We start from the raw sequence: 57671 nt of genomic DNA on the forward strand, positions 1-57671 counted from the left end.
CGACGTGCGCGGGAATTTCACGGCCCGCAAAATCACGACGTTATTCGGCTCGAAAGCGACGAATCGTGCGGGTCGTGCAAGGCCGCTTCCGCAAGCTCCAATGCGAACGACGCAATGGACCGCGAACCAATCCTCCGCAAGACCCGGGCCCACGCTCGGCCGATTCAGGCGAATCGCCCGGCCTTAGTATTACCCGGGTAATATAGGGTTAGGCGGCTTATTGGGACGTTGCCATGCCCGGTTTCCTGGGCGGCGGTGCTGAGGGCCGGTCGCGGAACCGGTCCCGCAAGTTACGCAACTGCCGAAAAGCAAGCTGCCGGCCGGCCTCGATTCGGTAACCGAGCGATTTTCCCGGGCCGACGTCGACCAGTAGATCGACCATGGTACGGCGCCCGGCCCACAGCTGGGCCATGAAGCTCGCTTCCGCCGCGCAGGAATTGATCGCCAGAATGTCCGATCCGGCAAACAATTCGTCGGTAATCCGATCGATCAGCAGGGCTCCGGGCGAATATTTGCTGTATTTCGCGCTGAATGCGGTTTTCCAGGTGTAGGCCGTCGTCCCGCAATACATCAGCACCTGCGCGGCAATGGCTTCGCCATCCACCCGCAGCAGCGCCACGGACGCGTCGCCTTGGGCGGCCAGGCCCTGCAGCAATCGCCTGACGAAGGCGGCGTCTTTGGAGTCGGACAGCAGCGCGGTGCCCCGGTCGCCTTTCCAGCTGGCTTTTTCGAGCGCGAGAAAGGTTTCGAATGCCAGTTCGGCGCCGCCGGGCGTCCGGTCGTTCACCACGTCAACCGTGCCGAGCCCCGACAACCGGTTCCAGTCCTGTCGCAGCTTTTTGCGCGTCGAGCCGGACCGTTTCACGCCAAACTCCGGGGTCACGAATGGCCGCGCACTTTCCGAAAGCATCAACGGCGTGACGCCGCGTGCGGCCAGTTCCCTCCGCATGGCGGGATAGCTTGGACACTCCGCGTCCAGCGACGGCAGGCTCACGACATTCGGCAGCAGCGGGCTCTGTTCGATCGCCGCGAAGAACGCCGCGATCACGCCGTCCATGCAGGCCGGATCAACGACGGGGCTGCAAAGAAAAGCGTAGTTGTAAGGCAGCGCTTCGAGCACCGCCGGCCAGAACGGGGCAAGTTTCCGCAATTGCAGCGCCCAGACCCCGACGAGCTTCGGCTGGCCGGCGCCCTGCTCCCAGGCCAGCAGCATGTGAATCCTGGCGAAGTTGGTCTCGCAAGCCGCCCGCAGCGCGGCGGGGTTCATGAATACGTTCGACGTGGCACGCCGGATTAGGTCGTCCCATTGCGGGCCGATGTCCGGGTTAGGTGAATCAATTGTTACCGAAATCATCGGACCAGTGCCTTGAGTGATTGCGGCGCGGCGGCATCTTGTTCGTCCGACATTGCTTTTCGGTTAAGTCGGCAACCGGCACCGGTCGTATTCAGGGCGTTTCTTTCAAGGTTTGTTTGCCTTTTCCGGCGCAATGATAGCGTCTCCGGAGGCAGGTGCATGCGGTACACGGATGTTGCAATCGTCGGCGGCGGCCTCGCCGGCTCGACCGCCGCGGCGATGCTGGGACGCGCCGGCATCTCAACACTATTGATCGACCCTCACCCCAGTTATCCGCCCGAACTGCGCTGCGAGAAACTGGGCGGAAACCAGCTCGAGCTGTTGCGCAAAACCGGCCTTGCCGAGGCGACCTTGCGCGCCACCACCCTCGACGGCGAGGTGTGGGAAGCGCGTTTCGGATATGTCGTCGCCAAGAAAAACAGCGATCAGCACGGCGTGATGTACGACACTCTGGTCAACACCGTGCGCGCGCAAATTCCGCCGGAGGCCGGGACGATCCACGCCAAGGCTTCTGCCATTTCCAACAGCCCGGAGCGGCAGAAGATCGTCTTGTCGAATGGCGAGGCAATCTCGGCGCGGCTGGTCGTGCTGGCCAACGGCCTGAACGTCGGCCTTCGCCATACGCTCGGTATCGAGCGTCACGTCATCAGCGCATGCCATTCGGTCACGCTCGGCTTCGATGTCGCCCCGGTCGGGCGCGCGGCGTTTGATTTCCCGGCCCTCACCTATTGGCCGAAGCGAACGGACGCTCGCATGGCTTACCTGTCGATTTTTCCGATCGGCAAGGCGATGCGCGCCAATCTGATGGTTTACCGCGAGATGGCCGATCCGTGGCTGTCGGGCTTTCGGCAGGCCCCCGAGCAATCCATGCGCGCGATGATGCCCGGCCTGCAGCGCATGATGGGCGAATTCATGGTGAACGGGCCCGTCAAGATCCGACCGGCCGATCTATGCGTCACCGAAGGCCATATCCAGCCGGGAATCGTCCTGGTCGGCGATGCCTTCTCGACCTCCTGCCCCGCCGCAGGAACCGGCACCACCAAAGTGTTCACCGACGTCGAGCGGCTCTGCAACGTTTACATTCCGGCGTGGCTGGCGACCGAAGGCATGGACGCCCAAAAGATCGCGGAATTCTACAACGCCCCGGAGAAGACGGCGTGCGAGGCGTACAGTCGCGCCAAGGCCTACCACCTTCGTTCGCTATCCACGGACAGCGGGCTGTCATGGCGGGCGCAGCGCTGGGCGCGTTTCATCGTGCGCCTGGCTCAGGGCACCTGGCGATCTCTGCGCAAGCGGGTTTCGGTCGGATCGGTTCCACGAAACCTGGCCGAGACCCGGGACATGGAACGCTGGCGCAACCGATCGACCGATATTGCGGGCGCCTGACGGCAGGACACCAGCCGTCTCAATCTTCGTCGTCATCGTCGTCAGCCTGATCGGCCGCCTGATGCGGGACGTGGCTCTGATCGTCCCAGAGCTTCCGGTAGATGCCATTGGCGGCGAGCAGCTCGGCATGCGATCCGCGCTCGATCGCCTTGCCGCCCGATATCACGATGATCTCGTCCATCTCCACCACCGATGTCAGGCGGTGGGTCGAGAAAATCATGGTGCGACCCTTCGCGAGCTTCAGCAATGTCTTGTTGATCGCGGCTTCGGTGGTCTGGTCGAGCGCCGAGGTCGCCTCGTCGAGCAGCAGGATCGAGGGATTGCGGACGATCGCGCGCGCGATCGCGATGCGCTGGCGCTGGCCGCCTGACAGCGTATCGCCGCGTTCGCCGACCGGGGTGTCGTATTTTTGCGGAAGGCTCATGATGTAGCGGTGGATCTCGGCCTTGCGCGCCGCCTGCTCGACCTCCTGATCGGTCGCGCCTTCCTTGCCGAGCCGGATGTTTTCCCGAATCGACATGTTGAACAGCATGTTTTCCTGGAACACCACCGCCATGCTCCGGCGCAGGGATTCGCGGGTCACCCTGCGGATGTCGACGCCGTCGATGGTCACGTGCCCTTCGTCCGGCACATAGAGGCGAAGTATCAGATTGAGCAGCGTGCTCTTGCCGGAGCCGCTCGGGCCGACGATGGCGATGGTCTTGCCGACCTTGAGCTTGAGGCTGAGGTTGTCGAGAACCGGCGTTTGGCTGCCTTCGTACTGAAACGTGACATGCTCGAAGGTGATGTCGTTGGTGATGCGCGGCAGGTCGGGTGCGCCCGGACGATCCGCGCCGGGGCTCGGTTCGTCCAGCAGTTCCTGCATGTGGCGAACCGCCGCCGCCGACTGGATCGACACCGGGATGAAATGCATGATGTGGGCAATGTTGTAGGACACCTCCCAGAACGCACTCTCGAACGTCACGAAGGTCCCGATGGTGATCTGGCCCTTGGTGGCGAGATAGGCGCCGATCGCGAGCACCACGAGGTGCAGCAACAATACGGAGATGGTGACGGTGCGCTCGACCATGGTCGACAGGAACGCCGCGGACGCTATCCTGCCGCGCGCGTCGTTGTTGCGCAGTGTGAACCAGCCCAGCGTCCTGCGCTGCAGGCTGAACGCCTTGACCACCGCCTGGGCCGCGACGTTTTCCTGCACCATGCCGAGCAGCGCGGATTCATTGAGCTTCTGTTCGTAATTCGCCTGCACCGCTTTCGGCGTCAGGATCCGCGGGCCGATCAGCGTGATCGGAAATACCAGCAGCGACACGGCGGCGAGCTGCCAGTTCAGGAACAACATCAGGATGATGCCGGCGATCAGTTCGAAGAGCGGCAACGCCGCGCTGTTGGCAAAGCTCTTGATCGAGCCTTCGAAGGCCGAGAGATCGATGGAGAAGCGCGAGAGAATCTCGCCGCGCCTGGTGCGCGCAAAATAGGCCGACGGCAGATTTTGCACGTGCTCGAATAGCCGCGCGCGGACGTCCGAAATCAGCGCGGCCGCGAGCTTGGCGTCCCACCGCTCGTACCAGACCGCGACGATCGAGGTGAAGATTCCCGCCGCCCCCAGCACCGAGAGAATCTTGACCAGCGCCCCGAAATCTTCCTCGCCGAGCGCATCGTCGATCAGGAACTTCAGGCTCAGCGGCATGATGACGTTGAACAGCGTCTCGACCACGACGCCGAGGGCGACGAATGCCAGGATCTTCTTGTAGTGCTTCAGGAAGGGTTTGACGAACGCATAGACCGTCGCCAGCGCGCCGGCGGCTTCCTTCGCGGTAAAGACCACGAGATCTTCGTCGTCCTCGTCGCCGTCGAGATCCAGCTCGTCATCATCGTCTTCGTCTTCGTCATCGGGCGGAGACGACGCGGCCGTCTTGCTGCCGATCACGCGGTCTGCGGCGCCGGCGTCCACCGCAAGCTTCTTGTCGGGCTCCAGCGCAACGGCATCATCCGCGGAAGCGGGTATCAGCTCAACCGACGATGGAGGCTTATGCGCCATGAAACCAACCGATGCTGCACGGCCAGCATGACCGCAAAATCAACCCGTAGTCTTGAACCGCGGGATCAAGCCTATGCGATCAGAACGCAGTCGGCAAAGCATCTCCGCATGTCGTTCGAGGCGTTCGCCGGCACGACGTGCCAACTCAATCGTCGGCAGCGATCTTGTCAAAGAACGAGTAACGTACGCTGTCGGAGTCCGCATACCAGTGCCCGGGCCCTTTGTTGGCGGCGAGCGTTGCAGCCCACAGCGCGTCGGTGCAGTCGCGGCGGTGCATCGACAGGTCGAACCCGTTGTTGAAAAACAACTCCGACCATTCCCACCAGGTCCCGAGCTTCTTCACGCCGCGCAAGAGGTCGTATTGATCGATCAGCGCCGGCGCCATGTCCGATGTCACCGATCCGAATACGACGCCGGTTTTCACGACGCGGTTCAGTTCGCGAACGGCGCGGGCGACCTGCTTTTCAGCGACGTGGCACAGGCTGGTCTCGAATACGATATCGAATTCGCCGTCCTTGAACGGCATATCGACGATCGATCCAAGTCTGTTGAATTTCTTCAGCGCCTTCGGCGTCCGGGCATGAATCGCACGGTTGTTCTCGATGCCCCATGCGTCGATGCCGCGGGCGCGCAGCGCTCCCACCAGTTCGCCGCTGGCGGACCCGGCCACCAGCAGCTTGTAGCCCTTGACCCTGCTCCAGACGATCTTGATCAGATCCGTCAGGTAGGCTGGATCGGTGAATCGGCTCCAGACCTCGTGATAGGGTCCCAATTCCCGATAATTCTCGAAGTACCCGCGGTCGATCTTGTCGGATGCTGGCCTCGCTCCCTCGCCGCGGGCCCGGCGCAACCGCATCGTCTCGGTGACGACGATGTCGGTGGCGGCATCGGAGGAATCGAGCAGGCCGTTCAGCGTCGAGTCGAACAGATAGTCGCCGACCACGACCAGGCCGGGGTGCTGCTTCGGATCGGGACGGTGATTCGTCATGACGTCGCGCGCCGGCATGCCGCCCGGAAGCGCATTCACCGACGACAGCCAGCGGTGGATCTTGCCTTCCATGAAATGCGCGCGGGCGTGGCCGAGCGAGGCCGGCAGCGACTTCAATGCGGCGTCGATCAGTTCCTGATCGCTGAGATTGGCGAAAGCCAGTGCGTCGGAACCGGCGATCAGCCAGTTCAGCACACCATGCTCGCCGACGTCGTGACGCGCGCCTTCGTTGTAAACGCAGCAGCCGCCGAACGCTTCCGACATGAACCAGGCGCCGGGGATCTTCTCGCCCCAGAACGGCTCGTCGAACAGGATCGAGACCCGCAGATAATGCGCGGGGCGGTCGAAATAAGCGATGTGCTTGACCATCGACTGGCGCAGCTGCTCGCCGTCCCAGCGCATGGTCGAGAGCCAGGAGTGCGGCAGGCACATCAGGACCAGATCGAAATCCCGCGTCTCCGGTCCCTTGCCGTTCATCATGTTGAGCTGATAGCGGCCGGAATCGGTCTTGCCGACCTTGAGAACCCGGTGATTAAGCTGGATGTCGGCGGCGACTTCGGACTGCAGGCAGTCGATCAACTGCTCGTTTCCGTTCTGGATCGAATACAGGCCGAGATAGCCGTCCACATCCATCACGAAGTTCTTCAGCGCATTCAGCCCGTTGGTGTTGTGGCTCTCGGTGGCGAGATCGGAGCGCGCCATCACCTTGAAGAAGCGCTTGGCGGTCTCGTCTTGCACTTCCCGGTCGAGCAGCGCCTCGCAACTGATGTAGGCCCATGGATGCTCGTTGTCGTGCGCGCCGACGCCTTCGTAATATTCGGCCGGCGAAACCATTTCGGCGCAGCGTTTGCGGAACGTTTCGATCGCCTCCGCGGTCTTGGCGCCGTATTTGCGGCGCATGCCCGGCACGTCCTGCAGCAGTTCGCCGTCGAGCTGGATTTGCTCGGCATCCATCGGGATGGTCTGCAGGCCAAAATGCTGGATCAGTTCGCGCAACGGATCGGGGCCGGTCATCGAGTAATCGTAGATCTCGGCGACGCCGGCTTCGTACATCGCGGGCGCCGAATCGAATTTGCGCGTCAGGACCTTGCCGCCGACGCGGTCGGAGGCCTCGTAAATGGTGACGCGGCAAAGCTCGCCCAGCTTCTTTTTGAGATACCAGGCGCTCATCAGCCCGCCCGGGCCGCCGCCGACGATTGCAAGATCCAGCATGTGTTGTCCGTGATACCCCGCCGTCGCCCTCGCGGGCGCATCCGGTTCTGAAGTCGCTCTAAGTTACCTTAGCAAAAGCGCTTTTTTGCCTGAAGGAAAGATGAACAGACGCCCCCTGCGCGCCGCAACGCACAAACTAAAAAGGCCGGCTTGCGCCGGCCTTTTTATAACATATTGAAAACTCTCGTTTATTCCGCTGGCGGCAACGCCAGCGGTTCGACTTCGGGAGCCGCAGGCACAATCGTCGCCTGCTTCTCGCGTTCGTCGAGGATCAGCTTGTCGCGCTTGACGGCGACTTCGCGGATCTTGGCCATCGAGGCGCCGGTGCCTGCCGGGATCAGCCGGCCGACAATGACGTTCTCCTTGAGGCCTTCCAGCGGGTCCACCTTGCCGTTGACGGCGGCTTCGGTGAGCACGCGGGTGGTCTCCTGGAACGAGGCCGCCGAGAAGAACGAGCGAGTCTGCAGGCTCGCCTTGGTAATGCCGAGCAGCACCGGGGTTCCCGTGGCGGGCTTCTTACCCTCTTCCTTGGCCTTGGCGTTGAGCTGGTCGAACTCGATCTTGTCGATCTGTTCGCCCGAGATCATGTCGGTCTCGCCCTGGTCGGTGATCTCCACCTTCTGCAGCATCTGACGGACAATCACTTCGATGTGCTTGTCGTTGATCAGCACGCCCTGCAGCCGGTAGACCTCCTGGATTTCGTTGACCAGATAGGCCGCGAGTTCCTCGATGCCCTTGATCGCCAGAATGTCGTGCGGCGCCGGATTGCCTTCGACGATGAAGTCGCCCTTTTCGACGATGTCGCCGTCCTGCAGATGGATGTGCTTGCCCTTTGGAATGAGGTACTCGCGAGTCTCCTCGTTCTTGTCCATCGGCTCGATCGAGATCCGCCGCTTGTTCTTGTAGTCGCGGCCGAACCGGATGGTGCCTGCGATTTCCGCGATGATCGCCGCGTCCTTCGGCTTGCGAGCCTCGAACAGTTCGGCGACCCGCGGCAGACCGCCGGTGATGTCGCGGGTCTTGGCGCTCTCGGTGGAGATACGCGCCAGAATATCGCCGGTCTTCACCTTGGCTCCAACGTCGACCGACAGAATCGCGTCGACCGACAGCATGTAGCGGGCCTCACCGCCACGCGCGAGCTTGAGGATCTTTCCATCCTTGCCCTTGATGACGATGGCCGGACGCAGATCCGTCCCGCCCCGCGTCGTGCGCCAATCGATGACGACGCGCTTGGCGATACCGGTGGATTCGTCGAGCGTCTCCGAGATCGACTGGCCCTCGACCAGATCCTCGAACCCGATGGTGCCCTCGACCTCGGTCAGAACCGGCCGGGTGTAGGGATCCCATTCGGCGATGCGCTGGCCGCGCTTGACCATATCGCCTTCGTCGACCCGCATCCGCGCACCGTACTGAATGCGGTGGGTCGCCCGCTCGGTGCCGTCGGCGTCGGTCACCGCGACCACCATGTTGCGCACCATCGCAACCAGATGGCCTTCGCCGTTCTTGGCGATCGCCTTGTTCTTGATCGTCACCTTGCCGTCGAAATTCGACTCGATGAACGACTGCTCGTTGATCTGCGCCGCTCCGCCGATGTGGAACGTACGCATCGTCAGCTGGGTGCCGGGTTCGCCGATCGACTGGGCGGCGATGACGCCGACCGCCTCGCCGTGGTTGACCGGCGTGCCGCGGGCGAGGTCGCGCCCGTAGCACTTGCCGCAGATGCCGTTGACGAGTTCGCAGGTCAGCGCCGAGCGGATCTTCACTTCCTGGATGCCGGCCTGCTGGATGGCGTCGACGTGGGCCTCCTCCATCAGCGTGCCGCGCTTGACCACGACCTTGTTGGTCGCGGGATCGCGCAGATCCTCGCCGTTGGTGCGGCCGAGGATGCGCGACGCCAGCGACGCGACCACCGTGCCGGCATCGATGATGGCGCGCATCTTGATGCCGAGCTTGGTGCCGCAATCGTCGGCGGTGATGATGCAGTCCTGCGCCACGTCGACGAGACGACGCGTCAGGTAACCGGAGTTCGCCGTCTTCAACGCGGTATCCGCGAGACCCTTGCGGGCGCCGTGGGTCGAGTTGAAGTATTCAAGCACCGAGAGGCCTTCCTTGAAGTTGGAAATGATCGGCGTCTCGATGATCTCGCCCGACGGCTTCGCCATCAGGCCGCGCATGCCGGCAAGCTGACGCATCTGGTCCTGCGAACCGCGGGCGCCGGAGTTCGACATCATGAAGATCGAGTTGATCTGGGCCTCGCCGCCTTTCGGATTCTTCTTAACGGCGGAGATTTCCGTCATCATGTCTTCGGAGATCTTCTTGGTGCACTTCGACCAGGCATCCACGACCTTGTTGTATTTCTCGCCGTGGGTGATCAGGCCGTCATTGTACTGCTGCTCGAATTCCTTCGCCAGCGTACGGGTGTCCTCGACGATCTTCCACTTCGACGCCGGCACCACCATGTCGTCCTTGCCGAAGGAAATGCCGGCCTTGAACGCATTGTAGAAGCCGAGCGCCATGATGCGGTCGCAGAAGATCACCGTCTCCTTCTGGCCGCAGTGGCGATAGACCTGGTCGATCACGCCGGAGATTTCCTTCTTGGTCATCAGCTTGTTGATGACGTCGAACTGCATCTTCGGCGATTTCGGCAGCACCTGGCCGAGCATGGCGCGGCCGGCCGTGGTTTCGTACCAGCGGGTGACCGCCTTGCCGTTCTCGTCGACGCCCTGCCAGCGGTATTTGATCTTGGTGTGGAGATGGATGACCTTGGAGTGCAAGGCATGCTCGATCTCCGCCATCTCGCCGTACAGCTTGCCTTCGCCCGGGAGGCCTTCGCGCAGGATCGAAAGATAGTACAGGCCGAGCACGATATCCTGCGACGGCACGATGATCGGCTGACCATTGGCCGGATGCAGGATGTTGTTGGTCGACATCATCAGCACGCGCGCTTCCAGCTGCGCTTCCAGCGACAGCGGAACGTGCACGGCCATCTGGTCGCCGTCGAAGTCGGCGTTGAACGCAGCGCACACCAGGGGATGCAGCTGGATCGCCTTGCCCTCGATCAGCACCGGCTCGAACGCCTGGATGCCGAGACGATGCAGCGTCGGCGCGCGGTTCAGCAGCACGGGATGCTCGCGGATCACCTCGTCGAGAATATCCCAGACCTCGGGACGCTCTTTTTCGACCAGCTTCTTGGCCTGCTTCACCGTGGTGGACAGACCCTTGGCGTCGAGCCGCGAATAGATGAACGGCTTGAACAGCTCCAGCGCCATCTTCTTCGGCAGGCCGCACTGATGCAGCCGCAGTTCGGGACCGACCACGATCACCGAACGGCCGGAATAGTCGACGCGCTTGCCGAGCAGGTTCTGCCGGAACCGGCCCTGCTTGCCCTTGAGCATGTCGGCCAGCGACTTCAGCGGACGCTTGTTGGCGCCGGTGATGACGCGGCCGCGACGGCCGTTGTCGAACAGGGCGTCGACGGCCTCCTGCAGCATGCGCTTTTCGTTGCGGATGATGATGTCAGGCGCGCGCAGCTCCATCAGCCGCTTCAGCCGGTTGTTGCGGTTGATGACGCGGCGATAGAGATCGTTGAGATCCGAGGTCGCGAAGCGGCCGCCGTCGAGCGGCACCAGCGGACGCAGGTCCGGCGGAATCACCGGCACCACGGTAAGGATCATCCACTCCGGCTTGTTGCCGGAATAGCGGAACGCCTCGACGATTTTGAGACGCTTGGCGAGCTTCTTGTGCTTGATGTCGGATTCGGTTTCCTGCATCTCGACGCGCAAGGAGGCCTCGAGCTTTTCGAGCTCAAGTCCCTTCAGCAATTCACGGATCGCCTCGGCGCCGATCATGGCGGTGAAGCTGTCCTGGCCGTATTCGTCCTGCGCCTTCAGATACTCGTCTTCCGACAGCAGCTGACGGTCCTTGAGCGCGGTGAGGCCGGGCTCGAGAACGACGTAGTATTCGAAATACAGAATCCGCTCGAGATCCTTCAGCGTCATGTCGAGCAGAAGGCCGATGCGGGAGGGCAGCGACTTCAAAAACCAGATATGTGCAACCGGGGCGGCCAGCTCGATATGGCCCATGCGCTCGCGCCGGACCCGCGATAGCGTCACTTCGACCGAGCACTTTTCGCAGATGATACCCTTGTACTTCATGCGCTTGTACTTGCCGCACAAGCACTCGTAGTCCTTGATCGGTCCAAAAATGCGCGCGCAGAACAAGCCGTCACGCTCGGGCTTGAAGGTGCGGTAGTTGATGGTCTCCGGCTTCTTGATCTCGCCGTAGGACCACGACAGAATCTTCTCCGGGGACGCGATCGAGATCCGGATCTGGTCGAAGACCTGAGCCGGCGTCGTCGGATTAAAGAGATTCATAATTTCTTGATTCATGGTCTTCTCCTCGCGTGCCGATCGTCACCGGCAGCAAATTCGAAATTCTTTGGTAGCCACACGCCCCGCTCAACGTCCGGGCAAGGCGCGGATGCCCGGCACAAGGCCGGGCATGACGCTTTTGTCTAGTTACTCCGCCGCTTCCGACGTGGTGCCGCCGACCTTGGAATTGTGCAGATCGACGTTGAGGCCGAGCGAGCGCATTTCCTTGACCAGCACGTTGAACGATTCCGGGATACCGGCCTCGAACGTGTCGTCGCCGCGGACGATCGCCTCGTACACCTTGGTACGGCCGGCGACGTCGTCCGACTTCACGGTCAGCATTTCCTGGAGCGTGTACGCCGCGCCATAAGCCTCGAGCGCCCACACTTCCATTTCGCCGAAACGCTGGCCGCCGAACTGCGCCTTGCCACCCAGCGGCTGCTGGGTCACGAGCGAGTACGGCCCGATCGAACGGGCGTGGATCTTGTCGTCCACAAGGTGGTGCAGCTTGAGCATGTAGATGTACCCAACCGTCACCTTGCGATCGAACGCGTCGCCGGTCCGGCCGTCATAGACGGTCGATTGTCCGGAAGCGTCGAGACCCGCGAGCTTCAGCATCTCCTCGATGTCGGCTTCCTTGGCACCGTCGAACACCGGCGTTGCGATCGGCACGCCGTGTCGCAGGTTGCCGCTAAGCTCCATCAATTCCGTGTCGTTGAGCGACTTGATGGTTTCCTCGTCGCCGTAGATCTTTTTCAAGGTCTCCTTCAGCGGCTTGGTGTCCTGCTTGGCGGATGCCAGGTAGGCGTCGACCGCCTGCCCGATCCGCCTGCCGAGGCCCGCGCAGGCCCAGCCCAGATGGGTTTCGAGGATCTGCCCGACGTTCATCCGGCTCGGCACGCCCAACGGATTGAGCACGATGTCGGCATGCGTCCCGTCCTCAAGGAACGGCATGTCCTCGATCGGAACGATCTTGGATACGACGCCCTTGTTGCCGTGACGGCCCGCCATCTTGTCGCCGGGCTGAATCTTGCGCTTCACCGCGACGAAGACCTTGACCATCTTCATCACGCCGGGCGGCAATTCATCGCCACGCTGCAGCTTCTCGACCTTATCGAGGAAGCGCTGTTCAAGGCCCTTCTTCGATTCGTCGTACTGCTTCCGCATCGCCTCGATTTCGGCCATCAGCTTGTCGTTGGGCGAGGCAAACATCCACCATTGCGAACGCGGATGCTCGTCGAGCACCGCGCGCGTGATCTTGGTATCCTTCTTGAAGCCCTTCGGACCGGCGATGCCCTGGCGGTTTTCCAGAAGCTCCGCCAGACGGCCGTAGACGTTACGGTCGAGAATCGCCTGCTCGTCGTCGCGGTCCTTGGCCAGACGCTCGATCTCTTCCCGCTCGATCGCCAGGGCGCGCTCGTCCTTGTCGACGCCATGCCGGTTGAAGACGCGGACTTCGACGATAGTGCCCTGCACGCCCGGGGGCACGCGGAGCGAGGTGTCGCGAACGTCGGAGGCCTTTTCACCGAAGATGGCGCGCAGAAGCTTTTCTTCCGGCGTCATCGGACTTTCGCCCTTCGGCGTGATCTTGCCGACCAGGATGTCGCCGGCGCGCACTTCCGCGCCGATATAGACGATACCGGCTTCGTCGAGGTTCTTCAGCGCTTCTTCCGAAACGTTCGGAATGTCGCGGGTGATTTCCTCAGGCCCGAGCTTGGTATCGCGGGCCATCACTTCGAATTCCTCGATGTGGATCGAGGTGAAGACGTCGTCCTTCACGATCCGCTCGGAGAGCAGGATCGAGTCTTCGAAGTTGTAGCCATTCCACGGCATGAACGCGACCAGCACGTTGCGGCCGAGCGCGAGTTCGCCGAGATCGGTCGAGGGACCGTCGGCGATGATGTCGCCCTTGCGCACGAGGTCGCCGACCTTCACCAGCGGACGCTGGTTGATGCAGGTCGACTGGTTCGAGCGCTGGTACTTCATCAGCCGGTAGATATCGACGCCCGACTTGGTGGGGTCGAGATCCTCGGTGGCGCGGATCACGATACGGGTGGCGTCGATCTGGTCGATCACGCCCGAGCGGCGTGCCGCGATCGCGGCTCCCGAGTCGCGCGCGACCACGCCTTCCATGCCGGTGCCGACGAACGGTGCCTCGGCGCGCACCAAAGGCACGGCCTGACGCTGCATGTTCGAGCCCATCAGCGCGCGGTTGGCGTCGTCGTTCTCGAGGAACGGAATCAACGCCGCCGCCACCGAAACCAACTGCTTCGGCGACACGTCCATGTAGTCGACCTTGTCCGGCGTGATCATCAGCACGTCGCCGGAATGGCGGCAGACCACGAGGTCGTCGGTGAAGCGGCCCTTGTTGTCGAGCGCCACATTGGCCTGCGCAACGTGATAGCGGCCTTCCTCCATCGCCGAGAGATAGATCACCTCGTCGGTGACGCGGCCGTCCTTGACCTTGCGATAGGGGGTCTCGACGAAGCCGTATTTGTTGACGCGCGCAAAGGTCGCGAGCGAATTGATCAGGCCGATGTTCGGGCCTTCCGGCGTTTCGATCGGGCAGATCCGGCCGTAATGCGTCGGATGCACGTCGCGCACCTCGAAGCCGGCGCGCTCGCGGGTCAGACCGCCCGGGCCAAGCGCCGAGAGACGGCGCTTGTGGGTGATTTCCGACAGCGGATTGGTCTGGTCCATGAACTGCGACAATTGCGACGAGCCGAAGAACTCGCGCACCGCGGCGGCCGCCGGCTTGGCGTTGATCAGGTCCTGCGGCATCACAGTGTCGATATCGACACTGGACATGCGCTCCTTGATCGCACGCTCCATGCGGAGCAGGCCGATACGGTACTGGTTCTCCATCAACTCGCCGACCGAGCGCACGCGCCGGTTGCCGAGATGGTCGATGTCGTCGATCTCGCCCTTGCCGTCGCGCAGATCGACCAGCGTCTTGATGACGGCGAGAATGTCTTCCTTGCGCAGCGTGCGATGGGTGTCGGGCGCATCGAGCTCGAGGCGCATGTTCATCTTGACGCGGCCGACCGCGGACAGGTCATAGCGCTCGCTGTCGAAGAACAGCGACTGGAACATGCTCTGGGCCGAGTCGATGGTCGGCGGCTCGCCGGGACGCATCACACGATAGATGTCGAACAGCGCGTCTTCACGCGTCATGTTCTTGTCGGCGTGCAGCGTGTTGCGGATGTAGGCGCCGACATTGACATGGTCGATGTCGAGCAGCGGCAATTCCTTGTAGCCGTGCTCGTTGAGCGCCTTCAGCGACTTCTCGGTGATTTCCTCGCCGGCCTCGGCATAGATTTCACCGGTCTTCGGATTGACGAGATCTTCGGCCAGGTAGTTACCGACCAACTCCTCATCCGACAGCCGCAGCGCCTTGAGGCCCTTTTCCTGCAGCTGGCGCGCAGCGCGCACGGTCAGCTTCTTGCCGGCCTCGAGCACCACCTTGCCGCTGTCGGCATCGATCAGGTCGTTGATCGTGCTGTAGCCGCGGAAACGGGTGGCGTCGAACGGCACGCGCCAGCCGTCCTTAGTGCGCTTGTAGATGATCTTCTTGTAGAACGTGCTCAGGATGGTCTCGCCGTCGAGACCGAGCGCGAACATCAGCGAGGTCACCGGAATCTTGCGGCGGCGGTCGATGCGCGCGAACACGATGTCCTTGGCGTCGAATTCGATGTCGAGCCAGGAGCCGCGATAGGGAATCACGCGCGCGGCAAACAGCAGTTTGCCCGACGAATGGGTTTTGCCCTTGTCGTGATCGAAGAACACGCCGGGCGAACGATGCATCTGGGAGACGATGACGCGCTCGGTGCCGTTGACGACGAAGGTGCCGTTCATGGTCATGAGCGGGATATCACCCATGTAGACGTCCTGCTCCTTGATGTCCTTCACCGACTTGGCGCCCGTTTCCTCGTCGATATCGAACACGATCAGGCGCAGCGTCACCTTCAGCGGCGCAGCATAGGTCATGCCGCGCTGGCGGCACTCGTCGACGTCATATTTCGGCGGCTCGAACTCGTAGCGGACGAATTCCAGCATCGAGGTGCCGGAGAAATCCGAGATCGGAAACACCGACCGGAACACGGCCTGCAAGCCTTCGTCCAGCCGCCCGCCTGTGGGCTCGTCAACCATCAAGAACTGGTCATAGGACGCCTTCTGAACCTCGATGAGGTTCGGCATCTCTGCGACTTCCTTGATATGTCCGAAGAACTTGCGAACGCGTTTCCGACCGGTGAATGTCTGCTGCGCCATCGTGGCCTCTCATTTCGTCGCCCGTCAGGGGCGAACCTTCCGAAGCGCGATTGGCATCGCCCCCGGGTTGAATTTCGATTCGTTTCTAAATCTGAACCTAAAAGTCAGGATTTAGTCCTGAATCAAAGTGCCAGACCTTCAAAACGCAAAACGACGCGCGGGGCGCTTGACCGCACCCGCCCGTCTAAACCTGCCGCGTCACGGACTGAAAAAGCCCGAAATTGCCTGTCTCCCAACGGTTTGCGCAGATACGCTGCCGTTCCCGCCGCCAACCGTGCTTTCGTGCTGCCGTCCCGATATGGGATGGCAATCGTGGAGATTCGAGGGGTAAGCCAGCGAATTCCCACACATTCCTGTGTACAACTTGCGGCGGGTTGCCCCGTCCCACGCTGAATCTCGTCCGTCCTGCCGCTTCCGTCATGGCCGGGCTTGACCCGGCCATCCACGTCTTCGGCGGCTGATCCCCGGGTTTCGCGTTGCTCGCCCGGGGATTTCACTCAAGCAAGCTGCGCTTACTTGAGTTCAACCTTGGCGCCAGCCTTCTCGAGCTGAGCCTTGATCTTCTCGGATTCGTCCTTGTTGACGCCTTCCTTCACAGGCTTCGGCGCGCCCTCGACCAAGTCCTTGGCTTCCTTGAGGCCGAGGCCGGTGATGGCACGGACTTCCTTGATGACTTCAATCTTCTTCTCGCCGGCGGCGAGCAGAATGACCGAGAATTCGGTCTTTTCTTCAGCCGGGGCAGCGGCGGCAGCGGCCGGGCCGGCCACCGCAACGGCGGCAGCGGCGGAAACGCCCCACTTTTCTTCCAGCAGCTTCGCGAGTTCGGCAGCCTCGAGCACAGTGAGGCTCGAGAGGTCGTCAACAATCTTCTGTAAGTCAGCCATTGATCTGTTTCCTTAAGCGTATCGGTTCGAACCAGGTTTGATTTGCGAAGGGCGTCAGGCCGCTTCGCTCTTTGAGGCATAGGCCTGAACGACGCGCGCGAGCTTGGCCGCGGGCGCAGTGGTGAGCTGAGCGATCTTGGTCGCCGGCGCCACCAGGAGGCCGACGATCTTTCCGCGCAACTCATCGAGCGACGGCAGGGCGGCAAGCGCCTTGACACCGTTAACGTCCAGGACGGTTTTACCCATTGATCCGCCGAGAATGACGAACTGCTCGTTCGTCTTGGCGAATTCGATGGCAACCTTGGGCGCCGCCACCGGATCGTTTGAAGTCGCGATCACGGTCGGCCCCTTCAGCAGGGAACCGATGGCAATGACGTCCGTGCCTTCAAGAGCAATTTTGGCAAGACGGTTCTTCGAGACCTTCACCGACGCGCCCGCCTGCTTCATCTGCATGCGCAGCTTCTGCATCTGGGCCACGGTGAGGCCGGAATAATGGGCGACGACCGCAACGCTGGTGGTCTTGAACAGACCGTTCAGCGCCTCAACCGCGTCCTTTTTTGCCGCTTTTTCCACAGCAAGCTCTCTCCGGTTGGCGGTCTCTAGCCCAAGGGCAGGACCGCCGGGTTGCACCCATTGTCCCGCCCAAAACCTGACCTCGAGACATTCAGTCTCAGGACACGTCGGGCAAGACGACATTTGAAAAGCCTGCCCTCCCGTGCCCAGGGGCGCGGGGTGTCGAGGTTCGAACCATATCCGCTGCCCGTCGCTCTGCAGCGACGTAAAGCGAAATCCGGTTTTCACCCGTCTATGCAGGCCATGCGATTAAGCCGTTGAAGAAACCTGAGGTTTCCCCGCGGGCGCCTGCAGTCTTGGACAGGATCGAGGCCATCCGGCAAGCCGAAAGACCCCTGCTCTACTCCGTTCCCCAAAGCGACGGGTTCCCTTCCTTTCGAGCAATCCATACGGATGTCCTGAAAGGAATGATCTCCTATCGTACCGGGTTTTCGGAATGCGAGCACGGACGTGCCAGCAACGGCCAGCACACCCGGAAGGGATTGTCTAACGAGTCTTTTCCGGCTTGCCAAGTGCTAATTCACGGCAATTCGTCGGCCGCTTTTCTGCCCGGTTCTGCCCGATCCGGACCCAAAATGAGGGGTTCAGGCGCCCCGAACCGCGTGAGGCAGCGGCTGGCCCGCGAAAAACGCCTCCAGATTGGCAATCACGCAGCTCTGCATCCCCGTATGCGATTCGATGGTATGGCCGCCGACATGCGGGGTCAGCACGACGTTCGGAAACGCGGTCAGCGCGTCCGGCGCGTGCGGCTCTTTCTCGTAGACGTCGAGGCCGGCCCCGGCGATCTGTTCGCCTGCGAGCGCGACTACCAGCGCCGCCTGGTCGATCACCGAACCGCGCGAAATGTTGACGATATAGCCGTCCTTGCCGAGTTTTTGCAGGATGCCGGCATCCACGGCGTGATGGGTATCCACGCCGGCGCGCACCGCGATCATGAGGACATTGCACCATTCCGCCAGCGCCTCGAGGCTCGGCAGATATTGATAGGGCAGGTCATGTTTGCTGCGGCTGAAATAGGCCACTTCGGTCTCGAAGGCCGCCAGGCGCGAAGCGATCTTGCGGCCGATCTCGCCCATGCCGTAGACGCCGACCCGGCGGCCGGGGTTACCGGGCTGCGGACGCATCAGCGGCGACGGTTTTGCCGCCGACCAGTTGCCGCTTCGCACATAATTGTCCGCCGGCAGCAACCGCCGGGTCACCGCCAGCATCAGCGTGACCGCCAGATCGGCCACTGCGGACGCATTCGCCGCCGGGCTGTGGCCGACCGCGATTTTGCGCTGCGCGGCCGCGGCAAGATCGACGCCGTCATAACCGGTGCCGTAGCAGACGATCGCGCCGAGTTTCGGCATCATATCCATCATGGCAGCGCCCAGCGGCGTGCCGCCAGCCGTGATCATCGCCCGGATGCCGGAGAGCTGTTCCGCCGTAAATACTTCGCCCGGCGGCCGGCCCGCCGCGTCCATCAGTTCAAAGCGCTCACCGATGCGCACCGTCATGGCCTTGGGAAAGCGTGAATAGACCAGAACTTTGAACGGCATGGGCTGAATTCCTGGTGTCAAAAACGAAGGGGCGGAATCGGTTGCCCAATTCCGCCCTCTATTGTCTCAAGCTGCTCCCGGCAGTCTAGCCGAGCACCGTGCCCGGCTCAACCTTGACGCCCGGTCCCATGGTTGAGGAAACCGCGACGCGCTGGATGTAGGTGCCCTTGGCGCCGGCGGGCTTGGCCTTGGCGACCGCATCCGCGAGCGCCTTGACGTTCTGCACCAGCTTCTCTTCCGAGAACGACGCCTTCCCGATGCCGGCCTGCACGATTCCCGCCTTCTCGACGCGGAACTCGACCGAACCGCCCTTGGCGCCCTTGACTGCAGTGGCGACGTCCATGGTGACGGTACCGATCTTCGGGTTCGGCATCATGCCGCGCGGGCCGAGCACCTTACCGAGCCGACCGACCAGCGGCATCATGTCGGGGGTCGCGATACAGCGGTCGAAATCGATCTGGCCGCCCTGCACTTTTTCCACGAGGTCCTCGGCGCCGACCACGTCGGCACCCGCCGCCTTGGCCTCTTCGGCCTTGGCGCCGCGCGCGAACACGCCGACCCGCAAGGTGCGGCCGGTGCCGTTCGGCAGGGTCACCACGCCGCGCACCATCTGATCGGCGTGGCGCGGATCGACCCCGAGATTGATCGCGATCTCGACCGTCTCGTCGAACTTCGACTTGGCGCGCTCCTTGACCATCTTGATGGCATCCGCGAGCGGATAAAGCTTTTCGCGATCAACACCCTCGCGGGCCTTCTTCAAACGTTTTCCGATTGCCATGATCCGTTACCCCGCAACTTCAAGACCCATCGAACGGGCGGAGCCCTCGACCATCTTCATGGCCGACTCGATGGTATCGCAATTGAGATCCTTCATCTTCTTCTCGGCGATCTCGCGCACCTGCGCTTTGGTCACCGCGCCGGCCTTGTCGCGGCCCGGAGCTTTCGACCCGGACTGGATTTTGGCGGCCTGCTTGAGAAAGAAGGACATCGGGGGGGTCTTCATCTCGAAGGTGAAGGAACGATCGGCGTAGATCGTGATCACCACCGGGATAGGGGTATTCTTCTCTTCCTTCTGGGTCTGCGCGTTGAACGCCTTGCAGAATTCCATGATGTTGAGGCCGCGCTGACCAAGCGCGGGTCCGATCGGGGGCGAAGGGTTCGCCGCACCGGCCGGCACCTGCAATTTCAGGTATCCGGTCACTTTCTTTGCCATTTGTCACTCCTCATGCTGTTTCCGGACCATTCCGGAAACTTCACAGGACCGTGGTGCGGTTCGCATGACGGCTGGCGACCGTCAGTCCCCTTCCACGGTTCTTCGGAAACGTCGCCGCTTCCATTTTCGTCATGCCCGGACTTGATCCGGGCATCCATCCGTCTTCGTAAAAAATACATTGTTACGAGGCAGATGGATTGCCGGGTCAAGCCCGGCAATGACGATAACGATCAGACCTTCTCGACCTGACCGAATTCCAGTTCAACTGGCGTGGCACGGCCGAAGATCGACACCGCGACCTTCACGCGCGAGCGCGCCTCGTCGATTTCCTCGACCACGCCGGAGAACGAGGCGAACGGCCCATCGGCCACGCGCACATTCTCGCCGATCTCGAACGACACCGACGCCTTCGGCCGTTCGACGCCTTCCTGCACCTGGTGCAGGATCCGCATGGCCTCGGCCTCCGAAATCGGCATCGGCTTGTTTTCCGCGCCGAGAAAGCCCGTCACCTTCGGGGTGTTCTTGATCAGATGAAAGGCTTCGTCGGTCAGCTTCATCTTGACCAGGACATAGCCCGGGAAAAACTTGCGCTCGGCGTCGACCTTGCGGCCGCGGCGCACCTCGGTGACCTTTTCGGTCGGCACCAGCACCTGCTCGAACAACTCTTCAAGCCCGCGCTGCTTGGATTGTTCGCGGATCGATTCGGCGACCTTCTTTTCGAAGTTCGAATAGGCGTGGACGATATACCAGCGCTTGTCCATCATTTGAGTTCCGGCGCTTGCCATCAATGTATCCCGAGCAAAAAGGTGACGAGATAGCGGATGATCTGATCCGCGGCGAAAAAGAAGATCGAAGCCAGCGCCACCATCACGAACACCATGATGGTGGTGATGGTCGTCTCGCGGCGGGTCGGCCAGGTGACCTTGTTGGTCTCCGAGCGCACTTCCTGCAGGAATTTGAACGGGCTGAAAGCCATCGTTGGGGTGATCCGCGTGTAAGACGATTTACAGTTTTAAGGAATCCGAACAGCCCTCTAGCGCCCAGCCCTCTTCTGAAGGATGAGCCGGCAAGCGGGCTCGATTGTTCGGGGGATTTCAAAGCCGCGCCGGATATCCGTCTAAGCGGGCCGGCAGCAGGTGGCGGGTATGTACTGCGGACGCGGACAAAGGTCAAGGCAAGCGGGAACCGCGGTTGAGAAAGTACTCGAACACGCCCGGACCTGATCGGTCAAAATCGGGACTTAGCTGGCAGGGGCGGCAGGGCTCGAACCTGCGACAACCGGTTTTGGAGACCGGTACTCTACCAACTGAGCTACACCCCTACAGGGAACCTGCGTCGCCGCCGATCCGTGCCGTTTCAAGCATAGGGAGCGCCTGGATTGCAAGGGCGAAGCGGTTAACCGGGGCACCATGTAACTATGTTTGGCGTAACAGCCAGTCGCGGTAGTTCTCACCTCTGCGGCAACCGCCCGATGCCCTGCGGCAAACGCCCTGTTCAACCCGGCGGTTCTGCGCCAGACTCGGCCAACGATCCCATCCGGCAAAGCAACAAGAGCAAACGGGAGAGACCATGACCCTGCAAACCGCCGCCAAGCACGCGCCCGTCCCTCAGACCCCGCCACTCCCTCAGGCCAAACCTGAATCGCTCGGCCTCTCGTCGGTCCGGTTGCAGCGGATGTCGGATGCATTCAAGCGCGACATCGACAAGGGGACCATCCCCGGGGTGACCGTAATGGTGGCGCGGCGCGGCCAGATCGGTTGGTTCGACGCGCTGGGCAAGCAGAGCCCCGCGGCTTCCGCGCCGATGGCCCAAAATTCGATCTTCCGTATCTTCTCCATGACCAAACCGATCGTCTCGATCGGCATCATGATGCTGCTGGAGGAAGGTCATTTCCTGCTCAACGACGCGATCTCGAAATTCATTCCGGAATTTGCCGACCAGAAGGTCGGCGTCGAGAACAACGGCAAGCTCGATCTGGTGCCGCTGGCGCGGCCGATCACGATCCAGGATCTGCTGCGGCACACTTCGGGCATCACTTACGATCATACCGGCAATAGTCTGGTGCAGCAGCTCTATCAGCAGTCGCGGCTGCGCAGCCGCAAGATCAGCAACGCCGAGCATGCCACTCTCGTCGCAGGCCTGCCGCTGTTGTGCCAGCCCGGAGCCGAGTGGAATTACAGCCGCTCCACCGACATTCTCGGCCGCATCATCGAGGTCGTCTCCGGCAAGAGCCTGAGCGCGTTCTTGACCGAGCGCATTCTGGCGCCGCTGCAGATGGCCGAAACCGCGTTTCACACCGGCGCCGAAAACGCCGACCGTCTCGCCGAGCCGTTTGCGGCCGATCCCTGGAGCGGCGACAAGGTGCAGTTGTTCAACATGCTGGAAAAGCCCGTCATGGAATCCGGCGGCGGCGGGCTGGTCTCGACCACGATGGATTATGCGCGGTTCTGCCAGATGCTGCTCAACGGCGGCGTGCTCGACGGCGTCAGGATTATCGGCCGCAAGACGCTGCAACTGATGGCGTCGGACCATCTCGGCCCGAACGTCAGGGTTCAGGGCACGCTGGTGCCGCCGGGCCACAGTTTTGGACTCGGCTTCGCGGTGCGGACCCAAGAGGGCATGGCGCCGTTCGCGGGCTCGCTCGGCCAGTTCTTCTGGAGCGGGATGGCCGGAACGTTCTTCTGGATCGACCCGAAGGAGGATTTGTTCGCGGTGTTCATGTCGCAGGGCCCCGGCCAGCGCGAATATTTCCGCACGCTGCTGCGGAGTCTGGTTTACGCGGCGGTGGAGTAAATGTCGTTCCGGGGCGCGCGCAAGCGCGAACCCGGAATCTCGCGCTGATCACCCTAGATTCCGGGTTCAGCCCTGCGGGCTGCCCCGGAATGACGAGAGGGCGTTTCAATAAGCGTCGCGCGACGCCCTCTGCCGTCATGCTCCGCGAAAGCGGGGCATCCAGTACGCCGTAACATCAGTGAGAATCGGGATGGCTGCGATTACTGGATCGTCCGCCTTCGCGGACGATGACGCTGATCCTGTCAGCCACTCGCCTCAGCTGATCGTCGCGCCGCCGTCGATCACGATGGTCTGCCCGGTCATGAAGGTGCCGGCGGGGGAGCCGAGGAACACCGCGGCGCCGGCGATTTCATCGGGCTCGCCGATCCGCAGCAGCGGCGAGCGCGCGGTGGAGGCCTTCAGCGTGTCCGGATTGTCCCACAGCGCTTTCGCAAAATCGGTCTTGATCAGGCCCGGCGCGATGCAGTTCACGCGGATGTTGTGCTTGCCGTATTCGCAGGCGAGGTTGCGGGCGAGCTGCATGTCGGCGGCTTTCGAAATCGCGTAGGCGCCGAGCACCGTCGAGCCCTTCAGGCCGCCGATCGACGAGATGATGGTGATCGAGCCGTCCTTGCGCGCGATCATCTGCGGCACCACCAGCGCGATCAGCCAGTGATTGGCGACGATGTTGTTGTCCAGGATCTTGCGAAACTGGTCATCGGAAATTCCGGCCTGCGGACCGTAATAGGGATTGGACGCGGCGTTGCAGACCAGCGTATCGATGGTGCCGAACACGCGGTTGGTCTCCTCGACCAGATGTTTCAGATCGTCCTTGGTCGAGATGTTGGCGGCCACCGCCAGCGCGACCTGCTTGCCGGCCTTGTCGTTGATCGCCTTGGCCACCTCGTCGCAAACCTGCTGCTTGCGCGACGAGATCACCACCCTGGCGCCATGCTCGGCCATCCGCTCGGCAATGGCGCGGCCGATGCCGCGCGAAGAGCCGGTGATGACGGCGACTTTTCCCGACATATCGAACAAGTTCATATCTCACTCTCCCCGATATTGTCCCGGCGGCGGATGCACCGGTTTTCATTGCTTTGGCAAGCTAAGCAGCGTTCGAGCTGTCGGACAACCGGAACGGCAGGTTTACGCCAGCTTCGTCGCCGTCGCGATTTCCGGTCCCGCCGGCTGATGCATGGCGTTGTGCGAGGCGTCCGCGATCCACGGCTGCTGGTTGACCATCGGCAGCCGCCAGCTGCCACGTCCGGCGAAGGCGAGATAATCGAGCCGCGTCACCGAACAATTGTCGATGTCGAAGGCGAGGCCTTTTTCCGGCTGCTCGCCGAGCGCGAGCCCGATCGCCGCCTTGATCGTGCCGCCATGCGCCACCGCGATCACGTCCCTGCCGGCATGTTCGGCGTTGATCCGCTCGATCACACCGCGCACCCGGGTGTAGAGATCCATGAAACTTTCGCCGCCAGGCGCTGGCTCGTCGATAACGGCGAACCAGTGGCTGCCGACCGGCCGGCTGGCGTGAAATGCCGCGCGGTTCATCCCCTGCCATTGGCCGAGATGCTGCTCGGCCAGGGCGGCCTCGTGCTGCATCGTTGCGGGTTTGGGAAATCCAGCGGACCAGATCGCATCCGCGGTCTGATGGGTCCGCTTCAGATTGCTCGCATACCAGACCGCGCCGCGCGGCAGAATTTTGCCCACCGCCTCGAAGACCACGCGATCGCTGGTGTCGCAGCCCAAGTCCTTTTGCCCGTAGATGCAGCCATTGTCCTCGCGAACCGGCGCATGCCGCACCCACCACCATCGCGTCGTTGCAATAGCGCGGGATGGCTTGTCTGCATTGGACATCACGGGGCCCCTTCAATACTGTTCTGTTGTCCTACGTCAGAGCGCACACCGCCTCAAGTGACTTCGGCGTTTGAAATCCTGTTTGAATTCCGTAAGGCGGCAAGTGTCAAAATTAGTCAGGGAGAAACTCATGGGCCGCCTCGAAGGCAAATCCGTCATCATCACCGGCGCCGGCAGCGGCATCGGCCGCGCCGCGTCCTTGTTGTTCACCAAGGAAGGCGCCAGACTGATCGCGGTCGACCGCACCGAGGGCGTCAAGGAAACCGTCGAGCAGGTGCGCAAGGCCGGCGGCACGGCCGAGGCCGTGATGGCGGACGCGGGTTCGGAAAAGGACGTCATCGCCTTCATCGACAAGGCGATCTCGGCCTACGGAAAGCTCGACGCGATCTGGGCCAATGCCGGTATCAGCGGCGGGCTGGTGCCGCTCGCCGAGCAGACCGTGGAACACTGGCAGGAGATCCTGCGCATCAATCTGATCGGTCCGTTTTTGGCGATCAAATATGCGATGCCGCACATGATCAAACAGAAATCCGGTGCGATCGTCTGCACTGCCTCGGTCGCGGGTCTGAAATCCGGCGCCAGCGGTCATCCCTACGCGGCGAGCAAGGCCGGCGTCATCAGCCTGGTGCAGACCACGGCCTATTCGCTGTCCGGCACCGGCGTACGCATCAATGCGGTCTGCCCCGGCCTGATCGAAACCGGGATGACCAAACCGATCTTCGACAATGCCAGGGAACGCGGCACCGACGGCAAGATCGGCCAGCTCAATCCGCTCAAGCGCGCCGGCCAGCCGCATGAGCTGGCGGCGATGGGGTTGTTTCTCGCCAGCGATGAAGCGTCCTATGTCAACGGCCAGGCGATCCCGGTGGATGGCGGCCTCACCGCGTCAATGCCGTATGCGGGGAAGCCGATTTAACAGAGAGGTCTCGTGCCCCGGATGCTGCGCAGCGCGCCGCACTTCACAAAAGTCGTCATGCCCCGCGGAGGCGGGGCATCCAGTACGCCGCGGCTTCTCGGTTAAACTACAGGCGCCTCTGGAATACTGGGTCGCCCGGTCAAGCCGGGCGATGACAGCACGTGTCACTTCGCCCCTGCCTTCTGCGCGTATTCCCAAGACGCCTTCGCCAGCGGCACCGTGCGCTTGGCGGACTCCATGGCTTTCGCGCTCGCCGCGGTGCCGTCGCGGATGCGGCCGGCGATTCCTTGCGTGATGCCGGCGAGCCGGAACAAATTGTAGGAGAAATACCAGTTCAGGTCGGGCACCGCGCTGCCGGTGACGGCGCAATAGATTTGCGCGGCCTGTTCCATGCTCGGAATGTTCAAGGCTTTCAGATCGGCATTGGCGAGGCCGGGCATGGTCCACTGCATCAAGAGATAGGTGAAGTCCGCCATCGGGTCGCCCAGCGTCGACAGCTCCCAGTCCAGCACCGCCTGCACCCGCGGCTCAGTGGGGTGAAAGATCATGTTGTCGAGCCGATAGTCGCCGTGCACGATCGAGACCCGCTCCTGTTGCGGCACGGTGCGCGGCAGCCACTCGATCAGCTTTTCGACTTCGGGAATATGCTCGGTCTCGGAGGCGCGATACTGCTTGGTCCAGCGATCGACCTGGCGCGCGAAATAGTTGCCGGGCTTGCCGAAGTCGCCGAGTCCGATCGCCTGCGGATCGTAGGTATGCAGTTTCGCAAGCGTCTCGATCTTGCTGGTGAAAATCGCGTGCCGCGCCTCTCGCGTCTGGCTCGGAAGCGTCGGATCCCAGAATACCCGACCCTCTTCCATCGACATGATGTAGAACGCAGCCCCGATCACCGCGTCGTCGGTGCACAGCGCATAGGCCTTCGCGACCGGAAAACCCTGCCTGCTCAGCGCGGCAATGACCTTGAACTCACGGTCGACCGCGTGCGCCGACGGCAGCAGTTTCCCGAAAGGCTTGCGGCGCATCACGTAGGAACGGCCGGGGGTATCGAGCCGGTAGGTCGGATTGGACTGGCCGCCCTTGAACTGCAGGACGGTCAGCGGTCCCTGATATCCCTCGACGTTGTCGCGCATCCAGCCGTCGAGGCGGATCTCGTCGATCCGATGCCGCTCCTCGACCGGCTTGGTGCCGGAGAATTCCTCGTCTTTTCTGACGCCCTCGGCCACGATGACGCTCCCTCGAATTTCCTGAGGGAGCGCCGTTCCGGACGTTCCCTTCAATGCGATGTGGGAGCGTTGGCATACTTCCGAAGTTCAAGTCTGGCAATGGCGCGGTTATGCACCTCGTCCGGACCGTCGGCCAGCCGCATGGTACGCATCGAGGCATAGTCCCGCGCCAAACCGGCATCGTCGGAAACGCCGGCGGCGCCGTAGGCCTGGATGGCGTTATCGATGATCTTCAGCGCCATGTTGGGCGCCGCCACCTTGATCATGGCGATCTCGAGCTGCGCGGTCTTGTTGCCGACCTTGTCCATCATGTCGGCGGCCTTCAGACACAACAGCCGGTTCATCTCGATGTCGGTGCGGGCTTCGGCGATGCGCTGTTCCCAGATCGAATATTCGATGATCTTCTTGCCGAACGCGGTGCGCGACGAGAGCCGCTTCACCATTTTCTCCAGCGCCTCCTCGGCCTTGCCGATGGTGCGCATGCAGTGATGGATGCGGCCGGGACCGAGACGCCCCTGCGCGATCTCAAACCCCCTGCCCTCACCCAGCAAGATATTGCTGGCGGGAACGCGGACGTTCTCCATCAGCACCTGGGCGTGGCCGTGCGGCGCGTCGTCGAAGCCGAACACGGGCAGCAGTTTTTCGACCGTGATGCCCTTGGAATCGAGCGGCACCAGGATCTGCGACTGCTGCTGATGTCGCGGCGCCTTCGGATCGGTCTTGCCCATCACGATCGCAATCTTGCAGCGGGGATCGCCGACGCCCGACGACCACCATTTGCGGCCGTTGATGACATAATGATCACCGTCGCGCACGATGCTGGTTTCGATATTGGTGGCATCGGACGACGCCACCGCGGGCTCGGTCATCAGGAAGGCGGAGCGGATTTCGCCGTTCATCAGCGGTCGCAGCCACTGCCGCTTGTGCTCCTTGGAACCATAGCGCATCAGCACTTCCATGTTGCCGGTATCCGGCGCCGAACAGTTGAACACCTCGGATGCCCAACCGATGTGGCCCATCTCTTCGGCCAGCGGCGCATATTCCAGATTGGTCAATCCCGCGCCGCGGAATTCCTCGTCCTCATGTGACGACGGCGGCATGAACATGTTCCAAAGGCCCTCGGCCTTCGCCTTCTTCTTCAATTCCTCGACGATCGGGATCACCTTCCAGCGCTCGCCGGCCTCGTCCTGCTGCCGGTAGATCGGCACCGCGGGCCGGACATGCTTGTGCATGAACGACTGCACGCGGTTAAGCCATGCGCGCTGACGGTCTGACATGTTGAAATCCATGGGCGTTCCTCACATTCGCTGCTTGAAAATTGTTGGCGGCACTGTCTCCCCGCCGTCCCTCGTCCGCAAGGCTAAATCAACGGCTCGCGACGATGGCCGGCATGGCCGTGGCCGAGTACCGCCCCGCGCGAGACGCGCATTGACATTCCCCGGTCTCAAACGATAGTTTCATACAACTGTTTGAATTGCAACTCTGCCGTTGCACCGAGCCATGTCATGCCGTCAGACCAGACCCGTAGTTCAATCCTCGAGGCCGCCGAGCGGCTGTATGCCGATCGCGGTTTTGCGGATGTCACGCTGCGCGACATCGTCGCCGCCGCCGGCGTCAACCTCGCCGCGGTGAACTATCATTTCGGCTCCAAGGACGAATTGATCGCCGAACTGTTCGTCACCCGCAGCCTCGCCACCAACCGCGAGCGGCTCAACGAGCTGAAGCTCGCGGAGGAAAAAGGCGGCGGCCGCGCCGGCATCGATTCCATTTTGCGCGCGCTGGTCGGCCCGACCTTGCGCGGCTGCCTCGGCCCCGACCGCGAGCGCTCCACTGCGGCACGCTTCATGATCCGGGCCTCGATCGAATCGGTGCCGCCGATCCGCCGCATCAAGAATCGCGAGATCGATCATCTGCGGAAATTCGCCGCCGCGATGCGGCGCTCGCTGCCCGCTGTCAGCGACGTCGATCTCTATTGGGGCCTGCATTTCGCCCTCGCGATGGCGCACCAGACCATCCGCGACAGCGAGCGGCTGACAAAACTATCGGAGGGATCGTGCGATCTCAACGATGTCCAGGGGATCATCGACCGCATTGTCGCGGTGTCGGTCAGGGCGCTGACGGGGAGCGAGATGGAGGCCAGGTCTCCCGAGGCAGCACGGCGGGCCGCTCCGTCGCACCGATGAGAGCTACGACAGCTTGAGCAATTCCCGCGCCTCGCTCGACGATGCAATCGCGGCACCGAGGCTTTTCAAAATACCGGCGGCATGCGTCACCAGTTCGGCATTGGTCTTGGCGAGAACGCCTTTCGACATATAGAGGTTGTCCTCCATCCCCACCCGCACATGGCCGCCGAGTAACCAGGCCTGCGCGACCATCGGAAACTCGGAGCGGCCGATGCCGAAGCCGGTCCAGGTCGAGCCCGGCGGCAGCAAGTCGCGCGCATAGAGCATGGTTTCGGGCGAGGCATCAAAACCGTATTTGACGCCGAGCACGAGCGTGCACAGCGGCGGTCCCTGCAGCACCCCCTCGGCGATCAGGTCGCGCGCCAGGTGGCAGTCGCCCGAGTCGAACAATTCCAGTTCCGGCAACACGCCGGCCGCCCTGATCAGCGCGGCCATCTTTCTGACATTGCCGGGCGTGTTGATCACGACCTGGCCGCCTGAGTTCATGGTGTTGAGATCGAGCGTACAGATCTCGGGCCGCAGGATTTCGACATGCTCGACCCGGCGCTCCGGCGCCATCAGGGTCGTACCCGGACCGGCCACCTTGGGGTCCTCTTCCGACGGAACAAAGCGGCCGCCCGGGCCTGTCGTCAGATTGATGATCAGCTTCGAATTGCGGGAGCGGATGCGGTCCATCACGTCGCGATACAGCTCGATCGACATTGACGGCCGGCCGGTCTCGGGATCGCGCACGTGAATATGCGCGATCGCAGCGCCCGCCTCCGCCGCCTCGAGCGCGCTGTCGGCGATCTGTTGCGGGGTAATCGGGAGATAGGGCGACTGCTCCGGCCGGGTCAGGTTTCCCGTGATCGCGCAGGTGATGATGACCTTCTGGGGAGGTTGGTGTGCCATCGGAGATGCCTTCCGCCGTCGACTTGAATGACTGAGCACGCACAATAGCCTGTCGTGCAAGACATGCGGTATAAGGTTGGAAGGTGCCCGCGCGCAACCCTGCGCCAGAGAACGCCAGCCTGTATAGCGCATAACAGCAAGCATCAATGCAGCAGGCCGAAGAAGAAAATGATAACGACAGGCTTCTAATTTGTAATTTGCGCGCTCGATGTCTGCTGTTGAGGTGAAAGTGGGACGTCCGGAAGGCTAACTCTCAGCGCCGAGTTTGCACCCAAAACGGGCTTCGGTGCCTTCGGTTCAGGCAGCATTTCGTCGCGAGGCGCGCACGCGCGGTCACGTCGAACCGTTCTGCCTATTGCTATCATCACTGTTCTCGCGGGATATTGAGCCGTCTTTTACCCAGGGGAGCGGAATATGCCGGTTGCGGTTACACCAGTCTCGACTTCAATGACCCAGGCCACGTTGTCTACGCGCTGGACCCAGCTTGTGCTGGGTTTGATCGCGATGATGTCCATCTCCAGCCCGCAATACGTCTGGACGCTATTCACCAAGTCGTTTCAGGACAACCTGCATACCAATCTTGCGGCGATCCAGATCACATTTTCCATTGTGATTGTGTTGCAGACCTGGTTGTCGCCGCTGCAGGGTTATCTCGTCGACAAGTTCGGGCCCCGGCTGCTGATCGCAATCGGTTGCCTGATGTCCGGCCTCGGCTGGGTGACATCGGCGTATGTGACGAACCTGGCTGGTCTGTATTTCACTTATGGACTGTTCTGCGGCGTCGGTACCGGTATCGTCTACATCGGCATCATCGGACTGATGGTACGGTGGTTTCCCGACCGGCGCGGCTTCGCCACCGGCATGGTGGCGGCCGGCTACGGCTTCGGCGCCATCGCCACCACATTCCCCATCGATACGATGCTCAGGAGTGAAGGCTATCAGCACACGCTGGTGGTGTTCGGCGTCATTCTGGGCATTGTCGGTGCGGCAGCCGCTCTTTTCCTGCGCATGCCCGGCCCGGCAGATGCCCTTCCGCCAGCGCCGGCCATGGCCAGCACCAGGGACGTTGCTCCAAAAGCGATGCTGCGCAGCAAGGTGTTCTGGCTGATGTTCGTCATGATGACGATGATGTCGACCGGAGGGCTGATGATCATTTCGCAATTTGCGGCCTTCTCGCGGGATTTTGGCGTGGCGTCGGTGATGGTGTTCGGGCTTGCCGCATTGCCGTTGGCGCTGACGGTGGATCGCATCACCAACGGCCTGACGCGACCGTTCTTCGGCTGGGTATCCGACCGGATCGGACGCGAAAACACCATGGCGATCGCGTTTCTGATGGAGGCGGCGGCCGTCACCATCATGATCCTGTTCCGGGACAATGCGCTCGTCTTTGTGTGCCTGTCGGCCGTGGTGTTTTTCGGTTGGGGTGAGATCTTCTCGCTTTTCCCGTCGACGCTGACCGACACCTTCGGCACCCAATACGCCACTACAAATTACGGATTTTTGTATATGGCGCAGGGAATCGGCTCCGTGCTCGGGGGGCCGCTTGCCGCTCTGCTGCATGACGCGACGGGAAGCTGGCTGCCGGTGTTCGGTATCATTATCGCGCTGGATATCCTGACCGGCGTGCTGGCGTTGGCGGTTCTCAAACCAATGCGAAAGGCATATTCCCCGTAGGCATGGTTTTCGAGTTCAACGGCCACCAAGCCGGGCAAGACGCCGCTTTGCCCTGCGGAAGCACACCGAAACCGCCGGATCTTCCCGGCGGAATTCGATGGTTGCAACCGAACCCGGCAGGACCTGGATTTCGTCACGGTCCCGAAGGGCGAGAAGGCAGCGAAGTTCTGGCGGCCTTCGCTCCCTCAAGTGTCGTCTTCACACTTACGTCGGCGCAAGCTTCATCAACGCGAGCGCCGCACGGCCGTTCGGGCCGTATGGATTGCCGAGCGATTCAGCCATCTCAAGGTGACGGTAGTTCGGCGCCTCGACGAGGTGCACCGGCTTGCCCGCGGTTTTGACCGCCCCGGCGAAGTCGCGACCCTGCCGCTGGAAGTCCGGCGTTTCCAAGGTGCCATAGGTGACGATGATCGGCGCATTGAGCCTGTCGATATGGCGCTGTGAACTCATCGCATCGGCCATCGCATCGGTGAAGTTCACGTAGGTGCGTCGAAACGAACGCCACACCGGCGCCATCTCGTACATGCCGCTCATGCACAACCCGCCCTTTACGATGGTCGGGGGCAGATCGAATTCTTTCTGCCAATCGGTCACGAGCGCAACGCCGCAGAGGTGTCCCCCCGATGAATGACCGCCTATGTAGATTCGGTCGGGATCGCCTCCGAAGCTCGCGGCGTTCTTGTAGACCCAGGCGATACCGCCGCGTATTTGTGCCGCCATCACGCTGAGGTCCCCGCCCGCCTCCTTCACCGAAATGAAGTCCAACGCGACGTAATGCGCCCCGGCATTGATGAACATCTCGGCGGGATAGCCGTACTGTTTCGCGGAGCCCACGAGCCAGTTCCCGCCATGGATGAAGATGAAGATCGGCGCATTGGCGCGGTTGGTCCGATAAATATCGAGCTTTTCAATCTCGGTTGGTCCGTATGCGACACGCTGAGGCGCGCCGATGCGGGCCCGCATGGACTCACTGTTGCTGGCGAGTCGATCAGAGTCCTGCGCGATGAGCGGTTCGTAGTACACCTGATCGTATGAGGCATCGAGTTCGAGTTGATCGTAATCCATGTATACGAGCGGGCCCTTGTGATGCTGCGGTGGACCAACCTGACAGCCTTCAGCCAGAGCCGGCGCGGCAGCCATTGCAACGGTCGTTGCCAGCATCGCTCGACGGCTGACCAGCCTTCCATGAGACATTTTGATTCCTTCCCAAATGTTGCGACAATGTTACTTACTGCATCGCTTGCGCCGAGGGGAGATACCGCTTTTCAGCACCTTTGAGGCACACAGGATCGGCTCGGGATCTGTCCGCTAATCGGATAGGATCGGAAGTGAATGGCGCCCTGTCCCAGAACGGCGAGATTGACCCTGAACGGACATGGGTCAAATCGGGGACTTTGAAATCGCGTTGAATGCTTACCTTTAGTGAGATAAATTGCTCCAAAGCCCCTCGGCAATGCCGACGGGTTTCCGGGTGTGAGCCGATGGAAAATTCCGACCGCCCCATCATCATCGAGAAATACGCGAACCGGCGCCTCTATAATGCTGGCACCTTCACCTTTGTGACGCTCGATGAGCTCGCGGCAATGATGAAGCGGGGCAAGAACTTTCTCGTCTACGACTCAAAGACCGGCGCCGACATCACCCAATCGGTGCTGGCGCAGATCGTCTTTGACCAGGAAAACTCCCAAGGCGGGCGATAGCCATAGCGGTCGATCCTGATCCACCGTTAAGGGCATCAGGTCGCCTCACAGTTGGCGGCCTCGAAGTATGTGATGTGCGGGACTGGCACGTTTGAGACATGCCGACGGACCCGCCACCACACATTTCGTCAGCACATCGGCCAGGAAAAGCCCAAGGGAAGTCGCTTGGATTTTAGGTCGCCTGACGATGTCGGTTCTTAAGGGTAGAGCGGACTCACGGCCGACGCCGTGGAAGCGACGCTAGTGACCGACCCTGAGCCGACATCAGACCAGGTCGAAATCGCGTAGTGATCCACCGTGGAGAAAGAAGCACAACCGTGCCAGCAACGAAAGTTTCATCCAAGATAGCGATCGGCATTCGCGGCACAATCGCAGTCGAGCGTTGAGTTAGCATGCATGGCCATCCGACGCGCAGCATCTGGAGAACAGCCACCTCGAACACGAATAGGAGTTTCCGTGAAGATCCAAGTCCGCAGGCTCGCGATCGCACTCGCAATTGCTGGCCCTCTCGCAGTAGCCGCCACGGCCAAATCGTCTGGTGCACCGATCAATGGCCCGTCGATCAAGGCGGCGGTACCGGCTGCAACGACCGACGTGCGCTATCGGGCGTATCGGGATAATCCCTACCCTTCGGACTGGGGCTATCCTACCTATAACAACTACGGATATCACTACGGATACCTCGACTATTCGACCTATTCACGGTCTTGGGGAAATCCGCGCGGCGGCAGTGTGGTGCACGTCGGCAACGGCGGGTTCCGCGGTGCTCAATCAAGTATCGGCTCCGTGGGCGCGAGCGCCGCTGATGCTTCCTATTGCCGCCAGCGTTGGGCGTACTACAATCCGGCGTCCGGGAAATATATGGGCGACGATGGTGAGTGGCATCCTTGCCGATGAAAGCAAAAAAGAGCGGCTCAAGCCGCTCTTTTTTTGCTCGACGCTTTCCATGCTCGAGAAACGGCCTGAGTAGATTGAGGCGGGTTTTCTTTTGGCCGCTCAGTTTGCGGGGCTTGAACGAACTGAGATGAACTGATGGCCGTTGCGAACTTCTGGTTATGGCACGTTTGAGACATGCCGTGACGTCTGCTGCTGTGCCGCTTTCGGGGGCAAAGCGGAAGCGGCTCGAACATAGCCAAACCGGGTGATTGACCCAAGCGACCAAAAAGTAACTAATGTGAAACGACCGTGCGGGGACACGGCCTGATTGCGTTTTCGTTCGCGTTCGGTCGGCGATGTGGCGATACCCTTCCTGAGCCTGGAGACCCATGCGCGCATACGTTCTCAAGCATTACGGTGGTCCTGAAGGCTCCCTGTTGATGGATGTCCCGGCACCTGCGCCGAGGCCGCGCGATATTCTCGTCGCAGTACGGGCTGCGGGTCTGAACCCGGTGGATTTCAAGTTCCGACAGGGGAAGCTGCGCGCAATCCTGCGGCCAAAGCTTCCGTTCGTGCTCGGCAACGAACTCGCTGGTGAAGTTATTGCCGTTGGTCGTGACGTCAAACGCTTCCGCGCGGGTGACCGTGTGTTTGCCCGGGTCGCGAAGGATCGCGCTGGCGCATTCGCCGAGCAAGCATGCGTCGACGAGGATGACGCCGCGCACATGCCCCGGAATCTGGATTTCACCGCCGCAGCCGCCATACCCCTGGCGGGGCTGACTGCTCTGCAGGCATTAAGGGACGAGCTCCACGTCAAGCCAGGACAGAAAGTGCTCATTTCAGGCGGTGCCGGCGGGGTCGGTACCTTTGCAATTCAGATCGCCAAATGGCTTGGCGCACACGTGACGACAACGGCTTCCAAGAGAGGTGAAGCCTTGGTGCGCTCGCTCGGCTGTAATGAGGTGATTGATTATACGGTCGAGGATATATCCAACGGGGAAGGCCAATTTGATGCGGGATTTGACCTGATTGGCGGCAAAACCCTGGATCAAATGTTCGAAGTCATGAAGCCTGGAACCAGGATCGTTTCAGTAGCCGCTATTCCGGAACCGCAAACTGCGATCAGGGATTTAGGCGGCCGCCGAGCTCTTTCCGCCATCTTCTGGCTCATCAGCTACGGGATCAGATCTCGGGCTCGACGCGCAGGCATCAGCTATCGCTATCTCTTTATGCATCCAAGCGGCAGCGACCTCGCTCTGCTTGCCGAACTCGTCGAGCAGGGAAAACTGAAGGTCATCGTCGACAGAACGTATCCGTTTGCGAAAATTACCGAAGCTCTGGACTACGTCGAAAGCGGACGCGCCAAAGGGAAAGTGGTGGTAACGAACCAATGAGTTGATGGCTCGCATGCGGAAAAAGCCACCCCAAAAAAGCCTGAGATCATGGCCCATGTCGAGGGTTCGGGACGGAAGAAACTTTGTGAAGATCACTCCGTTGGTATCATCGAGATTTACGGCCGTCGTTCGTCGCGCATGCGGATCAGCATGACCTCCAGCCTCAAACCCGGCGTTTGCTTTGCAAAGCCGGTACATGAGGCGGACCCTGCGCCATCGGAGTGACCCGTCACGATGATATCGATGTCATCCATTCCAAACACGCCGGGCGGCCCGGGCGCCATTCGCTTGGCGGATATGGCGGCCTTGAACCGCTCGCCATCTTGCTCCCAATTTCCGATGTAGCAAAACGTCGTATCACCCCCGCCAAGCTCGCCATTGGGGCCAAACTCAACTATCCCAGAGCCGACGCCGATCGGCGTTCTAAACCAAATGGAATATTTGCCCTCAGTGATCATCTAAATGCAGCGGTCCTCAACGAGCGATTGACGCCGAGGCCTCGAAAGTAACACTCATCCCACTGTGCTTGCGCCAGACAACGCGACAGTGACGCGTCGTCCTCTCAATAACTAACTCGAATTCAGACGGAATGCCAACGGAGGCGGGAGCGGAAGGCAGCGCCGATATTGGATACGTATCGGATGGCGCAACTCAAAGCACCGCCTTTCAAATTCGAACATCGCGCTTTTGAGGACTTGACGCCGAGCCAACCGAACCAAACCGCTATTGCTCCATGCGCAAATGCCCGCCTGCCGAGTTGAGACGGGTTCTAGCCTCGCCAAAGGCGATCAAAAACCGAAACCCGGGCCCAGTTTGCAAGGCGCGGCCGAAGCCCAGCCCGCGTGTTAGCGTTTAAAGCCCCAGTGCTATCGCCTGTGCCGTCCACGAATATTTTTCGAGCTTTCATAAATTTCCAAATCAGCGGGTTTCGTTGCTGAAAAACCTTCTGAACTTCAAGATGCAAACATCCCGCCAGGATTTCAGGCGGGGGACCAAATACCTCCGCTAATGCCGAGGACAAACCGGCATCCGTTAGAATATTCCATCGCGAGTCACCTCCCATGACCGGCGATCGCAGGCCGAATATCACTCTGCCGATCCTGCTTTCCCGGATGGCGTAAGAACACATCGCGCAGGGCTCAATCGTTGAATAGATCGTGCACTCATGAAGGCTGGTGGACCGCATCTTTTTCTGAGCCGAAGAAATCGCGAGCATCTCGGCGTGTCGCGTGACGTCTCCTTCATTTCTGACCATATTGATGGATTCGCTAATGAATTCGCCCCGTCGCCCGATGACAGCCGCAAACGGGTATTCTCCCCTTGAACCCGCGGTTTGTGCCAGAGCTACGCAGCGGCGCATCATTGCGATGTCGGATGCTTCTGAAGCAAGCTTGGTCATTGTGCTGCCTCTCGCGGCACGGCACCCCCGTTACGATGATGTCGGGATTTGCGGCCCGGCACAAATGCTAATAATGGTTAGTCACCGCAAAGCCGGCATTGATGGCCGGCCTGATGCACGATCTCAGGTTGAATGAAGAGCGAGGCGGCTTCTTCTTTTGTGGGTTCGTGCCGCTTGGAACCTGGATAATTTTCCACTCATTCGTTGTCGACCACGAGGCGTGTGAACGGCCGCTTTGCGCCGGAAGCACGCGCTCCCCAGCAAGAAACCTAACCGCCTGCACCTGAACTTCAATAATGCCTCGCTTCGGCGAACCCGGCCTGCACGACTTCCTCACGCTTCCGCCGAAGGTGGGTTCGCAAAATATGCGCAAGTCCGCTCGCATCACGTCGCTGCAGCGCGTTCAGGATTCCCTCGTGCTCCTGAACCGCAAGAGCCCAGTGTTCGGGGGACATCGGCGTGATGAACCGCGCCCGGCGTATCCGCGCCGATACCGATTCGTAAAATCCGGCGAGTACGGCGTTATCGGCGGCGCGAACGATGCTCTCGTGGATCAGCCGGTTGCAGCGATAATACGACAACAGGTCGCGGGCGCGATAGTGCTCGACCATGCTGACCTGCAACACACCGATTTCGCGAAGCTGCTCGTCCGAAATACGCGGGCAGGCCAATTCACCGGCGGTCGCTTCCAGGGCTTCGCAGACTTCGAACAGTTCCTTGACGTCCTTTTGCGTCAGCTTCGCGGCGCGCGATCCGCGGTTGGGCAACAACACGACAAGCCCTTCGGCGGCCAGCACCTTCAGGGCCTCGCGAAGCGGCGTACGCGATATGCCCAGCGAAGCACACAATTCCCGCTCCGGTATTTTCGCGCCCGGCGCAATCTCGCCTTCCGTCAAAATGTGTCTGAGGCGGGAAATCACCTCGTCGTGCAACATGACGCTGTCCCTCTGACCGCCCGCTTCAACCAACTTTGAATGCAAAACGGCTCATAATCCGACGAGACTAGCGAAACACCATTGCAAAAGCCAGTTTTTGCATTCAGAATTGACGCATAAGTTGGATCCGGGTCATACGGAAATCCTTACCCCGCAATCGGCAAGCAAATGAACGAAACAAGGACTCTGGAAGCCGACCTCCTTTACGAGGTCCGCGACGGCATCGGCCGGATTACCTTCAACCGGCCGCAGGCGAGAAATGCGCTGACATTCGACATGTATCGGCGGCTGGCAGAGATCTGTACCGGCGCGGGCAAGGACCGTGCTCTCAAGGTGCTGATCCTGACCGGCGCGGGTGACAAGGCCTTCGCGTCAGGCACCGACATCAATCAGTTTCGCGCGTTCAAGACCCCGCAGGATGCCATCGATTATGAAACCGGCATCGATCACTTGCTGGGCACGCTCGAGCAATGCCAGGTCCCGATCATCGCCGCGATCAATGGGGTTTGCGCCGGGGGCGGCGCCGGAATTGCGGCGTGCTGCGACATCCGCATCGGCGTCAAGACCGCGAAATTCGGATTTCCGATCGCTCGCACGCTCGGCAACTGTCTGTCGATGTCCAATCTCGCCCGGCTCTCGGCACTGATCGGGGCGGCGCGGCTGAAGGAAATCATTTTTACCGCGCGCCTGATCGAAGCCGCCGAAGCGTCTGGCCTTGGCCTCCTGAATGAAGTGGTGGAGGACCGCCCCGCCCTCGATCGGCGGGCCGATGAACTGGCGCGCCTTGTCGCAAGCCATGCGCCGCTGACACTGCGTTCCACCAAGCAGGCCCTGCTCCGTCTGCAGCTGAAAGTCCAGGAAGACGAGGAGCTGATTCTGATGTGCTATCAGAGCCGGGATTTCCGCGAAGGCATGGATGCCTTTCTCAACAAACGGAAGCCGCAATGGACCGGCGAGTAATCGCAAGCAACCAACACTATCTCGGGAGAAACCATGGGCCCCCTGACCGGATTGAAGGTCGTCGACCTGACGCATGTGATGGCGGGCCCGACCTGTACGCTGATGCTCGCCGACATGGGCGCCGAGGTCATCAAGATCGAAAAAATCCCGGCAGGCGACGACACCCGCTACATGGTGCCTCCTAGGATCGGCGACGAGGCGGCATCGTTCCTGATGATGAACCGCAACAAGAAGGGTATTGCGCTGGACCTGAAGACCGCGGGCGGCGCCAAGGTCTTGCGGAGGCTGATCGGTTCGGCGGACGTGCTGGTGGAAAACTTCGGCCCCGGCGTGATGGACCGGCTTGGTTTCGGTTATGCGGAAATAGCCAAGGAACATCCGGCATTGATTTACTGCTCGCTGTCCGGCTTCGGACGCACCGGCCCCTACAAGCATCGCCGCGGCTTTGATCTAGTGGCGCAGGCGATGAGCGGCATCATGAGCTTTACCGGCGAAAAGCCCGACGGACCGCCGGTCAAATGCGGCGCGCCGCTGTCCGACATCACAGCGGGCATTCTCGCCGCCCTGGGCATTCTCGCCGCCTATACCCACCGGCTGAAAACCGGCAAGGGCCAATGGGTGGAAACCTCCCTGTTCGAGGCAGCCCTCGTTCAGACCTATTGGCAAGCAGCGATTGCGCTCGCGACCGGCGTGGCGCCGAAAGCGATGGGCTCGGCCCACCCGCTCAACGCTCCCTACCAGGCTTTCGAGGCCTCCGATAAGTGGATCGTGGTCGGTGGCGCCAATCAAAAACACTGGCTGCGCACGCTCGAAGTATTGGGCGCGACCGAACTTTCGCGGGATCCGCGCTTTGCGACCGGCGGCGACCGGATGGCACATCTGAAGGAGCTGGAAGCCCTGCTGTCTGCGCGCTTTCGCACCCAGCCCGCCGCCTACTGGCTGGATGCGCTCGAGGAAGTGGGCGTCCCCTGCGGCCCCGTCAACGACATGCTCCAGGCGCTTGCCGACCCCCAGACGATCGCCCGCGAAATGGTGGTTGAAGTCGAGCATTCATCGCTGGGCAACGTCAAAACGATGGGATTGCCGATCAAATTCTCGGCGACCCCCGGCAAAGTACGGTCAGGCGCGCCGCGCTATGGCGAGCACACCGGCGCGATCTTGAGCGCCTACGGTTTTGACGCCGATGAGATTGCGGCGCTCCAGCAAGAGGGAGCGATCGCTGCGGCAGGCCCGATCAAGGACGAGGTCAGTTAGCGCACAAAGCCAACGACAAGACCACGCGACCAAAACAAAAATCAATGGGGAGGACAAGATGACTGCAACACCGAAACTTGCCGCGATCGCCTTTGGTCTCGCAACCTGCGTGTCGGGCGCCGCAAACGCCGCGTGGCAGCCGGTCAAGCCGATCGAATTCATCGCCACCGCTGGCCCGGGCGGCGGCACCGATAATTTCGCGCGCGCCGTCCAGAGCATCATCACCAAACACAAGTTGATCGAGCAGCCGATCGTCGTCACTAACAAGGGCGGCGGCAGCGGGGCCGAAGGTTACACCTACACCAAGGCCATGGCCGGCGATCCCTACAAGATCGTGTTCGGGACCTCCAACGCCTGGACCCAGCCGATGGTGTCGAAGGTCGCCTATAACTACACCGATCTGACGCCGATCGCCGCCATGGTGCAGGACGAGTTCCTGCTGTGGGTCAAGCAGGATGCGCCCTACCAGAACGTGACGGATTTCCTCAAGGCCGTCGCCGCCAAGGCGCCGGGCGATTTCAAGATGGGTGGCGCGCAGTCAAAGGACACTGACGAAACCCTGACCCGCATGATCGACAAGGCGGCGAAGGTGAAGTTTACCTACATCCCGTTCAAGAGCGGCGCCGAAGCGGCGGTGCAGCTGGCCGGCGGCCACATCGACTCCCATGTCAACAATCCCAGCGAAAGCATCGGGCAGTGGAAGGGCAGCACCCAGCGCCCGCTTTGCGCCTTCAGCCCGAAGCGTCTTCCGGACGGCCCGAAGGTAACCGAAACGCAGAACTGGCACGACATCCCGACCTGCGTCGAATCCGGTCTCGACATTCCGCAGTTCGAACAGCCGCGCACGGTTTGGCTGCCGGGAAAAGTCAGCGCGGAACAGGCCGCGTTCTACGTCGATCTGATGAAGAAGGTTCAGGACACCCCGGAATGGAAGGAATATATCGAGCGGAGCTCGCAGGTCAGTACGTTCCTGACCGGCGATTCGTTCGGCAAATTCATCAAGGAGGACATCGAGCGCACTCACAAGATTGCCGCCGACGAAGGTTGGCTGGTCTCCAACTAGAGTGCGGCTGATGATCTCGGGACGCAGTCTGGAAGCCGGCACGGCCTTGATCACCGGCGCGTTTGGTGCCGCCGTCGTCATCTCCAGCCTCGACAACGGCATCGGCTGGTCCGCCGCCGGCGTCGATGCCGGCACCTTTCCGTTCATCGTCGGCCTCATCATCCTGAGCGGAAGCATATTCAACCTCGTGCAGGGATGGCTGCAGGCGCGCGACGTCATCCTGCGGCCGAGCGAACTGAAGCGGCTGGCAGCACTTTTCGTCCCTGCGGTCATCTATGTCGGGGTGATTCCGCTGATCGGAATGTATGTGGCCTCGGCCCTCTATGTGTTCGGAGCACTCACCTGGCACAAGCGGGGCGCGCTCCTGTTTGCGGGCATCTCGGCGATCGCCACGGCGCTGGCGCTCTACCTGATCTTCGAGTTGACGTTCCAGATTTCGTTGCCGCGCGGCGCGCTCGGCGACGCGCTTGGTTTTTGAGGGGGCGTCGTTGGAAAATCTCGAAGCCCTGATGCACGGTTTTGGCATCGCGCTATCCGGCAATCATATTTTCCTGATGCTGATCGGCGTCCTGCTCGGCATTCTGGTCGGCGTGCTGCCCGGCCTCGGGGCGCCCAACGGCGTATCGCTGCTGCTGCCGCTGACCTTCGGCATGCAGCCGGTGTCAGCCATCATCCTGCTCTCGTGCATGTACTGGGGCGCCCTGTTCGGCGGCTCGGTTACTTCGATCCTGTTCAATATCCCCGGCGAACCCTCCTCGGTCGCCACCACGTTCGACGGTTATCCCATGGCGCGCGACGGCAGGCCGACCACGGCTCTGGCGACGGCGTTCGGCTCGGCCGCCTTTGGCGCGCTGGCCGGGGTCGTTCTCATTACGCTGTCGGCGTCCTGGGTCGCGAAAGTCGCGCTGGCTTTCGGGCCGCCTGAATATTTCGCGGTCTACTTCCTGGCGTTTGCCAGCTTCGTCGGCATGGGCGGCTCGCCGCCGATCAAGACCTTGGTGTCGCTGGCGATCGGCTTTGCGCTCGCCGCGGTCGGGATCGACACCGTCTCCGGCAGCGTGCGGCTCACCATGGGCATCGATGAACTGGTCAAGGGCATCAACTTCGTGGTCGCGGTCATGGGCCTGTTCGGCATCGGCGAATTGCTGATCGCGGTGGAGGACGAATTTCACGCCAAGGCGATATCCTCCAAGGTGGAGTGGCGCGAGGTGTTCCGCACCCTCATCGGTCTGCCTCGCTACGGCTGGGTGCTGTTGCGCAGCGCCGCTATCGGCTGCTGGATGGGAATTACGCCGGGCGGTCCGACCGCGGCGTCGTTCATGAGCTATGGCATCGCCAAGCGGCTGTCGTCGCGGCGCGCCAATTTCGGCAAGGGCGAGCCGGAAGGCATCATCGCGCCGGAGACCGCCGATCACGCCGCCGGCACCAGCGCGCTGCTGCCGATGCTGTCGCTCGGCATTCCCGGCTCCGCCACCGCGGCGGTGATGATGGGCGGGCTGATGATCTGGGGCCTCAATCCCGGGCCGATGCTGTTCATCGAGCAAAAGGATTTTGTCTGGGGCTTGATCGCCTCGATGTATCTCGGCAACGTCGTCGCGGTGATCCTGGTGCTGCTTACCGTGCCTATCTTCGCCGCGCTGATGCGCGTGCCGTTCTTCATCATCGCGCCCTTGATCGTCATCATCTGTACGGTCGGCGCCTATTCGGTTTCCAATTCCTATCTCGACGTCGTCATGATGATGGGATTCGGCGTGTTGGGATATCTGTTCAAGAAGCTGCATTATCCGCTCGCACCGATGGTGCTGGCGATCGTGATCGGCGACAAGGCGGAAGATGCATTCCGCCAATCCATGCTGATGTCGAGGGGTTCGCTTTCGATATTCTTCAGCAATACGCTGGTGACAACGCTGGTTTTGGTCGGCGCGGCCCTGCTTGTGTTGCCGGTAATCTGGCAAACGATCGGGAGAATGGCAGCGCGGCCGCGTTAGAACCACGGACAATTCGGTGCGCGGGTCGGCTTCGATCGTCCCTGAACGTGGAGGCAGTAACAACAGCGAATTCGAAGGCGGCGGCGATCACCGCTGGGTGCTTGTCACCAGATCGTCCCACTTCTTGGTGTCGCCCTCGATGAAGCTTTTGAACTCCGCCGGCGATGTTGGACTCGGGACGGCGCCCATGCTGGCGAGACGTTCCTGAACAAGCGGGACCGTCATGGCTTCAGCGACGTCTTTCCCGATCTTGTCGACGATCTCCTTCGGCGTATTGGCCGGCGCCAGCAGACCATACCAGCCAGTCGCGTCGTAACCCGGAACGCCGCCCTCTTCGACGGTTGGAATCTTCGGGAACAACGGTGAACGCGTGTGGCTCGTGACCGCCAATGCCTTCAGCTCTCCGGACTCAACGTAGGAAACGATCGTCGGTGGACCGAACAACACCGAAACCCTGCCGGCAATCAGATCGGTCACCGCCTGTCCAATGCCTTTGTAGGGCACGTGGATCATCTTCGTGCCGGTCATCTGCATGAACAGCTCCGCTAAAAGATGCGATGCGGAGCCGAAGCCCGATGAGGCGAAATTCAACTCGCCCGGATGCGCCTTCAGATAATCGACAAGTTCCTCGGTTGACGACACCGGAACGGACTTGTGGACCAGGAGCAGATAAGGGGGCGCCGTGACCAACGTCACCGCAGCAAGCGACTTGATATTGTCAGGCACCACGGCGCCGCTCGCGGCCATCAGCAGCGTGTAGCCGTCCGGATTTGCCCTCCCTACGCTGCTTGCGCCGATGACGCCCGCGGCGCCCGGCTTGTTGTCCACGATAATCGGCTGCCCCCATTTCTCGTTGAGTTTCAGGCCGATGAGGCGCGCCAGGATGTCAGCACCGCCGGCGGGCGGAAACGGCACCACAATCGTTACCGGGCGCGCTGGATATGCGTCCTGCGCCCGCACCGCAGGAGCGAGCATTACGAGGAGCGCGGCGATGACCGTGCAAACAATGCGTTGCTTCATGATTGGGACCCCATCTGTTGATTTAGCTGTCGGGCACGGTCATTCCTGAAAGGCCCGGTGAAAATTCGTGTGACCAGAGAAGCGACATCGGCCCGATCAGCTAAGAGTTCGATCGTTTGGGCGCGAACCGCCGGATATCGTAGTTTGGTCGCCGGTCCAGAAGCAGATCGGCATTGATCTTTCCAACCGCGGGAGCAAGCGTCATTCCATTCTGGGTCACCGCATGAAACAGCCCCGGCATGCTCGGCGATCCCCCGATCGTCGGCGCAGTCGTGAAGGCTGTGCCGGTCCACGAGCGAATAATCTGAAGCGCGCCCAGCGCGGGCAGCATCTCAAGAACGACAGCGAGATTTCCGCCGAACCCTTCGACCGAGGGCCGCGTTCGCTTCAGGCTCGGGGCAAACAGAGCGCGCCAACCGCCGCCGATAACGAGGTTGCCGCTGGCCGCTTGCTTCAATGTCAACCGTTGCAACGCATGGGCCAGATGATAGTTGACGCCTTGCGGCATCGTTTCGGTCACGATCATCTGGATCGGATTGGCGCGGATCGGAATGGTATCGCCCACGGAGGCGGCAATCGCTCCGGACCACGCCCCCGCCGAGTTGAGGATGCGGCGCGCCGCAATTAGCCCGCGGTCGGTCTGGACCAGAAATCCTTTTTCGGCGCGCTGGATCGCAAGCACCCGGATTTGGCAACGAATCTTTGCGCCCGCGCGTTCAGCGGCTGCCCGCACGGCTGGAGAAGCCTTCAGCGGATTGAGCTTGCCCTCGTCGCGCGAGAGCGAGGCCGCGATGATCTTTGGCGAGAGATAAGGTTCAAGTCGGCGGGCCTCGGCTCCGCTGATGAGATCGATCTCGAGTCCCGCCGCGCGCTCCAGCTCGACCTTCTGCCTGAGATGGACGAGGCTTGCCTCGTCATCCGCAACCGTCAGGCCACCCTCAATCGCGACTTCGAAATCGGTTTTCAGTTCCTGGCTCAAGGCGTTCCACATGTGGACGGAGTCGCGCTGTAACGACAGCGTGGAAGCCGCGACCAGCGTGTTCTCGGCGCCCATGTCCGGAAATCCGAATGCCTGAAACTGCACGTGGAGACTGCCGGCATTCGCACCGGACGCCTCGGCATGCGGCTCGTTGCGATCGACGACCAGAACATCGGCACCGGCCCGCGCCAGCTCCAGCGCGCTACAAAGACCGATGGCCCCGGCGCCGATGATCAGGATATCGACATTCGCGATCACGGCTTTCGGCGGTTCGGCCGCACCGGACGGGCTCTCCAGGAGAGCTGGGGCCGCCAAAATTCCCGCGTGCGGGCGGGCGACCGACCGCATTGCTACCGGCCGCACCGGCACCTGCACCCGGAAGAATGTCGTCTCATCGACGGTGACGCCGGCATTCGCTTGCAACACGCCGGCGACAGTCGGGGAACAATAGCGTCCCTGACAATGTCCCATGCCGCACCGGGTGGCGCGCTTGATGGTGGGGAGATCACGTGCTCCGCGTTTGATTTCCTGTCGGACGCGGCCGAAGGTTACACTTTCACAACGGCAGACGATCGTATCATCGCTGGCCAGGCGATCGCCCACGACTGGCATCGCATAGACACGCCACAACGCTTGCTGAAATCGTTTCTCCCGCTCGAGCGAACGCCGCGCCTTTGCGGCAATAGCTGCCTGTACCGATCGTGCACCGGTGAAGTTGAGATCATTCGCGGCGGCGAGGCCCGCGAGTGTCCCCTGCGCAAGCGCGCTGTGAGCGCCCCACGATCCGCCGGCATCGCCGGCGACAAAAACATCGGCGAGGGAGGTGCGGCCATTGCCGTCGCGGTCGGCAATCAAGGTAACGCCCGTTCGCGGATCGATCCGGTGGTCGCAACCGAGCAGTCGGGTGAGCTCGGACGACGGGGAAAATCCATAACCGGTGCAGACGGCGTCGATCTCGAAACTGCATTCCGTCCCCGGAACCAACGTGCCGTCGGCATCGATCGCGGCAACGGCAGCACGCTGGGCCCGATCAACGCCGTCCACGCGTGTGAGGACATGGCTGTACAGCAAGGGCACCCTGTGACGGCGCAATGTTGCAAGATACGAGGCGCCCTGCAGGAGCAGATCGGGACGTGTCAGTGCCATGCGCGACAGGTCGCCGATGCATTGCGACGGCCCTGCTGCGCCCTCAACAACCGCCGCCACCTGGACGCCGTCGGCAGTAAGCGCCGCGGCCACCTGCAGATTCAGCGGACCATTGCCGGCAATTAGCACGCGGCTGCCCGGCGCGACACGGTAGGAACGCGCCAGTGTCTGGGCCGCACCGGTCGTCATGACGCCAGGCAGCGTCCAACCCGGAACCGGCCACGAGCGCTCGTAGGCACCCGTCGCAACGATCAACTTCCGCGCCCGGCAATTGATCGCGCCTGACTTGTCCTGCGCCCTGACGACGAGCCCGCCATTGGCCTCGACCTGCGCGTCCCAGACAAGTGCCTGATTGAATATCCGGACCGCGAGGCCCGCAACCCTGCCGACGAGTTCGGCGCCTCTTTTGAATTGCCGATCAGCCGGCCGACCGCCCCTGAAGCGATGACTGTTGGCGAGTGGCTTGAAATACTGACCACCCGACGAGGGACGCTCGTCGAGGATCATGACGGCCGCGCCACTCTTTGCCGCGGCTTCTGCCGCGGCCAGCCCGGCCGGTCCGGCGCCGATAATGAGAATATCGCAGCTTTCTTCGCGTTCGCCGGGCGCTGACAGGTTGGGACCGTCTGGACGACGGGCGGCCTCCCCGGTGACAATCTCCATCCCCGGCTGCACCAGCGTCAGGCAAGATCTTTGGCCGGCCACACCGTTGATCGTCACGCGGCAATCGAAGCACACCCCCATGCCGCAATAGATGCCGCGCGAAGCGCCCTCGTTCGTTACCCTGAGCGCGGTGGTCGCGTGTGCGGTAACCGCCGCGGCCACGGTCTCTCCGGCAATCGCCGCGACGGGCTTTCCATCAACGGAAAGTTCAACGAAACTTCCATGGCGTTCGATTTGCGAATTGCCGAGCCGAAGGCCCTGCGCTGCGGGGGCTACCATGATCTGAGTATCTTTCGACTCTCGCCAGAGAACCCACTCGTATCAGCAATCGCAAGACCTGCCGGGGCGCAACCTCACTCGCACAACGCAATCACGAGCAGATCACAGGAAAGAAACGACAATTTGATTGTTTAAAAAGTAACTATGTCATTAAGCTTTGTCAATTAGCTTGTTTTCGCCGCTCGTTCTCGAAGTATTTATTCTGGCCCCCTTGGTGGACCGCGACTTCAACGATCCCATCCGCATCCGTTCGTTGCCGCCCGAAGAGTTAACGGCATACCCGTGGTTATCGATGGCTACGACACTCACAACACCGCCGTTGCCTGGAATTCAATCAGCAACCCGGGATCAGCGAGATGATTCACTTCCACGATCGTGCTGGTCGGAAGGTTGTCTTTAAAGAACTCCATTCTGGCAGACACAATCTCCTTGAACTGCCTAATATCCGTTGTGTAGACGACGAGGGAAACGATGTTGGCGAGCGTGCCGCCCGCACTCTCCATGACCGTCGCCATATTTCGGATGGCCTGCCTGACTTGCTCGGCCATGTCTCCCGGCCCTACCAGCTGTCCGTTCTCATCCCTCGAAAGTTGCCCCGACAAAAAGATCAGGGACTGGGGCTGATCGACGCGAATGAAGTGATGATAGATGGTCTTACGCACGTTGGTAAAACCAGGAGGGTCGCCGCGGGTGATGGTGGTCAAGATCGCCTCTCATCGTCATCTAAAATGTTAAGGTACATCGCTTTTTTAGATCGCTTACTCCATCGCCCGATTCTCGATCAACCGCCGGCCTGGAGGTTTGCGACAATGGACAGGCGGCTGGTCTGGCATGCTTCAGCCCAGCACAGGTAGCGTTATGATGTTGTAGCCGTGGCTGATGCTGCGCTTCAGGACCGGATCCTCGATCTGGTAGTCGAAAAGAGCTGCGGGACGGATGCCGCCTTTGGCAGCGAAGGTGCCGCCAAACATCGCGCAGCCATCGGGCAACGCCGTCCTGCCAAAGCCGCGCTGGATCAGATCGGTGACGGGCAGCATCCCGCTCAGCGCGCCTTCCTGATAAAGCACGCGGTCACCGTCAATCGTCGCCCAGGATCGCAGGATGATCTGGTCCCAGTGGCCCTCGATTTCTGCGAGGTCCCACAGCATCGGCGCCATTGGTTTGTCGCACATCTGCTTCGAGACCGTGATGTTGTAGGTCTCGACCTTGCGGTCGGTATGGTCGGAGCCAACACCGACGAAGGTGCGACCGTTCGATCCCAACAGCACGAACTCGACCTCGCCGCTGGAGTCGGTGCCGGTGCATTCAATGCTGTCGGCAGTGGTCAGCCGCCGCGCGGCGCAACGATAATAGATCGGCGTCGAGGCCGGCGGCGCGATTCCGATCGCCGCCAGCTCGGCAATGTGCTTGTCGCGAGCAACCGGATCGCGACCGGTCCAGCCGGCGATCACAGCCTGCGTGATCGGCACTCGCAGTGGGGTCGTGGTGCCGTTTGCGGCCAGGGTAAATGCGATCCCGGTGCTCATGTCGATTTCCTCAGGAATAGATCTGTTTGGCGGTGTGGAGCTTCCATTCCGGCGGCCCAAGCCGCCGGTTCTGTTCACGAGAGGTTCAACCGAGTTCGGGTTCTCCCGCCCCTCACAAACTTCGGTCCGGCGTCAATTGGTTCCGGTTGACTCGCAGTTCGATGATCGCGGGTCGATCAGCCTTCATGGCCCGAGCAAGGGCTTCGGGAAATTTGTCGTGGTGGTCGACCGCTTCGCCGTAAGCGCCGTAAGACCTCGCCAGCGCCGCAAAATCCGGATTGAAGAGATCCGTTCCACTCGGACGATTGGGAAAATTGATCTCCTGATGCATCCGGATCGAGCCATACATTCCGTTGTTGACGATGATGACAACGATCGGCAGTTGGTGCTGGACGGCGGTGGCAAACTCCTGGGACGCCATCATGAAGCAACCATCACCGGCCAGACAGACCACCGTGCGGTCAGGGTAGCGAAGCTTTGCCGCGATCGCGGCCGGCAGGCCGTAGCCCATGGAGCCGGACTTCGGCGCAATCTGGGTGCCGAGCCGCCGATAACGATAGAATCGATGCAGCCAGATCGTATAGTTGCCGGCGCCGTTGGTGACGATGGCGTCGTCGGCCAGCTGGTCGTCAAGATGCGCGATGACCTCGGACAGATCAAAGCCCGCGGCATCAGCGCGCCGCGCCTGATAGGCGACCAGCGCGTGGCGCGACTCTTCGCGCCACGCCGCCCAGGGTTTTGAATCGAGCGTCGGTAACGTAGCGAGCGCGTCGACGAAGCTGGAGGATTTCGACTGGATGGCCAGCGTCGGGATATAGACCCTGCCAAGCTCTTCGGCACCGGGAAACACATGAACCAGAACCTGCTTCGGTGTCGGCACCTCGAGCAGCGAAAAGTGATTGGTGGTGACATCGCCAAGCCGATCGCCGATTACCAGAAGCAGGTCAGCGGCCTTGACGCGCTCCATCAGCGCACGGCTGCAGCCGAGGCTGAGGTCGCCGACATACTGAGGGCTTCTGTTGTCCAGCACATCCTGCGAGCGGAATCCGGCGATAACCGGGATGTCGTTGTGCGCGACGAACGCGTTGAATTGTTCCGCTGCAGCTGGCGTCCAGCCGAGATTGCCGACGATGATCATCGGGCGTTGCGCCCGGCGCAGCAGCCCTTCGAGTTGCAACATCTGGGCATCGGAAGGCCCGGTCTGCGCAATTTGTGCCGGTGCCGCATCGGCGACGTCACTCGTGGCGCTGAGCACGTCCTCGGGAAACGAGAGCACCACCGGACCTGGGCGCCCCTGCATGGCGAGATGGAAGGCGCGGCTGACAAACTCGGGAATCTGATCGGGCGACTCGACCTCGCCGACCCACTTTGTCATGTCGTCGAAGGTACGCGTGTAGTTGATTTCCTGAAATGCTTCGCGGCCGCGATGGCGGCGCGGCACCTGACCGATGATCATGATCATCGGCGTCGAATCCTGCCAGGCGGTATGCAGCCCGATCGCGGCATGCATCGCACCAGGACCGCGGCTGACGACGCAAATGCCGGGGCTGCCGGAAATCTTGCCGTCGGCTTCGGCCATGTGTGAAGCCGTGGCCTCGTGACGGCATGCGATAAAGCGGATGCCGGGGCCGGCGCTAACCAGCGCATCGAAGATCGGCAGCGCACTTTCGCCGGGGACGCCGAACATCCTGTCGGCGCCGTTGAGCCGCAAGCCGGAGACCAATATCTCGCCGCCGCTGCGCAAGACAGCCGCGGCGTTGGCCGGCCGCACCGGATCATGTCTGTTCAAGGTCCTACTCCTGCGGATTCTGAGGGTCGCACGGCCTCCGTGCTCATTCCTGGAACACCTCGACGCGGCGCTGGCGGATCGTCGGCATCATGATGGAGATCAGCAGCGCGGCGGAGACCAGCAGCAGCACCAGGCTGATCGGGCGCTGCAGAAACACCATCGGATCGCCATGCGAGGTGATCATGCTGCGCCGGAAATTCTCCTCCACCATCGGGCCCAACACAAAGCCCATCAGCAACGGCGCCGGCTCCGCATCGAGTTTGCGCAGCACGTAGCCCAGCAAGGAGAAGCCGACCGTCATATAGACGTCGAAGCTCGAATTGTTCACCGAGTATACGCCGATGGCGCAGATCACCACGATAAGCAGATAAAGAATGCGATAAGGCACCCCGAGCAGCCGGACCCAGATCCCGATCATCGGCAAATTGATGATGACGAGCATCACATTGCCGATGAACATGCTCGCGATCAACCCCCAGAACAGATCGGGCTGCCGCGAGATGATCATGGGACCGGGCGCGATGCCGTGCAGGGTGAGCGCGCCGACCATCAGCGCCATGGTGGCGCTGGTGGGAATCCCCATGGTCAGCAAGGGCACGAAAGAGGTCTGCGCGGCGGCGTTGTTGGCGGATTCCGGTCCCGCAACGCCCTCGATGGCGCCGTTTCCGAAACGCGAAGGATCCCTGGCGACGCGCTTCTCGAGCGCATAGGAGGAGAATGACGCGATGGTGGCGCCGCCGCCCGGCAGGATGCCGAAAACCGTTCCGACCAGGGTGCCGCGCATCACCGCGCCCCAGGCCCCCCGCAACACCTTGAAGGACGGCCAGATGCTGTGAATCTTCGTGTGATTGATGATGCGGACCGAAGCGTCTTCGAGATTCGAGATGACTTCCGCGACACCGAAAAATCCCATCACCAGGGCGACGAAATTGATGCCGTCGGACAGTTCAATCAGTCCGAACGTCATGCGGGCTTCGCCCGTGTTGAGGTCCATGCCCACCATGCCGAGCAGCAAGCCGAGAAAGATCATCGCGATGGCGCGAAACGCGGATCCATTGGCCAGCACCACGGCCGAGACCAGCCCCAGCACCATCAACGAAAAATAATCCGGCGAGGCGAACTTCTGGGTCATCAAGGCCAGCGGTGGCCCGAGCAGCGCGATCACCAGGGTGCCGATGCAGCCGGCGATAAACGATCCGATGGCGGCAATCGCGAGCGCCTCGCCCGCCCTGCCCTGCTGCGCCATCTTGTAGCCGTCGATCGCCGTGACGACGGAAGTGGACTCGCCGGGGATATTGACCAGGATCGCCGTGGTCGAGCCGCCATATTGCGCGCCGTAATAGATGCCGGACAGCATGATGATCGCCGCCACCGGATCGAGCGCATAGGTGGCGGGAAGCAGCAGCGAGATGGTCGCGACCGGGCCCAGGCCGGGCAGCACACCGATCAGGGTGCCGCACACCGTGCCGACCAGGCAGAACAACAGGTTGGTCGGCGTCGCAGCGACGGCAAAGCCGTGGCCAAGCAGGGCGAAGACGTCCATCATGGCAGCAGGCTCACCGGGATCCTGAGAAGCCACACAAATATCACCGCCGACGCCGCCGCCAACAGGATGCCGGTGACCAGGCTTTGCTGCCACTTCGTTTCAACCGAAGCGAAATGCGCGGTCGCGACCTGGGCCAGGATGGCGAGAATGAGCCCGGCGCGCTCGACCAGCACGCCGAAGGCGACAAACGACAGCAGGATGAAAAACAACGGCCGCAGATGGAACGCGCCAACCGGCTTTTCGCCGGTCAAGAGGCCCTTGACCACCAGGCAAAGCCCCATGCCGAGCAGGACGAGCGCCAGGCCAAGCGGGAAATAGCCCGGCCCCATCTGCAGCACGGTGCCGATCGCCAGGGTGCGGATATAGAGAAGCGCCACGGTCGCGACCGTGACGAGCAGCAAGCCGGAATAGAAGTCGTTGTTGTTACCGCGCCAGGTGGGTGATCGCATGATGGTGTCCCGCCGTTACTTTACTGTCACCCACCCCCGGAACGGGCTCAGGTCTTCTTCTCGTTGATTTCCTTGAGCAGCTTGCGCCACTGCTCGACCTCGCCGGCAATCTGCGCCTTGTATTCCGCAGGCGTGGTGAACACGGTCGAGGCGCCCGCGACCGCCATTCTCTTCTGCACGTCGGGGTCGGCCGCCATCTTCTTGAGCACGTCGGACAGCTTGGTGACGATGGCGTCGGGGGTGCTGGCGGGGACCATGATGCCGTTCCAGGATTCGACGCTGTAGCCCGGTGTGACTGTCTCCGCCACGGTCGGCAGATCAGGCGCGAACTCGCTGCGCTTGGCCGATGTCACCGCCAGCGCGCGAACCGTATTGGCTTCCATTTGTGGCAGCGCGTCGGTCATATTGGTGAAGGCAAGGTCGACCTCGCCCGACACCACGGCGGCGGTGGCCGGCGATCCACCCTTGAACGGAACATGGGTCATTCGGGTGCCGTTGTTCGCGTCAAACAGCGCCACCGAGAAATACATCAGGCCGCCGGCGCCGCTGGAGCCGTAGCTCAGCTTGCCCGGATTGGCCTTGGCATAAGCCACCAGGTCCTGCATCGAGTTGATTGGCAGCTTCGGGTTGACGATTACCGTCTGCGGAATGGTGCTGACGATGCTGACGGTCTTGAAGCTGACTAGCGGATCGTAAGAGGTGGTCTGCGCCACTGGAGCGATCGAAATCGCGCCGACACTGCAGATGCAGAGCGTGTAGCCGTCACCGGGCGACTTCGACACCAGGTCGGCGCCGACGATGCCGCCGCCTCCGGCGCGATTGTCGACGATCACCGTCTGGCCCAACGCCTTTTCGAGATATTGCGCGGTAATGCGTCCGACCGCATCGGTATAGCCGCCGGGCGCGTAGGGCACCACGAGCTTGATCGTCTTGGTGGGCCACTCCTGGGCTGACGCCGCCGTGACGCTCAATGCCATCCCCACTGACAGGGCAGCCATCACAAGTCGCTTCAATGTCATGTTCCTTCCGCGTGAACGAGAACGGCTTAACGGGCGCTTTGGAGATCAGGCATTGTTCGCCCCCGTGAGGCGCAGGGCACGCGCGGCAACGGATTCACCCGGGGTGAATGCGCTGAGTTCGACGGTGGTCGCTGCGAACTCGACGCGGCGAAACTTGTCCTGATCCTCGAATGGCACGGTGGCGTCGATGCCGAGCTTGGTCCGCACCCCCTCTTTGCTGACGCGGACATATTCATGGCCCCGCGCGCCGGGAATGAGAATGAGATCGGCCGACGCTTCCATCCGCGTCGCGACCGCGTATTCGACGTCGATGGGATCGCGGATATCGATGTCGTGATCGACCACCGTGATGAGATCGAGGTCTTTCAAGGCACCGAACGCCGCCAATATTGCATTGCGCTGCAACCCGTTGTGCTGCCGGCTCAGCTTCTGGACCTGGATCACCGCGTGGAAGCGATGCAGTCCGCCCGAGGTCATCTCGACATCGGTGACGATCGGAATCGCCGATTGCAGCACCTTCAGCAGACTGGCTTCCAGCACGTACTTGCGCAAAATGATGGTTTCGCGTCCGAAGCCGTTGATGACGTGGTAGATCGGCCGCAGCCGGTGAGTGACGGCGGTGATCTTCAGAACCGGCGCGTCGGCGGCCGGCGCGGCGAAGCCGATGAATTCGCCGAATGGCCCTTCCGGCGCGACTTCGTCGACCAGGATTTCGCCTTCCAGAACGAACTCGCTCTCCGCAGGCACCAGGATGTCCTGCGACACGGCCTTGCCCACGGTTAGCGGTCTGCCCGCCAACCCGCCCGCGACGGCAAGTTCGTCGGCGCTTTCCGGCATCTGCGAACCCATGGTCGCTGCCGTGAAATGCAGCGCCAGGTCGCTCCCGATGCAGACCGCCACCGGCAATGACCGGCCGCGCGCCTTGGCCCGCTCGAACGCAAGCCGCAGATGGCGGCCGAAATCGAGCTTGATCGCGACCCGGTCGGGCGCCAGCAGTTGCAGGCGGTGATAGGAGGCGTTGTAAATTCCGGTGACCGGATCCTTCACCACGACGATTCCCGCGGTGACGTAGCGGCCGGCGTCGCCCGGCGCATGAAACAGTGCCGGAAATAATCTGGTGACGTCAAATCCGATTCGCAGCACGACTTCCTGCACCGGAACATCGGTGACGAGCTGCGGCGGAAGCGGGCCGCCCAGGGCGCGCTGCACCAGGCCGCGAATGCCCCGGAAATCCAGGCCAAAGGCCGCCTCGCAATTTTCCTTCGAACTCAGCAGATTTCCGATGACCGGAATGTCCGCGCCCTTGACCGACGGAAACAGAAGCGCCTGGCGGCCATCGTGCTTCTTGAGAATCGCAGCGATTTCGAGATGCGGATCGGCGGGCTTCTCATAGGTCAGGATGCGGTCGCTCTGCGCCAAACGCGCCAGCGCGGACCGGAAGCGCGTATCAAGGATCTGAGGCTGCGACATCGGCGCACCAATTTCAATTACTAAACAAGAATAGCTTCGCTATGAAGCTAGTCAAGCCTGCTTGCTGGGCACGGCTTGGCCAACATATGCGCTTGCGCGATCAGCCCGAGAGCCTGAGTGCCGCGTCGACGATGGTCGCAGGCAGCTGCGCGTCGATCGGGGCGCCGCGATGGCTCTGCGATGCAAACCTAACGAGCGCGAGCAGCACGGCAACAAGGTCCGCGCGTTCCACGGCGCGCGAGGCCGGCGATTTGTTCTCCAGCCAATGGGCCAGCACCACATTCTGCAGCCGTTCGGCGGAGAGCTCGGCGGCCTTGATGCTTGATCGCAGCTTCTCTGTGCCCTCGCTCGGCGCTGGCGCAGGTCCGGCTTTGAGCCTGGTGCGCAAGGCCCGCAACGGCAGCACGATCTGCTCTCGCCAAGGGCGGCAGGCCGCATCCATGTCTGCAATCTCGGATGGCGTCAGAACAACCCCTCGCCGGACCGCCGCGAAGGTCGCCATCAGCAACATCATCACGTCGACGCTGCATTCGGCCTGCAGCCGCAGACAGGCATCGGCAATGCCGGGCTCGGCATAGAGCTTGAGCGCGAAGTCCCAGCTCTCCGAATCAATGGCCTGGCCGGGATCTGCCATGTCAGGCGTGCCGCCATTTCCGGCGCTCGCAGCCTTGGTGGCTTGGAGCCATGTCGCTCAAGGCAGCTCCTTTGCCCTGGTCGAGCCAAGGCCCTCCCAGCGGCTGACCGCGCCGGTGGCGATATCGAACAGATCGAGGACCCGGCCGAGGGTATGGTCGACCATTTGCTCGAGGCTGTTCGGGCGGGCGTAGAACGCCGGCACCGGCGGATAGATGATGGCGCCGATTTCGGTCGCCGCCGCCATCGACCTGAGATGGCCGAGATGCAGCGGTGCTTCGCGCACCATCAGCACCAGCCGGCGGCGTTCTTTCAAAACCACGTCCGCGGCGCGCGTCACCAGCGACGACGTGACGCCGCCGGCGATCTCGGCCAGGCTTCGCATCGAGCACGGCGCAATCACCATGCCAAGCGTCCTGAAGGAGCCGCTGGAGATCGTCGCGCCGACATTATCGACCTGGTGGACCACATCCGCCAATGCCGCGACGTCAGGGACCTTGATGTCCAGTTCCTGCGACAGCGTGATCTTCGCCGACCGGCTCATGACCAGATGGGTCTCGATCGCCGTCGGCTGCAGCAGCCGCAGCAGCCGAACGCCATAGATGGCGCCCGACGCTCCGGTGATGCCGACGATCAGACGCTTCGGTTCGATCTCAGGCGGGGTCGAAATAGTGAATCTCCATCAACATGCAGCCCGCCACCGATTTGAACGGGCCGTGAAACGCACCGGGCGGACGGCAGGCGTAGGTGTTCGGCTTGAACGATTCACCGCCATTGCCCTGTTCGTCGTTGCCGACGATCAGATCGCCGGAAAACAGGAAAACCTCTTCCCAATATTCATGAACGAACGGCTTGGTGGTGTAAACGCCCGGCTCAAACCGCAGAAGACGGGTGCGGCTGCCGCGCTTGTTCACCTCGTCGAGGGCGCCGGAAAGGATCTTCTGCTGGATGCCGGCCGGGTAGCCCGCAGGGGTTTCCCAGCCGGTGGACATGTCGATGGTGCGAAATTCGTCGTGGAGTTTGTTGATTGCCATTTTCAAGTTTCCTAGAGATCAGGCGACAGCGCGGGGTGAATCCGGATTGCTCGTATTGGTCAGTTCATCGGCCAGTTCGTAGCTCGACAGCATCTTGTCGAGCAGCGCCGCCGCATTCTTCCAGTCATAGGTGCGGTAGGCGTGTCCCTTGGTGACAAAGGTCGCGCCGGCGAAGAACATCTCGTATTGCGAATGGCGCGAGGCGAATTCGGAACCGACCGCGTCCCAAGCAAGCTTGTAGAATTTCACTTTGTCGACCGCACCGGCGGCGGGCGATTGCTGGGTCTTGCCGATCAACCTTGCGAGCTCCGGGTTGTTGAAGTCCTTTACCGAGGACGGCAACATGATCATCCCGCCTCCGGCCAGTTCGCGCAAGGCGTTGATGATCTTGGCATAGAGCTGCTGCGTCAGGGTCTGGGCCGCATAGAGCATTTGCCGGTCGGGCACGAAATAGGCGCCGCGCGGCTGGCCCTTGGTCTCCATCGCGACCACGAAGGCTTCCACCATGCTGACCTCGGCGGCGAGTTGGCCCAGCATCTCCCTGACCTGCGGGAAGCCGGCGATGCCGTTGGTATCGGCGATGCGATGGGCGATGCCGGCCAGGAAGCGCACCTTGACCGATAGCCGGATCATGGCCTGGTAGTTCTGGTAGACATGCGCCGGGGTGGCGTGAAACTGCTTCTGGCACATCGCGATGTCCTCGACGATGAACACCCGGTTCCACGGCACCTTGACGTCATCGAAATACAGCACCGCATCGTTCTCGTCGAAGCGGCTGGCAAGCGGATTGTCAAACACCGATCCTGCCGCGGCCTCGTAGGATTTGCGCGACAGGATTTTCAGGCCCTTGGTATTCATCGGGATTGCAAACGAGACCGCGTATTTCTCGTCGCCCGGCTGCAACGGCTGGATGCAGGTGACGAACACCTCGTTGGCCATGATGCCGCCGGTCGCCAGCATTTTGGCGCCCCGCACTGTGATGCCATCGGCGTCGCGGGACACCACGCCCGCCGTGAGGAAGGGATCGGCCTGCTCGGCGGCACTCTTCGAGCGGTCGGCCTGGGGATTGATGATGACGTAGGTGAGATAAAGATCGTTGTCGCGCGCATAGCGGTAATAGTCCGAAAGCGCCTTGGCGCGCTCGGCATCATAAGCCTCGAACACCTCGCGACCCATATACATGCCGGCGATGCACGACGCGACGT

Annotated in this window: 45 protein-coding genes, 1 tRNA gene and 1 pseudogene (1 of these 47 cut by a window edge); 13 read left to right on the plus strand and 34 right to left on the minus strand. The window is 61.7% G+C overall.

What is annotated here, in order from left to right; translation table 11 throughout:
- Positions 1-217 precede the first annotated feature (217 nt).
- Positions 218-1267, minus strand: a complete 1050-nt coding sequence (locus B5527_RS24665) for a GNAT family N-acetyltransferase (protein ID WP_338065029.1) — start codon at positions 1265-1267, stop codon at positions 218-220.
- Positions 1268-1513: 246 nt separating this feature from the next.
- Between B5527_RS24665 and B5527_RS24670 the strand changes: the two genes are divergently transcribed.
- Positions 1514-2740 (plus strand): FAD-dependent monooxygenase, encoded by a 1227-nt coding sequence (locus B5527_RS24670; protein ID WP_079603862.1) that lies wholly within the window; start codon positions 1514-1516, stop codon positions 2738-2740.
- Between the two features lie 19 nt (positions 2741-2759).
- On the opposite strand, the gene B5527_RS24675 is transcribed toward B5527_RS24670, so the two are convergent.
- From B5527_RS24675 to B5527_RS24730, 12 genes are all read right to left on the minus strand, one after another.
- The gene (locus B5527_RS24675) at positions 2760-4778 is read right to left on the minus strand and encodes an ABC transporter ATP-binding protein (protein WP_079603863.1); all 2019 of its coding nucleotides are present in this window, start codon (positions 4776-4778) and stop codon (positions 2760-2762) included.
- Between the two features lie 145 nt (positions 4779-4923).
- Entirely contained in the window at positions 4924-6978 is a 2055-nt protein-coding gene (locus tag B5527_RS24680; protein ID WP_079603864.1) for an FAD-dependent oxidoreductase, read from the minus strand.
- 188 nt (positions 6979-7166) lie between these two features.
- Complete coding sequence (gene rpoC, locus B5527_RS24685; RefSeq protein ID WP_079603865.1) at positions 7167-11366, minus strand: DNA-directed RNA polymerase subunit beta'; 4200 nt, start codon at positions 11364-11366, stop codon at positions 7167-7169.
- Positions 11367-11495: 129 nt separating this feature from the next.
- Positions 11496-15617: a DNA-directed RNA polymerase subunit beta gene (gene rpoB, locus B5527_RS24690; protein ID WP_079603866.1), complete on the minus strand. Its 4122-nt coding sequence runs from the start codon at positions 15615-15617 to the stop codon at positions 11496-11498.
- Positions 15618-16129: 512 nt separating this feature from the next.
- On the minus strand, positions 16130-16501 hold the full coding sequence (gene rplL, locus B5527_RS24695; RefSeq protein WP_079603867.1) for a 50S ribosomal protein L7/L12: 372 nt from the start codon (positions 16499-16501) through the stop codon (positions 16130-16132).
- Positions 16502-16555: 54 nt separating this feature from the next.
- Positions 16556-17074, minus strand: a complete 519-nt coding sequence (rplJ, locus tag B5527_RS24700) for a 50S ribosomal protein L10 (protein WP_079603868.1) — start codon at positions 17072-17074, stop codon at positions 16556-16558.
- Positions 17075-17658: 584 nt separating this feature from the next.
- On the minus strand, positions 17659-18612 hold the full coding sequence (locus B5527_RS24705; protein WP_079603869.1) for a 2-hydroxyacid dehydrogenase: 954 nt from the start codon (positions 18610-18612) through the stop codon (positions 17659-17661).
- 85 nt (positions 18613-18697) lie between these two features.
- Positions 18698-19390: a 50S ribosomal protein L1 gene (gene rplA, locus B5527_RS24710; RefSeq protein ID WP_079603870.1), complete on the minus strand. Its 693-nt coding sequence runs from the start codon at positions 19388-19390 to the stop codon at positions 18698-18700.
- 6 nt (positions 19391-19396) lie between these two features.
- The gene (gene rplK, locus B5527_RS24715; RefSeq protein ID WP_045008228.1) at positions 19397-19825 is read right to left on the minus strand and encodes a 50S ribosomal protein L11; all 429 of its coding nucleotides are present in this window, start codon (positions 19823-19825) and stop codon (positions 19397-19399) included.
- Positions 19826-20055: 230 nt separating this feature from the next.
- Complete coding sequence (nusG, locus tag B5527_RS24720; RefSeq protein WP_079607471.1) at positions 20056-20586, minus strand: transcription termination/antitermination protein NusG; 531 nt, start codon at positions 20584-20586, stop codon at positions 20056-20058.
- Between the two features lie 23 nt (positions 20587-20609).
- Positions 20610-20801: a preprotein translocase subunit SecE gene (gene secE / locus B5527_RS24725; protein WP_079603871.1), complete on the minus strand. Its 192-nt coding sequence runs from the start codon at positions 20799-20801 to the stop codon at positions 20610-20612.
- Between the two features lie 269 nt (positions 20802-21070).
- Positions 21071-21146: transfer RNA gene (locus B5527_RS24730), tRNA-Trp, on the minus strand.
- Between the two features lie 248 nt (positions 21147-21394).
- On the opposite strand from B5527_RS24730, the gene B5527_RS24735 reads away from it, so the two are divergent.
- Positions 21395-22618 (plus strand): serine hydrolase domain-containing protein, encoded by a 1224-nt coding sequence (locus tag B5527_RS24735; RefSeq protein ID WP_079603872.1) that lies wholly within the window; start codon positions 21395-21397, stop codon positions 22616-22618.
- A 255-nt stretch (positions 22619-22873) separates the two neighbouring features.
- Here the strand turns inward: B5527_RS24735 and B5527_RS24740 are convergent, their stop codons facing one another.
- On the minus strand, positions 22874-23641 hold the full coding sequence (locus tag B5527_RS24740; protein ID WP_079603873.1) for an SDR family NAD(P)-dependent oxidoreductase: 768 nt from the start codon (positions 23639-23641) through the stop codon (positions 22874-22876).
- A gap of 102 nt (positions 23642-23743) precedes the next feature.
- Positions 23744-24457 (minus strand): histidine phosphatase family protein, encoded by a 714-nt coding sequence (locus B5527_RS24745; protein WP_079603874.1) that lies wholly within the window; start codon positions 24455-24457, stop codon positions 23744-23746.
- 130 nt (positions 24458-24587) lie between these two features.
- Between B5527_RS24745 and B5527_RS24750 the strand changes: the two genes are divergently transcribed.
- Positions 24588-25373: an SDR family NAD(P)-dependent oxidoreductase gene (locus B5527_RS24750; RefSeq protein WP_079603875.1), complete on the plus strand. Its 786-nt coding sequence runs from the start codon at positions 24588-24590 to the stop codon at positions 25371-25373.
- Positions 25374-25537: 164 nt separating this feature from the next.
- On the opposite strand, the gene B5527_RS24755 is transcribed toward B5527_RS24750, so the two are convergent.
- Complete coding sequence (locus B5527_RS24755) at positions 25538-26596, minus strand: phosphotransferase family protein (RefSeq protein ID WP_079603876.1); 1059 nt, start codon at positions 26594-26596, stop codon at positions 25538-25540.
- Between the two features lie 50 nt (positions 26597-26646).
- Entirely contained in the window at positions 26647-27885 is a 1239-nt protein-coding gene (locus B5527_RS24760; protein ID WP_079603877.1) for an acyl-CoA dehydrogenase family protein, read from the minus strand.
- 216 nt (positions 27886-28101) lie between these two features.
- Here B5527_RS24760 and B5527_RS24765 point away from each other — a divergent pair, with 216 nt between their 5' ends.
- The gene (locus tag B5527_RS24765) at positions 28102-28779 is read left to right on the plus strand and encodes a TetR/AcrR family transcriptional regulator (protein WP_079603878.1); all 678 of its coding nucleotides are present in this window, start codon (positions 28102-28104) and stop codon (positions 28777-28779) included.
- A 3-nt stretch (positions 28780-28782) separates the two neighbouring features.
- Here the strand turns inward: B5527_RS24765 and B5527_RS24770 are convergent, their stop codons facing one another.
- Positions 28783-29670: a 3-keto-5-aminohexanoate cleavage protein gene (locus B5527_RS24770; protein ID WP_079603879.1), complete on the minus strand. Its 888-nt coding sequence runs from the start codon at positions 29668-29670 to the stop codon at positions 28783-28785.
- A gap of 414 nt (positions 29671-30084) precedes the next feature.
- Here B5527_RS24770 and oxlT point away from each other — a divergent pair, with 414 nt between their 5' ends.
- Entirely contained in the window at positions 30085-31344 is a 1260-nt protein-coding gene (gene oxlT / locus B5527_RS24775) for an oxalate/formate MFS antiporter (protein WP_245332242.1), read from the plus strand.
- A 204-nt stretch (positions 31345-31548) separates the two neighbouring features.
- On the opposite strand, the gene B5527_RS24780 is transcribed toward oxlT, so the two are convergent.
- Entirely contained in the window at positions 31549-32505 is a 957-nt protein-coding gene (locus tag B5527_RS24780; RefSeq protein ID WP_172842647.1) for an alpha/beta hydrolase, read from the minus strand.
- Positions 32506-32825: 320 nt separating this feature from the next.
- Between B5527_RS24780 and B5527_RS24785 the strand changes: the two are divergent.
- The 3 genes and pseudogenes from B5527_RS24785 to B5527_RS24795 form a co-directional block, all read left to right on the plus strand.
- A pseudogene (locus B5527_RS24785) lies at positions 32826-33035 on the plus strand (polyhydroxyalkanoate synthesis regulator DNA-binding domain-containing protein); the annotation flags it as partial.
- 465 nt (positions 33036-33500) lie between these two features.
- Complete coding sequence (locus B5527_RS24790) at positions 33501-33941, plus strand: BA14K family protein (RefSeq protein ID WP_079603883.1); 441 nt, start codon at positions 33501-33503, stop codon at positions 33939-33941.
- Between the two features lie 368 nt (positions 33942-34309).
- Positions 34310-35314 (plus strand): NADP-dependent oxidoreductase, encoded by a 1005-nt coding sequence (locus B5527_RS24795; RefSeq protein WP_079603884.1) that lies wholly within the window; start codon positions 34310-34312, stop codon positions 35312-35314.
- Between the two features lie 769 nt (positions 35315-36083).
- Here the strand turns inward: B5527_RS24795 and B5527_RS24805 are convergent.
- Entirely contained in the window at positions 36084-36713 is a 630-nt protein-coding gene (locus B5527_RS24805; protein WP_079603886.1) for a nucleoside deaminase, read from the minus strand.
- A gap of 290 nt (positions 36714-37003) precedes the next feature.
- Positions 37004-37648 (minus strand): GntR family transcriptional regulator, encoded by a 645-nt coding sequence (locus B5527_RS24810; protein WP_079607472.1) that lies wholly within the window; start codon positions 37646-37648, stop codon positions 37004-37006.
- A 168-nt stretch (positions 37649-37816) separates the two neighbouring features.
- Between B5527_RS24810 and B5527_RS24815 the strand changes: the two genes are divergently transcribed.
- The 5 genes from B5527_RS24815 to B5527_RS24835 are packed head-to-tail and all read left to right on the plus strand — an operon-like array spanning position 37817 to position 42913.
- Positions 37817-38608, plus strand: coding sequence for an enoyl-CoA hydratase/isomerase family protein (locus B5527_RS24815; protein ID WP_079603887.1), 792 nt, complete (start codon positions 37817-37819; stop codon positions 38606-38608).
- Between the two features lie 33 nt (positions 38609-38641).
- On the plus strand, positions 38642-39862 hold the full coding sequence (locus B5527_RS24820) for a CaiB/BaiF CoA transferase family protein (RefSeq protein WP_079603888.1): 1221 nt from the start codon (positions 38642-38644) through the stop codon (positions 39860-39862).
- A gap of 58 nt (positions 39863-39920) precedes the next feature.
- Positions 39921-40925, plus strand: a complete 1005-nt coding sequence (locus B5527_RS24825; protein WP_079603889.1) for a Bug family tripartite tricarboxylate transporter substrate binding protein — start codon at positions 39921-39923, stop codon at positions 40923-40925.
- 10 nt (positions 40926-40935) lie between these two features.
- Positions 40936-41403 (plus strand): tripartite tricarboxylate transporter TctB family protein, encoded by a 468-nt coding sequence (locus B5527_RS24830; protein ID WP_079607473.1) that lies wholly within the window; start codon positions 40936-40938, stop codon positions 41401-41403.
- A 10-nt stretch (positions 41404-41413) separates the two neighbouring features.
- Positions 41414-42913: a tripartite tricarboxylate transporter permease gene (locus tag B5527_RS24835; RefSeq protein ID WP_079607474.1), complete on the plus strand. Its 1500-nt coding sequence runs from the start codon at positions 41414-41416 to the stop codon at positions 42911-42913.
- Between the two features lie 87 nt (positions 42914-43000).
- On the opposite strand, the gene B5527_RS24840 is transcribed toward B5527_RS24835, so the two are convergent.
- The 13 genes from B5527_RS24840 to B5527_RS24900 form a co-directional block, all read right to left on the minus strand.
- Positions 43001-43933, minus strand: coding sequence for a Bug family tripartite tricarboxylate transporter substrate binding protein (locus tag B5527_RS24840; RefSeq protein WP_079603890.1), 933 nt, complete (start codon positions 43931-43933; stop codon positions 43001-43003).
- Positions 43934-44033: 100 nt separating this feature from the next.
- On the minus strand, positions 44034-47000 hold the full coding sequence (locus tag B5527_RS24845; RefSeq protein ID WP_079603891.1) for an FAD-dependent oxidoreductase: 2967 nt from the start codon (positions 46998-47000) through the stop codon (positions 44034-44036).
- 305 nt (positions 47001-47305) lie between these two features.
- Positions 47306-47704, minus strand: coding sequence for a RidA family protein (locus B5527_RS24850; RefSeq protein ID WP_172842648.1), 399 nt, complete (start codon positions 47702-47704; stop codon positions 47306-47308).
- Between the two features lie 132 nt (positions 47705-47836).
- Entirely contained in the window at positions 47837-48526 is a 690-nt protein-coding gene (locus B5527_RS24855) for a DUF2848 domain-containing protein (protein ID WP_079603893.1), read from the minus strand.
- A 112-nt stretch (positions 48527-48638) separates the two neighbouring features.
- Positions 48639-50315, minus strand: a complete 1677-nt coding sequence (locus B5527_RS24860) for a thiamine pyrophosphate-binding protein (protein ID WP_079603894.1) — start codon at positions 50313-50315, stop codon at positions 48639-48641.
- A 43-nt stretch (positions 50316-50358) separates the two neighbouring features.
- A complete protein-coding gene (locus tag B5527_RS24865; protein ID WP_079607475.1) occupies positions 50359-51858 on the minus strand; it encodes a tripartite tricarboxylate transporter permease in 1500 nt (499 codons plus the stop codon).
- Entirely contained in the window at positions 51858-52310 is a 453-nt protein-coding gene (locus B5527_RS24870) for a tripartite tricarboxylate transporter TctB family protein (protein WP_079603895.1), read from the minus strand. Before B5527_RS24870 ends, B5527_RS24865 begins: the two co-directional genes overlap by 1 nt.
- A gap of 47 nt (positions 52311-52357) precedes the next feature.
- The gene (locus tag B5527_RS24875) at positions 52358-53308 is read right to left on the minus strand and encodes a Bug family tripartite tricarboxylate transporter substrate binding protein (protein ID WP_172842649.1); all 951 of its coding nucleotides are present in this window, start codon (positions 53306-53308) and stop codon (positions 52358-52360) included.
- Between the two features lie 66 nt (positions 53309-53374).
- Positions 53375-54799, minus strand: a complete 1425-nt coding sequence (locus B5527_RS24880; RefSeq protein WP_079603897.1) for a UbiD family decarboxylase — start codon at positions 54797-54799, stop codon at positions 53375-53377.
- A 100-nt stretch (positions 54800-54899) separates the two neighbouring features.
- Positions 54900-55433, minus strand: a complete 534-nt coding sequence (locus B5527_RS24885) for a TIGR02444 family protein (protein WP_079603898.1) — start codon at positions 55431-55433, stop codon at positions 54900-54902.
- A 57-nt stretch (positions 55434-55490) separates the two neighbouring features.
- Positions 55491-56084, minus strand: coding sequence for a UbiX family flavin prenyltransferase (locus B5527_RS24890; RefSeq protein WP_154072502.1), 594 nt, complete (start codon positions 56082-56084; stop codon positions 55491-55493).
- A 1-nt stretch (position 56085) separates the two neighbouring features.
- Entirely contained in the window at positions 56086-56466 is a 381-nt protein-coding gene (locus B5527_RS24895; RefSeq protein ID WP_079603900.1) for a cupin, read from the minus strand.
- Positions 56467-56484: 18 nt separating this feature from the next.
- Positions 56485-57671, minus strand: partial view of a 4-hydroxyphenylacetate 3-hydroxylase family protein gene (locus B5527_RS24900; RefSeq protein WP_079603901.1) — the 3' portion only. Its footprint extends 310 nt past the window's final position; only the last 1187 of its 1497 coding nucleotides appear in the window; its start codon lies beyond the right edge, outside the window — the gene reads right to left on this strand; the stop codon is at positions 56485-56487.

The organism is Bradyrhizobium erythrophlei, assembly GCF_900129425.1.
Classification (GTDB): domain Bacteria; phylum Pseudomonadota; class Alphaproteobacteria; order Rhizobiales; family Xanthobacteraceae; genus Bradyrhizobium; species Bradyrhizobium erythrophlei_C.

Coding starts and splice junctions, on each gene's coding strand:
- B5527_RS24665 (WP_338065029.1), bottom strand. CDS start 1,267: ATGAACCCCGCCGCGCTGCGGGCGGCTTGCGAGACCAACTTCGCCAGG.
- B5527_RS24670 (WP_079603862.1), top strand. CDS start 1,514: ATGCGGTACACGGATGTTGCAATCGTCGGCGGCGGCCTCGCCGGCTCG.
- B5527_RS24675 (WP_079603863.1), bottom strand. CDS start 4,778: ATGGCGCATAAGCCTCCATCGTCGGTTGAGCTGATACCCGCTTCCGCG.
- B5527_RS24680 (WP_079603864.1), bottom strand. CDS start 6,978: ATGCTGGATCTTGCAATCGTCGGCGGCGGCCCGGGCGGGCTGATGAGC.
- rpoC (WP_079603865.1), bottom strand. CDS start 11,366: ATGAATCAAGAAATTATGAATCTCTTTAATCCGACGACGCCGGCTCAG.
- rpoB (WP_079603866.1), bottom strand. CDS start 15,617: ATGGCGCAGCAGACATTCACCGGTCGGAAACGCGTTCGCAAGTTCTTC.
- rplL (WP_079603867.1), bottom strand. CDS start 16,501: ATGGCTGACTTACAGAAGATTGTTGACGACCTCTCGAGCCTCACTGTG.
- B5527_RS24705 (WP_079603869.1), bottom strand. CDS start 18,612: ATGCCGTTCAAAGTTCTGGTCTATTCACGCTTTCCCAAGGCCATGACG.
- rplA (WP_079603870.1), bottom strand. CDS start 19,390: ATGGCAATCGGAAAACGTTTGAAGAAGGCCCGCGAGGGTGTTGATCGC.
- rplK (WP_045008228.1), bottom strand. CDS start 19,825: ATGGCAAAGAAAGTGACCGGATACCTGAAATTGCAGGTGCCGGCCGGT.
- nusG (WP_079607471.1), bottom strand. CDS start 20,586: ATGGACAAGCGCTGGTATATCGTCCACGCCTATTCGAACTTCGAAAAG.
- secE (WP_079603871.1), bottom strand. CDS start 20,801: ATGGCTTTCAGCCCGTTCAAATTCCTGCAGGAAGTGCGCTCGGAGACC.
- B5527_RS24735 (WP_079603872.1), top strand. CDS start 21,395: ATGACCCTGCAAACCGCCGCCAAGCACGCGCCCGTCCCTCAGACCCCG.
- B5527_RS24740 (WP_079603873.1), bottom strand. CDS start 23,641: ATGAACTTGTTCGATATGTCGGGAAAAGTCGCCGTCATCACCGGCTCT.
- B5527_RS24745 (WP_079603874.1), bottom strand. CDS start 24,457: ATGTCCAATGCAGACAAGCCATCCCGCGCTATTGCAACGACGCGATGG.
- B5527_RS24750 (WP_079603875.1), top strand. CDS start 24,588: ATGGGCCGCCTCGAAGGCAAATCCGTCATCATCACCGGCGCCGGCAGC.
- B5527_RS24760 (WP_079603877.1), bottom strand. CDS start 27,885: ATGGATTTCAACATGTCAGACCGTCAGCGCGCATGGCTTAACCGCGTG.
- B5527_RS24765 (WP_079603878.1), top strand. CDS start 28,102: ATGCCGTCAGACCAGACCCGTAGTTCAATCCTCGAGGCCGCCGAGCGG.
- B5527_RS24770 (WP_079603879.1), bottom strand. CDS start 29,670: ATGGCACACCAACCTCCCCAGAAGGTCATCATCACCTGCGCGATCACG.
- oxlT (WP_245332242.1), top strand. CDS start 30,085: ATGCCGGTTGCGGTTACACCAGTCTCGACTTCAATGACCCAGGCCACG.
- B5527_RS24780 (WP_172842647.1), bottom strand. CDS start 32,505: ATGCTGGCAACGACCGTTGCAATGGCTGCCGCGCCGGCTCTGGCTGAA.
- B5527_RS24795 (WP_079603884.1), top strand. CDS start 34,310: ATGCGCGCATACGTTCTCAAGCATTACGGTGGTCCTGAAGGCTCCCTG.
- B5527_RS24805 (WP_079603886.1), bottom strand. CDS start 36,713: ATGACCAAGCTTGCTTCAGAAGCATCCGACATCGCAATGATGCGCCGC.
- B5527_RS24810 (WP_079607472.1), bottom strand. CDS start 37,648: ATGTTGCACGACGAGGTGATTTCCCGCCTCAGACACATTTTGACGGAA.
- B5527_RS24815 (WP_079603887.1), top strand. CDS start 37,817: ATGAACGAAACAAGGACTCTGGAAGCCGACCTCCTTTACGAGGTCCGC.
- B5527_RS24820 (WP_079603888.1), top strand. CDS start 38,642: ATGGGCCCCCTGACCGGATTGAAGGTCGTCGACCTGACGCATGTGATG.
- B5527_RS24825 (WP_079603889.1), top strand. CDS start 39,921: ATGACTGCAACACCGAAACTTGCCGCGATCGCCTTTGGTCTCGCAACC.
- B5527_RS24830 (WP_079607473.1), top strand. CDS start 40,936: ATGATCTCGGGACGCAGTCTGGAAGCCGGCACGGCCTTGATCACCGGC.
- B5527_RS24840 (WP_079603890.1), bottom strand. CDS start 43,933: ATGAAGCAACGCATTGTTTGCACGGTCATCGCCGCGCTCCTCGTAATG.
- B5527_RS24845 (WP_079603891.1), bottom strand. CDS start 47,000: ATGGTAGCCCCCGCAGCGCAGGGCCTTCGGCTCGGCAATTCGCAAATC.
- B5527_RS24855 (WP_079603893.1), bottom strand. CDS start 48,526: ATGAGCACCGGGATCGCATTTACCCTGGCCGCAAACGGCACCACGACC.
- B5527_RS24865 (WP_079607475.1), bottom strand. CDS start 51,858: ATGGACGTCTTCGCCCTGCTTGGCCACGGCTTTGCCGTCGCTGCGACG.
- B5527_RS24870 (WP_079603895.1), bottom strand. CDS start 52,310: ATGCGATCACCCACCTGGCGCGGTAACAACAACGACTTCTATTCCGGC.
- B5527_RS24875 (WP_172842649.1), bottom strand. CDS start 53,308: ATGGCTGCCCTGTCAGTGGGGATGGCATTGAGCGTCACGGCGGCGTCA.
- B5527_RS24880 (WP_079603897.1), bottom strand. CDS start 54,799: ATGTCGCAGCCTCAGATCCTTGATACGCGCTTCCGGTCCGCGCTGGCG.
- B5527_RS24885 (WP_079603898.1), bottom strand. CDS start 55,433: ATGGCAGATCCCGGCCAGGCCATTGATTCGGAGAGCTGGGACTTCGCG.
- B5527_RS24895 (WP_079603900.1), bottom strand. CDS start 56,466: ATGGCAATCAACAAACTCCACGACGAATTTCGCACCATCGACATGTCC.